At 70.9% G+C, this 42059-nt stretch carries 38 protein-coding genes, 1 other RNA gene, 1 pseudogene and 1 riboswitch; of the genes and pseudogenes, 16 read left to right on the forward strand and 24 right to left on the reverse strand.

Translation table 11 applies throughout. From position 1 onward, the window contains the following. Positions 1 to 32 precede the first annotated feature (32 nt). From CSC64_RS09545 to ilvC, 4 genes are all read right to left on the reverse strand, one after another. The gene (locus tag CSC64_RS09545) at positions 33 to 1283 is read right to left on the reverse strand and encodes a threonine dehydratase (RefSeq protein WP_162435091.1); all 1251 of its coding nucleotides are present in this window, start codon (positions 1281 to 1283) and stop codon (positions 33 to 35) included. A 96-nt stretch (positions 1284 to 1379) separates the two neighbouring features. Further along, positions 1380 to 1682, reverse strand: coding sequence for an ACT domain-containing protein (locus tag CSC64_RS09550; protein WP_162435092.1), 303 nt, complete (start codon positions 1680 to 1682; stop codon positions 1380 to 1382). Next, positions 1666 to 3459: an acetolactate synthase 2 catalytic subunit gene (gene ilvG, locus CSC64_RS09555; protein WP_162435093.1), complete on the reverse strand. Its 1794-nt coding sequence runs from the start codon at positions 3457 to 3459 to the stop codon at positions 1666 to 1668. Before ilvG ends, CSC64_RS09550 begins: the two co-directional genes overlap by 17 nt. Further along, complete coding sequence (gene ilvC / locus CSC64_RS09560; RefSeq protein WP_162435094.1) at positions 3456 to 4490, reverse strand: ketol-acid reductoisomerase; 1035 nt, start codon at positions 4488 to 4490, stop codon at positions 3456 to 3458. The genes ilvG and ilvC overlap by 4 nt, the downstream gene beginning before the upstream one ends. Before the next feature lie 477 nt (positions 4491 to 4967). On the opposite strand from ilvC, the gene ilvD reads away from it, so the two are divergent. Beyond that, entirely contained in the window at positions 4968 to 6806 is a 1839-nt protein-coding gene (ilvD, locus tag CSC64_RS09565; RefSeq protein ID WP_162435095.1) for a dihydroxy-acid dehydratase, read from the forward strand. A gap of 151 nt (positions 6807 to 6957) precedes the next feature. Further along, positions 6958 to 8682, forward strand: coding sequence for a gamma-glutamyltransferase (gene ggt, locus CSC64_RS09570; protein ID WP_162435096.1), 1725 nt, complete (start codon positions 6958 to 6960; stop codon positions 8680 to 8682). 48 nt (positions 8683 to 8730) lie between these two features. Here the strand turns inward: ggt and CSC64_RS09575 are convergent, their stop codons facing one another. Further along, positions 8731 to 9225 (reverse strand): PEGA domain-containing protein, encoded by a 495-nt coding sequence (locus CSC64_RS09575; RefSeq protein WP_202922350.1) that lies wholly within the window; start codon positions 9223 to 9225, stop codon positions 8731 to 8733. Between the two features lie 467 nt (positions 9226 to 9692). Here CSC64_RS09575 and CSC64_RS09580 point away from each other — a divergent pair, with 467 nt between their 5' ends. The 4 genes from CSC64_RS09580 to CSC64_RS09595 all read left to right on the forward strand — a co-directional run bounded on the left by CSC64_RS09580 (position 9693) and on the right by CSC64_RS09595 (position 14047). Then, a complete protein-coding gene (locus CSC64_RS09580) occupies positions 9693 to 10943 on the forward strand; it encodes a glycoside hydrolase 5 family protein (protein WP_162435097.1) in 1251 nt (416 codons plus the stop codon). Between the two features lie 53 nt (positions 10944 to 10996). Then, positions 10997 to 11103: riboswitch (TPP riboswitch) on the forward strand. A gap of 112 nt (positions 11104 to 11215) precedes the next feature. Then, positions 11216 to 13108, forward strand: a complete 1893-nt coding sequence (gene thiC, locus CSC64_RS09585; RefSeq protein ID WP_162435098.1) for a phosphomethylpyrimidine synthase ThiC — start codon at positions 11216 to 11218, stop codon at positions 13106 to 13108. Between the two features lie 80 nt (positions 13109 to 13188). Next, complete coding sequence (locus CSC64_RS09590; protein WP_238389922.1) at positions 13189 to 13359, forward strand: hypothetical protein; 171 nt, start codon at positions 13189 to 13191, stop codon at positions 13357 to 13359. 1 nt (position 13360) lies between these two features. After that, on the forward strand, positions 13361 to 14047 hold the full coding sequence (locus CSC64_RS09595; protein ID WP_162435100.1) for an ion channel: 687 nt from the start codon (positions 13361 to 13363) through the stop codon (positions 14045 to 14047). A 41-nt stretch (positions 14048 to 14088) separates the two neighbouring features. On the opposite strand, the gene ppa is transcribed toward CSC64_RS09595, so the two are convergent. The 3 genes from ppa to CSC64_RS09610 all read right to left on the reverse strand — a co-directional run bounded on the left by ppa (position 14089) and on the right by CSC64_RS09610 (position 18392). Beyond that, positions 14089 to 14622, reverse strand: coding sequence for an inorganic diphosphatase (ppa, locus tag CSC64_RS09600; protein WP_162435101.1), 534 nt, complete (start codon positions 14620 to 14622; stop codon positions 14089 to 14091). A 221-nt stretch (positions 14623 to 14843) separates the two neighbouring features. After that, positions 14844 to 16871, reverse strand: coding sequence for a sodium-translocating pyrophosphatase (locus CSC64_RS09605; RefSeq protein WP_162435102.1), 2028 nt, complete (start codon positions 16869 to 16871; stop codon positions 14844 to 14846). Positions 16872 to 17135: 264 nt separating this feature from the next. Next, entirely contained in the window at positions 17136 to 18392 is a 1257-nt protein-coding gene (locus tag CSC64_RS09610) for a 6-phosphofructokinase (protein WP_162435103.1), read from the reverse strand. 144 nt (positions 18393 to 18536) lie between these two features. On the opposite strand from CSC64_RS09610, the gene CSC64_RS09615 reads away from it, so the two are divergent. The 3 genes from CSC64_RS09615 (at position 18537) to CSC64_RS09625 (ending at position 21302) form a co-directional block, all read left to right on the forward strand. Continuing rightward, positions 18537 to 19100, forward strand: coding sequence for an adenylate kinase (locus CSC64_RS09615; protein WP_162435104.1), 564 nt, complete (start codon positions 18537 to 18539; stop codon positions 19098 to 19100). A gap of 208 nt (positions 19101 to 19308) precedes the next feature. After that, positions 19309 to 20706 carry a UDP-N-acetylmuramate:L-alanyl-gamma-D-glutamyl-meso-diaminopimelate ligase gene (gene mpl / locus CSC64_RS09620; RefSeq protein WP_162435105.1) on the forward strand — a complete coding sequence of 466 codons (1398 nt, stop codon included), beginning with the start codon at positions 19309 to 19311 and terminating at the stop codon, positions 20704 to 20706. After that, a complete protein-coding gene (locus CSC64_RS09625) occupies positions 20706 to 21302 on the forward strand; it encodes an LON peptidase substrate-binding domain-containing protein (RefSeq protein WP_162435106.1) in 597 nt (198 codons plus the stop codon). The genes mpl and CSC64_RS09625 overlap by 1 nt, the downstream gene beginning before the upstream one ends. Here the strand turns inward: CSC64_RS09625 and CSC64_RS09630 are convergent. Beyond that, positions 21214 to 23316 carry a bifunctional DedA family/phosphatase PAP2 family protein gene (locus CSC64_RS09630; RefSeq protein WP_162435107.1) on the reverse strand — a complete coding sequence of 701 codons (2103 nt, stop codon included), beginning with the start codon at positions 23314 to 23316 and terminating at the stop codon, positions 21214 to 21216. The two genes, CSC64_RS09625 and CSC64_RS09630, sit on opposite strands and share 89 nt — an antisense overlap. A 110-nt stretch (positions 23317 to 23426) precedes the next feature. Here CSC64_RS09630 and CSC64_RS09635 point away from each other — a divergent pair, with 110 nt between their 5' ends. Together CSC64_RS09635 and CSC64_RS09640 are read left to right on the forward strand one after the other, a co-directional pair. After that, positions 23427 to 24086 (forward strand): protein kinase family protein, encoded by a 660-nt coding sequence (locus CSC64_RS09635; protein WP_162435108.1) that lies wholly within the window; start codon positions 23427 to 23429, stop codon positions 24084 to 24086. 73 nt (positions 24087 to 24159) lie between these two features. Continuing rightward, complete coding sequence (locus CSC64_RS09640) at positions 24160 to 24978, forward strand: SDR family oxidoreductase (protein WP_162435109.1); 819 nt, start codon at positions 24160 to 24162, stop codon at positions 24976 to 24978. Positions 24979 to 24991: 13 nt separating this feature from the next. Here the strand turns inward: CSC64_RS09640 and CSC64_RS09645 are convergent, their stop codons facing one another. Then, positions 24992 to 26125, reverse strand: a complete 1134-nt coding sequence (locus tag CSC64_RS09645; RefSeq protein ID WP_162435110.1) for a trans-sulfuration enzyme family protein — start codon at positions 26123 to 26125, stop codon at positions 24992 to 24994. A gap of 68 nt (positions 26126 to 26193) precedes the next feature. Here CSC64_RS09645 and CSC64_RS09650 point away from each other — a divergent pair, with 68 nt between their 5' ends. Continuing rightward, positions 26194 to 26631, forward strand: a complete 438-nt coding sequence (locus CSC64_RS09650) for a VOC family protein (RefSeq protein ID WP_162435111.1) — start codon at positions 26194 to 26196, stop codon at positions 26629 to 26631. Between the two features lie 187 nt (positions 26632 to 26818). Beyond that, on the forward strand, positions 26819 to 28066 hold the full coding sequence (locus tag CSC64_RS09655) for an acetylornithine transaminase (RefSeq protein ID WP_162435112.1): 1248 nt from the start codon (positions 26819 to 26821) through the stop codon (positions 28064 to 28066). A 199-nt stretch (positions 28067 to 28265) separates the two neighbouring features. On the opposite strand, the gene CSC64_RS09660 is transcribed toward CSC64_RS09655, so the two are convergent. The 3 genes from CSC64_RS09660 to thiE form a co-directional block, all read right to left on the reverse strand. Continuing rightward, the gene (locus CSC64_RS09660) at positions 28266 to 28889 is read right to left on the reverse strand and encodes an HAD-IA family hydrolase (protein ID WP_162435113.1); all 624 of its coding nucleotides are present in this window, start codon (positions 28887 to 28889) and stop codon (positions 28266 to 28268) included. Then, positions 28886 to 30178 carry a glutamate-1-semialdehyde 2,1-aminomutase gene (gene hemL / locus CSC64_RS09665; RefSeq protein ID WP_162435114.1) on the reverse strand — a complete coding sequence of 431 codons (1293 nt, stop codon included), beginning with the start codon at positions 30176 to 30178 and terminating at the stop codon, positions 28886 to 28888. The genes CSC64_RS09660 and hemL overlap by 4 nt, the downstream gene beginning before the upstream one ends. Positions 30179 to 30338: 160 nt before the next feature. Further along, positions 30339 to 31082: a thiamine phosphate synthase gene (thiE, locus tag CSC64_RS09670; protein ID WP_162435115.1), complete on the reverse strand. Its 744-nt coding sequence runs from the start codon at positions 31080 to 31082 to the stop codon at positions 30339 to 30341. 21 nt (positions 31083 to 31103) lie between these two features. Here thiE and CSC64_RS09675 point away from each other — a divergent pair. Then, a pseudogene (locus CSC64_RS09675) lies at positions 31104 to 31342 on the forward strand (rubredoxin). A 143-nt stretch (positions 31343 to 31485) separates the two neighbouring features. Here CSC64_RS09675 and CSC64_RS09680 read toward each other — a convergent pair. The 9 genes from CSC64_RS09680 to CSC64_RS09720 all read right to left on the reverse strand — a co-directional run bounded on the left by CSC64_RS09680 (position 31486) and on the right by CSC64_RS09720 (position 38051). After that, positions 31486 to 32346 (reverse strand): SirB1 family protein, encoded by an 861-nt coding sequence (locus tag CSC64_RS09680; RefSeq protein WP_238389925.1) that lies wholly within the window; start codon positions 32344 to 32346, stop codon positions 31486 to 31488. A gap of 79 nt (positions 32347 to 32425) precedes the next feature. Then, positions 32426 to 32881, reverse strand: a complete 456-nt coding sequence (locus CSC64_RS09685; RefSeq protein WP_162435117.1) for a DUF192 domain-containing protein — start codon at positions 32879 to 32881, stop codon at positions 32426 to 32428. Between the two features lie 10 nt (positions 32882 to 32891). After that, positions 32892 to 33539, reverse strand: a complete 648-nt coding sequence (rpiA, locus tag CSC64_RS09690) for a ribose-5-phosphate isomerase RpiA (RefSeq protein ID WP_162435118.1) — start codon at positions 33537 to 33539, stop codon at positions 32892 to 32894. Positions 33540 to 33731: 192 nt separating this feature from the next. Next, positions 33732 to 34202: an EVE domain-containing protein gene (locus CSC64_RS09695; RefSeq protein WP_162435119.1), complete on the reverse strand. Its 471-nt coding sequence runs from the start codon at positions 34200 to 34202 to the stop codon at positions 33732 to 33734. After that, entirely contained in the window at positions 34199 to 34798 is a 600-nt protein-coding gene (locus CSC64_RS09700) for a 5-formyltetrahydrofolate cyclo-ligase (RefSeq protein ID WP_162435120.1), read from the reverse strand. The genes CSC64_RS09695 and CSC64_RS09700 overlap by 4 nt, the downstream gene beginning before the upstream one ends. 145 nt (positions 34799 to 34943) lie before the next feature. Beyond that, a non-coding RNA gene (gene ssrS, locus CSC64_RS09705) (6S RNA) lies at positions 34944 to 35126 on the reverse strand. Between the two features lie 113 nt (positions 35127 to 35239). After that, on the reverse strand, positions 35240 to 35545 hold the full coding sequence (locus tag CSC64_RS09710) for a cell division protein ZapA (protein ID WP_162435121.1): 306 nt from the start codon (positions 35543 to 35545) through the stop codon (positions 35240 to 35242). Continuing rightward, positions 35542 to 35766 (reverse strand): TIGR02449 family protein, encoded by a 225-nt coding sequence (locus tag CSC64_RS09715; RefSeq protein ID WP_162435122.1) that lies wholly within the window; start codon positions 35764 to 35766, stop codon positions 35542 to 35544. Before CSC64_RS09715 ends, CSC64_RS09710 begins: the two co-directional genes overlap by 4 nt. 122 nt (positions 35767 to 35888) lie before the next feature. Beyond that, a complete protein-coding gene (locus tag CSC64_RS09720) occupies positions 35889 to 38051 on the reverse strand; it encodes a putative bifunctional diguanylate cyclase/phosphodiesterase (RefSeq protein ID WP_162435123.1) in 2163 nt (720 codons plus the stop codon). A 181-nt stretch (positions 38052 to 38232) separates the two neighbouring features. Here CSC64_RS09720 and CSC64_RS09725 point away from each other — a divergent pair, with 181 nt between their 5' ends. Beyond that, positions 38233 to 38781: a UPF0149 family protein gene (locus tag CSC64_RS09725; RefSeq protein WP_162435124.1), complete on the forward strand. Its 549-nt coding sequence runs from the start codon at positions 38233 to 38235 to the stop codon at positions 38779 to 38781. Between the two features lie 4 nt (positions 38782 to 38785). Continuing rightward, complete coding sequence (locus CSC64_RS09730; protein WP_162435129.1) at positions 38786 to 40111, forward strand: aminopeptidase P N-terminal domain-containing protein; 1326 nt, start codon at positions 38786 to 38788, stop codon at positions 40109 to 40111. A gap of 48 nt (positions 40112 to 40159) precedes the next feature. Here CSC64_RS09730 and cysK read toward each other — a convergent pair whose 3' ends face one another. Together cysK and cobA are read right to left on the reverse strand one after the other, a co-directional pair. Then, entirely contained in the window at positions 40160 to 41119 is a 960-nt protein-coding gene (cysK, locus tag CSC64_RS09735) for a cysteine synthase A (RefSeq protein WP_162435125.1), read from the reverse strand. A 55-nt stretch (positions 41120 to 41174) separates the two neighbouring features. Then, the coding region (gene cobA, locus CSC64_RS09740; protein WP_238389933.1) for a uroporphyrinogen-III C-methyltransferase at positions 41175 to 42059 on the reverse strand (885 nt) is incomplete at its 5' end.

Consider the following 42059-nt stretch of genomic DNA (forward strand, 5'->3'; position numbering starts at 1 on the left):
GACCTGGGTGGGGGCTTGGGACCGGGGCGCGTTCACCAGGTGAATTCCTCTTCGCTGACGTGCTCTGGCGCGCTCGGCGCCATTGGGACGGAAATGGTGGGTGAGTGGGACAGGTTAGCGGCAGGGCGGCGCCTTGCCACCGTGCCTTTCGTCGCAGGAGCAGGTGCGGCTGGGCCAGGCGGCCCGTCCGCGGCGACGGACGGCGGCTCGACGGTGCGGCGGCGCGGCTTGCGCGGCGGCCGCGGCCGCACTTCGGAGAGCAGCGCGGCCAGGGTGGTCGCGTCGATGTTGCCGCCGGACACCACGGCGCACTTGCGCCTGCCGGCGACGCGGCGGCCGGCGGCCAGGGCCAGCGCGCCGGCACCCTCGGCGATCAGGTTCTCCTCCAGCGCCAGCCGCACCAGGGTCTCGCGCAGCTCGGCCTCGCGGACGATGACCACGTCGTCGAGCAGGCGCGCGCACAGGCGGCGGGTGATGAAGCCGGGCACCTTGACCCGGACGCCGTCGGCCAGCGAGCGGGCCGGGTCGATCGCGCGGGTGTCGCCACGGATCGCGCGCGCCATCGAATCCACGCCCTCGACCTGGGCGCCGACCACGCGCACGCCCTGCGCCTTCAGCGCCAGGGCCACGCCCGAGGCCAGGCCGCCGCCGCCGATCGGGACGATGACCACGTCCGGCGCGTGCGGTGCGATCTCGATGCCGATGGTGCCCTGGCCGGCGATCACATCCGGGTCGTCGAACGCGGACAGGAAGCGGTAGTCATTCTGCGCGGCCAGCTGGCGGGCGAAGGCGTAGGCCTCGTCGTAGCTGTCGCCATGCTGGCGCACGGTCGCGCCCCAGTGGGCGACGCCGGCGATCTTGTTCTCCGGTGCGCCGTGCGGCATCACCGTGATCGCCTGCACGCCCAGGCGGTACGCGGCCCAGGCCACGCCCTGGGCGTGGTTGCCGGCCGAGGCGCAGATCACCGGGCGATGGTCGCCGCGTTCGCGCGCGGCCAGCATCGCGTTGAGCGCGCCGCGTACCTTGTACGAGCCGGTGCGCTGCAGGTTCTCCAGCTTGAGCATCACCCCGAAGCGTTCGGCATGGTGCATGGGCGTCACCGGCAGGTAGCGGCGCAGCCGCGACTGCGCGGCGAGCACGTCGGCGACGCCGACTTCGGCCACCACCGCCTCACCGTCCGCCACGCTGGCGGCCGTTCGACCGCGTGCACCCACGCCCGTGACCCCGACGTCGCCGACGTCGGCCTCCTTCGGGCCGGTGCTGGCGCGGCCGCTGTCAGGCATCGCCGCCGCACCCCGGGCAATGGCGAAGAAGGCACCTCCGGACCATGGCCTCCGCGGGGGCGGCCATGGCGGGTGCGAAGCGGGCGGGAATGCGCGTCATGCTGCCACCTGCGGCGCGTGCCGCGGCGTCGCATCGTCGCGGGCCGCGCCTTCGAACGGCGCGGTCTCGACCGGCACGATCGCGACCGACTCGCAGTCGTAAACCTTCTGCAGCTGGCGCTTCAGGGTCTCGGCCGGGCGGCTGCCGTCGACCACCAGCTGCAGCCGCCAGCGACCGTCGCCATCTTCACTGCCGCCGCTGATCGCGCACGGCGCGAAGCCGCGGCGCTCGGTCATCCCGATCACCCGGACCAGCGCGCCCTCCACGGGCCTCAGCACCAGGTCAAGCCGGTAACGCATGCGCGGACTCCGCCTTCTGTTCGTTGGGATTGGAATCCAGCATCTGGCTGTTGGCCGTGTTCGGCGGCACCAGCGGCCAGACGTTGGCGCGCGCGTCGATCTTCACGTGCAGCAGGCCCGGCCCCGGCGCGGCCAGCAGAGCGGCCAGCGCGTCCTCGACCTCGCTGCGCTGCTCGATCCGGGTGGCGGGAATGCCGCACACCTGGGCCAGCGCGGCGAAGTCCGGGTTGTCGGACAGGTCGATCTCGCTGTAGCGCTTTTCGAAGAACAGTTCCTGCCACTGCCGGACCATGCCCAGCGAACTGTTGTCCAGCAGGATCATCTTCACCGGCAGCCTGCAGCGGGCGATGGTCACCAGCTCCTGCACGTTCATCATGAAGCCGCCGTCGCCGTTGACCAGGACCACGGTGCGGTCGGGGAAGGCGAACTGCGCGCCCATCGCCGCCGGCAGGCCGAAGCCCATCGTGCCCAGCGCGCCGGAGGTCAGGTGGTTGCGCGGATGCGAGAAGCGGCAGTGCTGCGCCACCCACATCTGGTGCTGGCCCACGTCGGCGGTCACGATCGCGTCCGGCGCCAGCTCGCTGACGCGCTTGAGCAGCGCCGGCGCGTAGATGTCCTGGCCGGGCGCGTCGTAGCGGGCGGCGTGGCGCTCGCGGTTCTTGCCGCAGCGCTGGCGCCAGTCGTCCTGCGGGTCCTTCGCGGGAGCCGGTGCATCCATGTGCCGGGATTCAACGGGGGAGCCGGCGCGATACCGCGCCGCCAGCCCGGCCGTGAGCGCGCGCAGGCCCGCGGCGACGTCGCCGGCCAGGGCCACGTCGGCGGTGCGCAGCTTGGAGATCTCGTACGCGTCCGCATCCAGGTGCACGACGCGGGCGAACGGCGCGAACTCGGCCAGCTTGCCGGTGGCGCGATCGTCGAAGCGGGCGCCGACCACCACCAGCAGGTCCGATTCCTGCACGGCGATGTTCGCCGCGCGGGTGCCGTGCATGCCCAGCATGCCCAGGAACTGCGGGTGGTTGCCCGGCAGCGCGCCCAGGCCGCGCAGGGTCAGCACGGTCGGGATGCGGGTGGCCTCAACGAACTGGCGGAACTCCGCCGCCGCGTCGGCGATGCCGATGCCGCCGCCACCGTAGACGACGGGTTTTTCCGCCGCGGCGATCACCGCGATCGCCTCGGCCAGCGCGGCGTCGGCCGGCGCCGGTTCGCGCGCCACTTCCGCCGGCACGTGCGCCGGCAGGTGCGTGGCGGCGCCGACCTGCACGTCCTTGGGCAGGTCGATCAGCACCGGGCCGGGCCGGCCCTCGCGGGCCAGGCGGAAGGCCTCGGCCAGCACCCGCGGCAGGTCGTCGACCTTCCGCACCAGGAAGCTGTGCTTGACGATCGGCATGGTCATGCCGAACACATCCAGCTCCTGGAACGCATCGGTGCCCAGCAGCGGCGTGCCGACCTGGCCGGTGATGCAGACCATCGGCACCGAGTCCAGCAGCGCATCTGCAATGCCGGTCACCAGGTTCGACGCGCCCGGGCCGGACGTGGCCACGCACACGCCGACCCTGCCGCTGGCGCGCGCGTAGCCGTTGGCGGCCAGTGCCGCGCCCTGCTCGTGCCGCACCAGGATGTGGCGCAGCTTCGAGTCCACCAGCGCGTCGTAGAACGGCATGATCGCGCCGCCCGGATAGCCGAAGATCGTATCCACCCCCTCGGCTTCCAGCGCATGCGCGACCCAGGCCGCGCCATTGCGCAGCCCGGCCGCCGCAGTGGGGGAGGTGGCGTTCATGCGGCGGCGGGCCTCTTGGCGGTGGCGTCGTCGGCGTCGCTGGCGTCCGGCTGGGCGTTGGACTGCAGCCAGACCATCTTCGCGCGCAGTTCGCGGCCGACCTTCTCGATCGGATGGTCCTTGTCGGCCTGCTGGAACTTGCGGTAGTTCGGCAGGCCGGCGTCGTACTCGGCCTGCCAGTTGCGGGTGAAGGTGCCGTTCTGGATGTCGGTCAGCACGTCCTTCATCCGCGCCTTCACCGACGCGTCGATCACCCGCGGGCCGCTGACGAAGTCGCCGTACTGCGCGGTCTCGGAGATGAATTCCAGCATGCGGGTGATGCCACCCTCGTAAAACAGGTCGACGATCAGCTTCAGTTCGTGCAGCACTTCGTAGTAGGCGATTTCCGGCTGGTAGCCGGCCTCGACCAGGGTCTCGAAGCCGGCCTGCACCAGCGAGGAAGCGCCGCCGCACAGCACGGCCTGCTCGCCGAACAGGTCGGTTTCGGTCTCTTCCTTGAAGGTGGTCCGGATGATGTTGGCGCGCGCGCCGCCCAGGCCCGCGGCATAGGCCAGGGCCAGCTGCTCGGCCTTGCCGCTCCGGTCCTGGTACACCGCGTAGATGCACGGCACGCCGCGGCCGATCTCGTACTCGCGGCGCACCAGCGCGCCCGGGCCCTTCGGCGCGACCAGGACCACGTCCAGATCCTCGCGTGGGGCGATCATGCCGAAGTGCACGTTGAGGCCGTGGGCGAACAGCAGGCAGGCGCCGGGCTTCATGTTGGCGGCCAGCACGTCCTCGTAGAGCTTCTTCTGGACCATGTCCGGGGTCAGCACCGCGACCAGGTCGGCGTCCTTCACCGCCTCGGCCGGCGCCTTGACCACGAAGCCGTCGGCCTGCGCCTTGGCTTCGGTCGGCCCGCCCGGACGCAGGCCGATGGTCACGTCGAAGCCGGAATCGCGCAGGTTCAGTGCGTGCGCGCGGCCCTGGCTGCCGTAGCCGACGATCGCGACGCTCTTGATGGACGCGGGTGGGTTGGTGGTGCTGGTCATGGCGTGTTCCTGTGCGGTTCGATGGGGTGGAGGTAACGCGAAAGGGGATGGAATGTGCCGTAAACGATTTGTTTCTGCTGATAGTTTCCGCGGCGTGCGACGGCCAACAAAAAACCCCGCGCCTTCCGGTGCGGGGTTTTGCGAATCTGGCGTCCTGTTCTGCTTACGCGCCGGTTCGTCCCGCACCTGGTGGCGAGGTAATAAGGACGAGGACGAGGAGCGGCTGCGCGCCGTGGGGCGCGTCGTGGCGGCTGGTCAGGGGCATGTGGCGGTGCAACATGACTCGCAGGAAAGCACGCCGGTTCCCGGCTTGTCAAGCACTCGTCGCCGGCGCTTTACTGTTGCAACTGCAACCGAGGAAACGCAGCACAATCCGTGCCGGTTTCAGCTTTCAGACGTTCCTCCGCCGCGTGCCGCGTGCACGCCCGCCGCGCACGCTTCCGCACGCGCCAGCCTCCGCCAGCGTTCTCCCGACCGATGCCCGACTACCGCTCCCGAACCTCCACCCATGGCCGCAACATGGCCGGTGCCCGCGCGCTGTGGCGCGCCACCGGCATGCAGGACGACGACTTCCACAAGCCGATCGTGGCCATCGCCAACTCGTTCACCCAGTTCGTCCCGGGCCACGTGCACCTGAAGGACCTCGGCCAGCTGGTGGCGCGCGAGATCGAGCGCGTGGGCGGGGTGGCCAAGGAGTTCAACACGATCGCCGTCGACGACGGCATCGCCATGGGCCACGACGGCATGCTGTATTCGCTGCCCAGCCGCGAGCTGATCGCCGACGCGGTCGAGTACATGGCCAACGCGCATTGCGCCGACGCGCTGGTGTGCATCTCCAACTGCGACAAGATCACCCCGGGCATGCTGATGGCCGCGCTGCGGCTGAACATCCCCACGGTGTTCGTCTCCGGCGGGCCGATGGAAGCGGGCAAGACACGCCTGGCCGACCACAAGCTCGACCTGATCGACGCGATGGTGATGGCGGCCGATCCGACGGCCTCCGACGAGCAGGTCGCCGCGGTCGAGCGCAGCGCGTGCCCGACCTGCGGCTCGTGCAGCGGCATGTTCACCGCCAACTCGATGAACTGCCTGACCGAGGCGCTGGGCCTGTCGCTGCCGGGCAACGGCACGGTGCTGGCCACCCACGCCGACCGCGAGGCGCTGTTCCGGCGCGCCGGCGTCACCGCGGTGGAGCTGTGCCCCCGCTGGTACGGCGCGGAGGATGCGAGCGCGCTGCCGCGCGGCATCGCGACCCTGGCCGCGTTCAAGAACGCGATGACCCTGGACATCGCCATGGGTGGCTCGACCAACACCATCCTGCACCTGTTGGCCGCCGCGCAGGAGGCCGAAGTCCCGTTCGGCATGCGCGACATCGATCGCCTTTCAAAGCGCGTGCCGCAGCTGTGCAAGGTCGCGCCGAACACGCAGAAGTACCACATCGAGGACGTGCACCGCGCCGGCGGGATCATGGCGATCCTGGCCGAGCTGGCGCGCGGCGGGCTGCTCGACACGTCCGTGCCGACCGTGCACTCGAAGACCCTCGGCGAGGCGCTGGCGAAGTGGGACATCACCGCCACCTCCGACGAGGCGGTGCACACGTTCTTCAAGGCTGGCCCGGCGGGGATCCCGACCCAGGTCGCCTTCAGCCAGGCCACGCGCTGGCCGTCGCTGGACGCCGACCGCGCCGAGGGCTGCATCCGCGACATGGCGCACGCGTTCTCGAAGGAAGGCGGCCTGGCCGTGCTCCACGGCAACATCGCCGTGGACGGCTGCGTGGTGAAGACCGCCGGCGTGGACGAGTCGATCCACGTGTTCGAAGGCAACGCGCGGGTCTACGAAAGCCAGGACGCGGCGGTGAAGGGCATCCTCGGCGACGAGGTCCAGGCCGGCGACGTGGTGGTGATCCGCTACGAAGGCCCCAAGGGCGGGCCGGGCATGCAGGAAATGCTGTACCCGACCAGCTACCTGAAGTCGAAAGGCCTGGGCAAGCAGTGCGCGCTGCTCACCGACGGCCGCTTCTCCGGCGGCACCTCGGGCCTGTCGATCGGCCACGCCTCGCCGGAAGCGGCGGCCGGCGGCGCGATCGGCCTGGTCCGCGACGGCGACCCCACCCGCATCGATATCCCCGCGCGCAGCATCGACCTGCTGGTGGGCGACGACGAACTGGCGCGTCGCCGCGCCGAACAGGACGCGAAGGGCTGGAAGCCGGCGCTGCCGCGCGAGCGCAAGGTCAGCACCGCGCTCAAGGCCTACGCCCTGCTCGCCACCAGCGCCGACAAGGGCGCAGTCCGCGACAAGGCACTCCTCGACCGCTGATCCCTCCTGTAGGAGCCCACTTCAGGGGGCGACCCCGCGCCGCATGAAGATGCCGCGTCCAGCGCGCTCCCGTCCGGAGCGCGCACTGCCGCCACGCAGTGCCGCGCGCCGCTTCAGGTATCGTGGGCGGCAGTCCCGACCCGCCACGACCATGCGCCGCTTCCCCGCCCTGCTTGCCCTTGCCTCTCTTTGCGCGGCCGGCACCGCCCCAGCCGCCGACCGCATCACCGGCGAACTGTTCGCCACCCGCTCGGAGGTGATCGCCCCGCATGCGATGGCCGCCACCTCGCATCCGCTGGCCACCCAGGTCGCGCTGGACGTGATGAAGCAGGGCGGCTCGGCGATGGACGCGGCGATCGCCGCCAACGCCGCGCTCGGGCTGATGGAGCCGACCGGCAACGGCATCGGTGGCGACCTGTTCGCGATCGTGTGGGATCCGAAGACGAAGAAGCTTTACGGCTACAACGGCTCCGGCCGCTCGCCGCAGTCGCTGACCCTGGCCGAGTTCCAGCGTCGCGGGCTGAAGGACATCCCGGTGCACGGCCCGCTGCCGGTGTCGGTGCCCGGTGCGGTCGACGGCTGGTTCGCCCTGCACGACCGCTTCGGCCGCCTGCCGATGGCCGACAACCTGGCCCCGGCGATCCGCTACGCGCGCGAAGGCCATCCGGTGCACGAGGTGATCGCCTACTACTGGGACCGCTCGGTGCCGCGGCTGTCGCAGTATCCCGGCTTCAGGGAGCAGTTCACCCTCGACGGCCGCGCCCCGCGCAAGGGCGAGCTGTGGAAGAACCCGAACCTGGCCGACACCCTGCAGAAGATCGCCGACGGTGGCCGCGATGCGTTCTACAAGGGCGACATCGCCCGCAGCATCGACGCCTACTTCCGCGCCAACGGCGGCTTCCTTTCCTACGAGGACCTGGCCGCGCACCAGGGCGAGTGGGTCGAGCCGGTGTCCACCAACTACCGCGGCGTGGACGTGTGGGAGCTGCCGCCCAACAGCCAGGGCATCGCCGCGCTGCAGATGCTCAACGTGCTCGAGGGCTACGACTTCTCGGAGATCGCGTTCGGCTCGCCCGAGCATGTACACCTGTTCGTGGAGGCCAAGAAGCTGGCGTTCGCCGACCGCGCGCGCTTCTACGCCGACCCGGCGTTCCAGCCCGCGCCCGTTGGCAAGCTGGTGTCGAAGGGGTACGCGGCCGAGCGCCGCAAGCTGATCTCGCCCGACAAGGCCCTGCGCGAAGTGCAGCCGGGCACGCCCCGGCAACTGGAGGAGGGCGACACCATCTACCTGACCACCGCCGACGCGGACGGCATGATGGTTTCGCTGATCCAGTCCAACTACCGCGGCATGGGCAGCGGCATGGCGCCGCCGGGGCTAGGCTTCATCCTGCAGGATCGCGGCGAGATGTTCGTGCTCGCCGGCTGCGATGCGCAGCCGCGGCATCCGAACTGCTACGCGCCGGGCAAGCGCCCGTTCCAGACCATCATTCCCGCCTTCATCACCAAGGATGGGAAGCCGTGGGTGAGCTTCGGCGTGATGGGTGGGGCGATGCAGCCGCAGGGGCACGTGCAGATCGTGATGAACCTGGTCGATTTCGGCATGAACCTGCAGGAAGCCGGCGACGCGCCGCGGATCCAGCACGAGGGTTCGACCGAGCCGACCGGGCAGGGCACGGCGATGAGCGATGGCGGCGCGGTCAACCTGGAGACCGGCTTCCCGTATGAAACCGTGCGCGCGCTGATGCGCAAGGGTCATCGCATCGTCTTCGCCGATGGGCCGTTCGGCGGTTACCAGGCGATCCTGCGCGATCCGGAGAGCGGGGTGTATTCCGGCGCCTCGGAAAGCCGCAAGGACGGGCAGGCGGCGGGGGATTGAACTACCGCGGGGAATGGGATCCCCGCGGTAGCTTGTGGTGCCGGGCGCTTATGCCTTCTTCTTGTCCTTTTTCGATTTCATGTATTCCTCGGGCGTCTGGCCATTCTCCGGCACAGCAGGCAGCGTGGGGGCTTCGCAGCCGGCGCTGCTTTCGATCAGTTGCACGACCAGTGGATTGGGCCGCAATTCCTTGGTTGCCCCGGAAGCGGCATCCACGCCAACGCCAATCAGGCCGCCCACGAGCACATTTCCGGCCATACCCGCGGCGCCGGCACCCGAGACCTGGCTCTGTATGGTCGTTACCACGGGATCGAAGCCGGCTTTGCACAGTTCGACGGTGACCGGATACTTCCGCTTTACTTTCAACGTGCAAGGCGTGCCGCATTGCTCCCCGTTGGAAAGAGAGGCGGTAGCACCGGAAGGTGAAGTCTCGATGGTAAGCGCCTGCGTCGTACCCCGGGTAACCGTGGCGCAACCGCTGGTGGCGAGCATGACAGACACGACGGCGAGGCCCGAAATGGCCCGGCCGGAAAAGATCGACATGAATTGTTCCCCTGTAAGTGCCCGATTCCCCAATCAGGCTGGGCGATATTCCAGCATGGCCGCCTCGAAGCCGACAAGAGACGTTGGTCACATCCGGGCAACGATACCGGCCCGCTCGATGCGACTGTCGGCGTCTCCCGCGCAGTCGGCGCAGGTGGGCGTCGTCAAGCAAGCGCCGGATAAGCGCATCGGGGCGGCGGTGTGCACTGCAACGTGCTTCCCCATCCTGTCCTGGGTCTAATGGCGCCATCAGGCCACGGAGGCTTCAAGTGCGTGAGATATCGTTACCTTTCAGGCTTCGGCTCGGAATCAGCCATTGGGGGCGCCGCTGGCGGATGGTGCCGTGGCTGCTGGCCTGCGCTTTGGGCGCCTGTTCCGGCGAGTCGGGTGAGATTACTGCTACGGACACCGCCACCGATCCAAGTGTGTCTCGTGCTGCCGTTGCATCTCCCGCCATCGAACCAGCCATGCAGTCCGGTTTCGTCCAGGTCCAGGGCACCGGCTTCGTCCTCGACGGCAAGCCCTACCGCTTCGCCGGCGCCAACTTCTGGTACGGCGCCTACCTCGGTGCGCCCGATGGCGTCGGCGACCGCGAACGCCTGCGCGCCGAACTCGACCAGCTCAAGGCCGCCGGCATCGACAACCTGCGCGTGCTGGCCATGTCCGAGGCCAGCGGCTTCAAGCGCGGTGTACGCCCCGCGGTCATGGGTGCGCCAGGCGAATACGACGAACAGCTGCTGCAGGGCCTGGACTACCTGCTCGCCGAGATGGGCAGGCGCGACATGAAGGCGGTGCTCTACCTCAACAACTTCTGGCAGTGGTCCGGCGGCATGTCGCAGTACGTGGCCTGGGCCACCGGGGGCTCGGTGGCCGACCACGACCCGGACCTGACCGGCGACTGGAACGGGTTCATGCAGAACTCGGCGCGCTTCTACGCGATCCCCCAGGCCCAGGCCTGGTACCGCGACGCGATCCGCACCGTGGTCGTCCGCAGCAACAGCATCACCGGCGTGGCCTACGTGGACGATCCCACGGTGATGTCCTGGCAGCTGGCCAACGAACCGCGGCCGGGCAGCGACGCCGGTGGCCAGGCCAACGCCGATGCCTACGTGCGCTGGATCGACGAAACCGCAGGTTTCATCCACGGCCTGGCGCCGAAACAGCTGGTCAGCACCGGCAGCGAGGGCGAGATGGGTTCGGCCGGCGACATGGAGCTGTTCGTCCGCGCGCACGCCACGCCCAACGTTGACTACCTGACCTTCCACCTGTGGCCGTCGAACTGGAGCTGGATCGACCACAAGGATCCGGCGGCGCGGCTGGATTCCGGGCTGGCGACCTCGCTGGACTACATCGACCGGCACATCGACGTCGCCGCCCGGCTGGGCAAGCCGATCGTGCTGTCCGAGTTCGGCCTCAACCGCGACCTGGGTTCGTACGACCCGGCCTCGGGCACGCAGGCGCGCGACCGCTTCTGCCAGGCCATCTACGACCGCCTGCTGCAGCGCATGCAGGCCGGCGACGCCATCGCCGGCTCGAACTTCTGGGCCTGGGGCGGCCGCGGCCGCACCGGCAACGCCGACTGGATGTGGGCGCCCGGCGATCCGTTCACCGGCGATCCGCCGCAGGAGGCGCAGGGCCTGTTCTCGCTGTTCGACAGCGACGCCTCGACCCTGGCGATCGTCTCGGCGCATGCGCGCGCGGTGCGGGCGCTGCCATAGGCCCCACCATTCGCCTGCGCACTGGCGCGCCCGCGCGTTTGCCGGTCTAATGCCCGGCGAAGCGGGGGTACCGGCGGCGCCAGCAAGGGCCACGGTTGAGACAGTCCCTTGGAACCTGATCCGGCTGATACCGGCGTAGGGAAGCTTTCGCGGGGCGCCTGCGTCCCGTGTCCGCCCGCTCCGGGCGGTGCGCGCGACGTGCCTGCACGCCGCGTCGCGACCGCCATGGTCCGCACGTCCGTGCGGCGATCCATGTATCGAGCGGAGCATCCATGAACGCCAGCATCAAACCGGAAGCGCGCGCCTCCCTGGTCCAGCAGGCCGAGCAACTGTCCGGATCCGTGACCCGGCCGATCCCCGGTTCGCGCAAGATCCACGTCGAAGGTTCGCGCCCCGACATCCGCGTGCCGATGCGCGAGATCGCGCTGACCCGCACGCCCACCGTGTTCGGCGGCGAGGAGAATCCGCCGGTCACCGTGTACGACACCTCCGGCCCGTACACCGACCCGGAGGCATGCATCGACCTGTCCACGGGCCTGCCGGCATTGCGCGCGCAATGGATCGCCGACCGCGGCGACACCGCGCTGCTGCCGGCGTTGAGCTCGGAATTCGGCCGCGGCCGCGAACACGACCCGAAGCTGGCCGCGGTGCGCTTCCCCGGCCGCGTGCTGCCGCGCCGCGCCATCGCCGGCGCCAACGTCACCCAGATGCATTACGCCCGCCGCGGCATCGTCACCCCGGAGATGGAGTTCGTGGCGATCCGCGAGAACCAGCGCCTGGAGGCGGTGCGCGACGCCGGCCTGCTGGCCCAGCACCCGGGCGAATCGTTCGGCGCGAGCATCCCGAAGATCATCACCCCGGAGTTCGTGCGCGACGAGATCGCCCGCGGCCGCGCGATCCTGCCCAACAACATCAACCACCCGGAAAGCGAGCCGATGATCATCGGCCGCAATTTCCTCACCAAGATCAACGCCAACATCGGCAACTCCGCGGTGTCCTCGGGCATCGCCGAAGAAGTGGAGAAGCTGGTGTGGGCGATCCGCTGGGGCGGCGACACGGTGATGGACCTGTCCACCGGCAAGCACATCCACGAGACCCGCGAGTGGATCATCCGCAACTCGCCGGTGCCGATCGGCACGGTGCCGATCTACCAGGCGCTGGAGAAAGTCGACGGCCGCGCCGAGGAGCTGACCTGGGAGATCTTCCGCGACACCCTGATCGAGCAGGCCGAGCAGGGCGTGGACTACTTCACCATCCACGCCGGGGTGCTGCTGCGCTACGTGCCGCTGACGGCCAAGCGCGTCACCGGGATTGTTTCCCGCGGCGGTTCGATCCTGGCCAAGTGGTGCCTGGCCCACCACCGCGAGAACTTCCTCTATACCCATTTCGAGGAGATCTGCGAAATCATGAAGGCCTACGACGTGGCCTTCTCCCTCGGCGACGGCCTGCGCCCGGGCTGTATTGCAGACGCCAACGACGCGGCCCAGTTCGGCGAGCTGGAAACGCTGGGCGAGCTGACGAAGATCGCCTGGAAGCACGACGTCCAGACCATGATCGAGGGCCCCGGCCATGTGCCGATGCAGTTGATCAAGGAGAACATGGACAAGCAGCTGCGCGAGTGCGGCGAGGCCCCGTTCTACACCCTCGGTCCGCTGACCACCGACATCGCGCCCGGCTACGACCACATCACCTCGGCGATCGGTGCCGCGATGATCGGCTGGTTCGGCACCGCGATGCTCTGCTACGTCACCCCGAAGGAACACCTGGGCCTGCCCAACCGCCAGGACGTGCGCGACGGGATCATGGCCTACCGCATCGCCGCCCACGCCGCCGACCTGGCCAAGGGCCACCCGGGCGCGCAGGTGCGCGACAACGCGCTGAGCAAGGCAAGATTCGAATTCCGCTGGGAGGACCAGTTCCACCTCGGCCTGGATCCGGAGAAGGCCCAGGAGTTCCACGACGAGACCCTGCCCAAGGACGCGCACAAGCTGGCCCACTTCTGCTCGATGTGCGGCCCGCATTTCTGCTCGATGAAGATCACCCAGGACGTGCGCGACTACGCCGCCGAGCACGGGGTCGACGAGCAGGCTGCGCTGGAAGCGGGCATGGCGGAGAAGTCGGCCGAGTTCCGCGAGCAGGGCGCGCAGGTGTACCGGCTGGGCTGAGCGCCGCCCGGGCGCCGCTGCGGCCCCTGCCGGCCGCGGCGGCGATGCGCTATCGTCGCCGCATTCCGGCAATGCCGAGGATGGCTATGAGTGCAGGCAGCAGCGTGGTCAAGGTCGGCGTGGGCTTCGGCACCGCCCTGGCCATCACCATTTCCTGGACGGCGAACAAGTCGCTGCTTTGGGTGCTCATCCACGGCATCCTCGGCTGGATCTACGTCGTCTACTACGCCCTGTTCAAGCACTTCGGCTGAGATGCGACCGCTCCTCGGCCTGCGCTGGCTGGTCAGGGCCCGGCGGCATCCGTCGGCGCTGCTGCTGGCGGTACAGCTGCTGGGCGTGCTGCTGTACCCGCTGATGGAGAGGGCGGCCGCCGGGCGCGCGCTGTTCGGCGCGTTCGGCATCCTGGTGCTGCTGCTGGCGGTGTGGGTGGTCAAGCGCAGCCCGGCGCTGAGCTGGGTGGCCTGGGGCCTGGCGCTGCCGGCGGTGCTGCTGTCCGGCGCGGGTGCGCTGCTGGAGCAGCCGGCGCTGTGGGCAATGTCGCAGGCGCTGGAAAGCCTGCTGTATTTCTACGCCGCCGGCAGCCTGACCGCTTACATGCTGGCCGACCACGAGGTCACCCGCGACGAACTGTATGCGGCCGGCGCGACCTTCACCCTGCTGGCATGGGCGTTCGCCTTCGCCTTCTCGGTGTGCCAGATCGTCTACCCGGGCAGCTTCGTGGCGGTGTCCGAAGGCGCGCACCGCAGCTGGATGGAGCTGCTGTACCTGAGCTTCAGCCTGCTGTCGGGCGTGGGCCTGAGCGACGTGGTGCCGGTGCTGCCGCAGGCGCGCGCGCTGGTGATGCTGGCCCAGTTCGCGGGGGTCATGTACATCGCGCTGGTGGTGTCGCGGCTGATCGGGTTGAGCATCACCGCGCGCCGCTCGGGCGAGGGCGGCTGATCCGCGGGGGGGCGCCGGCCATTGGCCGGCGCCGCGGGCGATCAGGCCTTGTCGGCCGCGCGCTGCATCGATTCGAGCAGGATCTTCCTGGCTTCCGCGGCGTCGCCCCAGCCGTCGAGCTTGACCCACTTGCCCTTCTCCAGGTCCTTGTAGTGCTCGAAGAAGTGGCCGATGCGCTCCAGCCAGTGCGGCGAGACCTGGCCGATGTCCTCGACGTGGGCGTAGCCGGAGAACACCTTGGACACCGGGACGGCCAGGATCTTCTCGTCGCCGCCGGCCTCGTCGGTCATCTTCAGCACGCCGACCGGGCGGCAGCGCACCACCGAGCCGGGGATCAGCGGCAGCGGCAGCACCACCAGCACGTCGGCCGGGTCGCCGTCGCCGCACAGGGTGTGGGGCACGTAGCCATAGTTGCACGGGTAGCGCATCGGGGTGGAGAGGATGCGGTCGACGAAGATCGCGCCGCTTTCCTTGTCCACTTCGTACTTCACCGGCTCGGAGTCCTTCGGGATCTCGATGATGACGTTGATTTCGTCCGGCGGGTTGCGCCCGGAATTGACCTGGTCGAGGCCCATCTGCTGCTCCGTGGGAAACGCGGTTGAAGAGGGCGGGCATTTTACGCCTTTGTCTGCTGCGGCGCACAAAGCCAGCCCCCTGCAGGAGCGGGCATGACCGCGACCCGGCGTCGGCACAGGGGCCGGCGTCGTGGTTCCGACGCCCGGTCGCGGCCATGTCCGCTCCTACAAACACGAAGCCCCGGCATGGCCGGGGCTTCGATTCAAGCAGGATCAATGGCTTACAGCAGCGGCACCAGCAGCAGCGCCACGATGTTGATGATCTTGATCAGCGGGTTGATCGCCGGGCCGGCGGTGTCCTTGTAGGGGTCGCCGACGGTGTCGCCGGTGACCGCGGCCTTGTGCGCCTCGCTGCCCTTGCCGCCGAAGTGGCCATCCTCGATGTACTTCTTGGCGTTGTCCCAGGCGCCGCCGCCGGTGGTCATCGAGATCGCCACGAACAGGCCGGTGACAATGGTGCCGATCAGCAGGCCGCCCAGCGCCTTCGGCCCCAGCAGCAGGCCAACCACGATCGGCACCGCCACCGGCAGCAGCGACGGCACGATCATCTCCTTGATCGCCGAGCGGGTCAGCATGTCCACCGCCTTGTCGTACTGCGGCTTGCCGGTGCCCTGCATGATCCCGGGGATCTCGCGGAACTGGCGGCGCACTTCCTCCACCACCGCGCCGGCGGCGCGGCCGACCGCTTCCATCGCCATCGCACCGAACAGGTACGGGATCAGGCCGCCGATCAGCAGGCCGATGATCACGGTGTGGTCGGACAGGTCGAAGGTGAACACCTGGCCCGGGTTGTTGGCCTGCAGGTTGTGGGTGTAGTCGGCGAACAGCACCAGTGCCGCGAGGGCGGCCGAACCGATCGCGTAACCCTTGGTCACCGCCTTGGTGGTGTTGCCCACCGCGTCCAGCGGGTCGGTGACGTTGCGCACCTCAGGCGGCAGCTCCGACATCTCGGCGATGCCGCCGGCGTTGTCGGTGATCGGGCCGTAGGCGTCCAGCGCCACGATCATGCCGGCCATCGACAGCATCGCGGTGGCGGCAATCGCTATCCCGTACAGGCCGCCGTGCAGGTAGGCGAACCAGATCGCGGCGCACACCGCCACCACCGGCAGCGCGGTCGACTTCATCGACACGCCGAGGCCGGCGATGATGTTGGTGCCGTGGCCGGTGGTCGAAGCCTGGGCGACGTGCTGCACCGGCTTGTACTGGGTGCCGGTGTAGTACTCGGTGATCCACACGATCAGGCCGGTCAGGACCAGGCCGATCAGCGCGCAGATGTACAGGTTGAGCGCGCCGTGCGCGTTGTCGGCCATCAGCGCGGTGGTGATCGGCCAGAACGCGATCGCCGCCAGCACGCCGGAGACGATCACGCCCTTGTACAGCGCGCCCATGATCGAACCGCCGGGCTTCACCTTGACGAAGAACGCGCCGATGATCGAGGCGATGATCGACACGCCGCCCAGCACCAGCGGATACAGGATCGCGTTGCGGCCGACCTCGTCCATCATCAGCCCGCCCAGCAGCATGGTCGCGATGACCGTGACCGCGTAGGTCTCGAACAGGTCGGCGGCCATGCCTGCGCAGTCGCCGACGTTGTCGCCGACGTTGTCGGCGATCACCGCCGGGTTGCGCGGATCATCCTCGGGGATGCCGGCCTCGACCTTGCCGACCAGGTCGGCGCCCACGTCGGCGCCCTTGGTGAAGATGCCGCCACCCAGGCGGGCGAAGATCGAGATCAGCGAGGAGCCGAACGCCAGCCCGACCAGCGCATGCAGGTTGTCGGCCTGGCTCAGCCCCAGCCGCTGCAGCAGCCAGTAGTAGCCGGCCACGCCCAGCAGGCCCAGGCCGACCACCAGCATGCCGGTGATCGCGCCGCCGCGGAACGCCACGTCCATCGCCGGGCCCAGGCCCTTGCGCGCGGCTTCGGCGGTGCGCACGTTGGCGCGCACCGACACGTTCATGCCGATGTAGCCGGCCAGGCCGGACAGCACCGCGCCGATCGCGAAGCCGATCGCGGTGTACCAGCTGAGGAAGAAGCCGACCAGCACGAACAGCGCCGCGCCGGCGATGGCGATGGTCAGGTACTGGCGGTTGAGGTAGGCGCGCGCGCCTTCCTGGATGGCAGCGGCGATCTGCTGCATGCGCTCGTTGCCCGCCGGTTGCGCCAGGATCCAGCGCGCGGACACGATGCCGTAAAGGATTGCAAGGACAGCGCAGAGCAGTGCCAGCGCCAAACCGTATTGTTCCAGCATGAACCCCTCCCAAGGTTGATGGATGCCGCCCGGGGATGGACGAACAGGGTCAACCGCCGGGCGAGCCGTGGAGCACTGGAACGGCCCGTATCCGAAGCGCGTATACCGTGTTCAACATCCCTGGAGTGGCCCGAGTATGACCGCAGCGCCGGTCGGAAGGCCACCCGTCGCGCCTGCGGGAGGTGGCAGGCTGCGCATTCCGCGCTGGATCCCGGGGCCCGGAGGGGGGCGCCGGCGGGTCGCCGGCGCCGGAGGGCGTCGCGCTCAGCCTTCCCAGGCCGGCAGCTTCTTCTTCACCGCCACGTTCTTCAGCGTCACGTACTTGGGCAGGCCGTCGCGGCCCCAGGGCAGCGGGGCTTCGCCGCGGATCAGCGGTTCCAGGTACTCGCGTGCCTTCGCGGTGATGCCGTAGCCGTCCTTGCGGATGAAGCCGGCCGGCATGGTCTTCTCGTGGTTGGCGACCTTGTGCAGCGGCGCCGGCTCGATCTTCCAGCGGTAGGGCGCGGACGAGGTGCGCACGATCACCGGCATCACCGAGTTCATGCCCTTGAGCGCGTACTGCACCGCGGCCTTGCCCACCGCCTGTGCCTGTTCCCAGTCGGTCTTCGAGGCGACGTGGCGGGCCGAGCGCTGCAGGTAGTCGGGCAGGGTCCAGTGGACCTTGTAGCCGAGGTTGTCCTTGACCTTGCCGGCCAGGTACGAGGCCACGCCGCCGAGCTGGGTGTGGCCGAAGGCGTCCTTGCCGCCGCCGGCGTCGGCGACGAACCTGCCGTCCTTGTCGTGGATGCCCTCGCTGGCCACCACCACGCACCAGCCGACCTTCTTCACCACCTTGTCGACCTGGGCCAGGAACGCGGCCTCGTCGTAGGCGCGCTCGGGGAACAGGATGATCTGCGGGGCCTCGTCCGGCGACTGCCCGGCCAGGCCGGCGGCGGCGGCCAGCCAGCCGGCGTGGCGGCCCATGGCCTCGTAGACGAACACCTTGGTCGAGGTCTCGGCCATCGCGGCCACGTCCAGCGCGGCCTCGCGCACGGACACGGCGGTGTATTTGGCCGCCGAGCCGAAGCCCGGGCAGGTGTCGGTCACGGCCAGGTCGTTGTCGATGGTCTTGGGCACGCCGATGCACTGCAGCGGGTAGCCGAAGGCCTGGGCCAGCTGCGAGACCTTCCAGGCGGTGTCGGCCGAGTCGTTGCCGCCGTTGTAGAGGAAGTAGCGCACGTCGTGCGCCTTGAGCACCTCGAGCAGGCGCTCGTACTTCGCCCGGTCCGCCTCGACCGACTTGAGCTTGTAGCGGCAGGAGCCGAAGGCGCCACCGGGGGTGTGGGCCAGGGCTTCGATGGCCGCGGTCGACTCCTTCGAGGTGTCCACCAGCTCCTCGCGCAGGGCGCCGAGGATGCCGTTGCGGGCGGCCAGCACCTTCACCCCGCGCGCGCGCGCCTCGCGGATGACGCCGCTGGCGGTGGCGTTGATGACGGCGGTGACGCCGCCGGACTGGGCGTAGAGCAGGGTGCCTTGGACCATGGTAGGGGTTCCTCGGGGACGGAATTTTGGGGCGGTGCGTCCGGATGCGGTAAAGTGTTTTCCGATGGTGCGGTGCAACGCGGACGCGGGGACGGAAGTCTAGCGCCCCGGGCCGCCACGGAACATTTCTCCAGGGAGCAATCGATGCGACTGGTACTACTCGGCCCGCCCGGTTCGGGCAAGGGAACGCAGGCTGCGCGCCTGAAGGAAACCCTCGGCGTCCCCCATATCTCCACCGGCGACCTGCTGCGCGCCGAAGTGGCTGGCGGGACGCCGCTTGGCCTGCAGGCCAAGGAAGTGATGGCCCGGGGCGACCTGGTGTCCGACGATATCCTGCTGGGCATGCTCGAATCGCGCCTGGGCCGCGACGACGTGGCCGACGGCTTCATCCTCGACGGCTATCCGCGCAACCTGGCACAGGCCGGGGCGCTGGACGGGCTGCTGGCCAAGATCGGCCAGCCGCTGGACGCGGTGGTGCAGCTGGACGTGGGCACCGACCTGCTGGTCGAGCGGATCGCCGGCCGGGCGCAGGCCGAGGGCCGCGCCGACGACAACCCCGAATCGGTGCGCAAGCGCCTGCAGGTCTACAACGATTCCACCGCGCCGGTGATCGGCTTCTACGCGGACCGCGGCACGCTGACGCGGGTCGACGGGGTCGGCACGATGGACGAGATCACTTCGCGGATTCTGGCCGGCCTCAAGGGCTGAGTCGCGGGCTCTTGTAGGAGCCCACTTCAGGGGGCGACGCGAAGGCGACTGGCTGCAGCGGCGTTCGACACGGACGATCCGGAGGTTGCGCGTTGAACGACGCGCCTTGTGGTGTCGTCGGGTCGCCCCCTGAAGTGGGCTCCTACAGGGAGCGGAAGTCGGGCGAGGGGAAGGGGCGCCGGCGCGCCATTTCGGTGACAATCGGCGCATGAGCAGGATCCATATCCTCGGCATCGCCGGGACTTTCATGGGCGGCGTGGCCGCGCTGGCGCGGGAACTGGGCTTCGAGGTCGAAGGCAGCGACCAGGCGGTGTATCCGCCCATGTCCACCCAGCTGGAAAAACTCGGCATCGGCCTGCGCCAGGGCTACCTGCCCGGGAACATCTCCGCCGATGCCACGGAAATCGTCATCGGCAACGCGCTGTCCCGCGGCAATCCCGCCGTGGAGCAGGTGCTGGACGACGGGCGCCGCTACACCTCCGGCGCGCAGTGGCTGGCCGAGCGCGTGCTGCCGGGGCGCACCACCCTGGCGGTGGCCGGCACCCACGGCAAGACCACCACCACCAGCATCCTCGCCTTCCTGCTGCAGGCGGCCGGGCGCGATCCGGGCTTCCTGATCGGCGGCGTGGCCGAGGACTTCGGTACCTCGGCGCGGCTGGGCGGCGGGCGCGAGTTCGTGGTGGAGGCCGACGAGTACGACACCGCCTTCTTCGACAAGCGCAGCAAGTTCGTCCACTACCGGCCCACGGTCGCCATCCTCAACAACCTCGAGTACGACCACGCCGACATCTTCCCGGACCTGGCCGCGATCCAGCGCCAGTTCCACCACCTGGTGCGCACCGTGCCGCGCAATGGCCGGCTGCTCGTCAACGGCGAGGACGCGAACCTGGCCGAGGTGCTGGCGGCCGGCTGCTGGACGCCGGTGGAGACCTTCGGCCTGGACGACGCAGCGGTGGCCATCGCGCGTGCCGATGGCGGCGTTGGCTTCGACTGGAGCGCCCGCCTGCTCGAACCCGACGGCAGCGCCTTCACCGTGCTCCATCGCGGCGAAGCGCTGGGCACCCTGCGCTGGCCGCTGCTCGGCCGCCACAACGTGATGAACGCGCTGGCCGCGCTGGCGGCCGCGCATGCGGTCGGCGTGCAGCCGGCGCAGGTGATCCCGGCGCTGGCCGGCTTCGCCAGCGTCAAGCGCCGGCTGGAAGTGCTGGGCACGTGCGGCGGGATCACCGTGTACGACGATTTCGCCCACCACCCGACCGCGATCCGCACCACTCTGGAAGGCCTGCGGGCGAAGGTGGGCGATGCGCGGATCGTGGTCGCGATGGAGCCGCGCAGCAATTCGATGCGACTGGGCGCGCACGCCGCCGCGCTGGCGCCCTCGCTGGACCTGGCCGACGCGGTGGTGTTCCTGCACCGCCCGGAACTGGCCTGGGATGCCGGCAAGGTGGTTGCGGCGCTGCGCGGCCAGGCCCGCACCGCGGCCGATGCCGATGCATTGCTGGAGGCGCTGCGCGAGGAAGCGCGCGCGGGTGACCACGTCGTGTTCATGTCCAATGGCGGCTTCGACGGTGCGCCGCGCCGCTTCGTGGCGATGCTGGGAGCGTGATGGAAAGCGAGTCGCTGCCGCTGTTCCCGCTGCACGCCGTGCTGTTGCCGGGCGCACCGCTGGGGCTGCGGGTGTTCGAGCGGCGCTACCTGGACCTGGTCGCCGAATGCGGCCGCGCCGGCACCGGCTTCGGCATCTGCCTGATCCTGGAGGGCGAGGAGGTCGGCACGCCGGCCACGCCGGCCGCGTTCGGGGTCGAGGCGCGGATCGAGGATTTCGGCAACGACCGCAACGGCCTGCTGACCCTGCAGGTGCGCGGTGGCCGCCGCTTCCGCGTGGCCCGCACGCGGGTGCGCGACAACGGCCTGCTGGTGGGCGAGGTGCGCTGGTGCGACGACACCGGCACCGCGGCGCTGCAGCCGCAGCACGCGGCGATGGCCACCCTGCTGGCCGAACTGCTGGACAAGGTCGGCGGCGAATATCCCGGCCTGGGGCATGCCGGCGCCAACCTGCGCCAGCTCGAGGACGCGGCCTGGGTCGGCTGGCGCCTGGCCGAACTGCTTCCGGTCAGCGACGAGCAGCGCCTGGCGCTGCTGCAGGAGGACGATCCGCACCGGCGCCTGGACCGGCTGCTGGAGTGGATGGACGAGGAATAGCCGGCGCCTCCGCGGCCTCGACGCCGTCGGTGCGCAGGCGCAGCACCGGCAGCTTCGAATCCGGGTGCGGCGCCACCGCGTGCGGCAGGTCGGCCAGCGGACCCAGCAACTGGCCCAGGGCCGGCTCGGCGCCGCGCTGCGGGCGCCAGGTCACGACCAGGCCCAGGTCGGGGCGGAAATGCAGGGTCTGGGTGGTGCCCACCCACAGCGGCACGCTGCCCGGCTGCAGGTTGACCGGCGTCGGCCACAGCCGCAGCACGTGGCGTGCCTGGCCGCCGGGCGCATCCTTGATCATCAGCAGCGCTTCGGTGCGCGCGTCCAGGGTCGCCGGCAGCACCGGCACCCGGTCCGGTTCGCCGTCGGTGTCGAGCAGGTTCACCACCCGCTCCCATTTCGCCTGCGGCTGCACCCGCCAGCCGGCCGCTTCCAGGCGCAGGCGCAGCGGCGCCAGCGGGCCGGCGACCTGCACGTCCAGCGGCCAGCGCAGTTCATCGTCGAACTCGTTGCGCCGTGCCGGCTGCAGCATCCATTCGTGGCTCCACCAGTCCTCCAGGTCCTGCACCACCGCCGGCGGCGGCGGTGGCTCGAACTTGGCCAGCTTGGCCTCGACATTGCGCGGCGCGTACCACAGCGCGGCGGCGACGAAGACGCCGTAGAAGGTCCACGCCACCGGCTTGACCCAGAACGAGCGGTTGAAGCGCCGGCGGTAGGCAATGCCCAGCACCAGCAGCCAGACGATGCCCAGCAGCATCCCGCCGACCACGTCGCTGAGCCAGTGCGCGCCCAGGTACAGGCGGGCGAAGCCGATCAGCGCCACCACCACGCCGGAGACCAGGTACGGCCAGATCCGGTCGCGGCCGGGCAGTTCGCGCGCGATCAGCACGGCGAAGAAGCCGAAGGCGATGGTCGACATCGTCACCGCGATCGAAGGGAAGCCGAAGCCGCTGCTCGCACCCGGCGGGCGGACCACCTCCACGGTATTGCCCAGCAGCCAGGTCAGCGCCAGGCCGAAGGCCAGCGCCGCCAGCCAGTGCGCCGCCGCCATCCAGCGCTGGCGCCAGACGAAATAGCCCAGCACCGCCGCGCAGGCCGGCGCCAGCACCGGCCAGTCGCCGAGCGAGGCCAGCGCCGCCATCGGGTAGTCGGCCAGCGGGTTGCGCAGCGCCAGCATGAGCTCGTGCACGGCCAGGTCCATGGCCAGCGGCTCGCCATGGCCGACCACCGCCACCAGCAGTGCGAACCAGGCCCAGCCGATGCCCAGCAGCAGCACCGCCAGCAGCGCCAGCGAAGTGGATTCGCGGTGCGCCGGATCGAACACCGCCGCCGAATGCCGGCCCATCACCGGATGCCGGTGGCTCCAGTCCAGCGCGCGCGCCAGCAGCGAGTCGGCGTGGTCGGCGAACCAGCGGTAGGTGTAGAGCACCCAGGCCCATGCCAGGGCGAGCACGCCCAGCAGCAGCGCCAGCACGATCACCAGGTGGCCGGCGACCGCGGCCACCGCGTCGTAGGCGCGGCCCAGCACCCAGCCCGGCGCCAGGAACAGCATTCCCCAGGACAGGCAGGCCAGGCCGCTGGTGAACAGGTAGCGCCGCACCGGCATCCGCGCCATGCCGGCGATCGCCGGCACGAACGGACGCACCGCGCCGACGTAGCGCGCCGCCAGGATCGCCTTGAACGCGTTGCGCCGGAACAGGACCTCGCCGCGGCCGAGCAGCTGCGGGTAGCGGCGGAACGGCCACACCCCGTGCAGGCGCCCGCCCCAGCGGCGGCCGATCCAGTAGCTCAGGCCGTCGCCGAGGAACGCGCCCACGGTCACGCAGGCCAGCGCGTACGGCCCGGAAATCTCGCCCATGCCGACCAGCACGCCGACCGCGACCAGCAGCGGCAGCGCCGGCACGATCGCGCCGACGACGATCAGGGCGTCGCAGAAGGCGATGGCGAATATCACCAGGCCGGCGAGGACGGGGTTGTTCCCGATCCACGCCAGCACGGCGTCCATCCAGGTGGAATCCATGGGCGCGGATTATAGGTGGCCGGCCCGGCCTGCCCGCCCAAGCGGGCCTGAACGGATGTCACGGCAACGCCCTTGCCTTGCGCGGAGGCGGGGCGACCTACAATCACGCCATGCGCGAATCCACGGACACGCACCAGGCCCTGAAATCGGACAGCTTCGGCCAGATCCTGCTGGTGCGCGGGCCGGGATCGGCGCTGATCCGGCGCGACTGGTCGGGCGCGGCATGGTGGGCACGGCCCATCGCGCGCGCGATGGCCCGGCGCGAAGCGCGTGCGTTGCACCAGCTCGCCGGGCTGCCCGCGACGCCGGCCCTGCTCGCCAGTGGCGCGACGCGGCTCGATCGCGGCTACCTCGGCGGCCAGCCCATGTACCTGCGTCCGCCGCGCGGCGACCAGGCCTACTTCCACGCTGCGCGCCGCCTGCTGGCCCAGGTGCATCGCCTGGGCATCGTCCACAACGACCTGGCCAAGGAGGCCAACTGGCTGGTGCTCGACGACGGCACGCCGGCGCTGGTGGATTTCCAGTTGGCCGCGCGCGGCGACCGGCGTTCGCGCTGGATGCGCCTGCTCGCGCGCGAGGACCTGCGCCACCTGCTCAAGCACAAGCGCACCTATTGCCCGGGGGCGCTCACTCCGGTGGAGCGGCGCCTGCTGCTTCGGCGCTCGTGGGTGCGCGAGCTGTGGTTCGCGACCGGCAAGCCGGTGTACCGCTTCGTGACCCGGCGCGTGCTGCACTGGGAAGACAATGAGGGCCGCGGCCCGCGGCCTTGAGCGCGGCCGTCGCGCGCAGCGACAATGTGCCGGCCGGCGCGCGCCGGCCTGCATGCGACAGACGGACGGAACCATGGCGACCTTGGCCGGCAAGACCCTGTTCATCACCGGCGCCTCGCGCGGCATCGGCCTGGCCATCGCCGTGCGCGCGGCACGCGACGGCGCCAACGTGGCCATCGCCGCCAAGTCCTCGGTGCCCAATCCGAAGCTGCCCGGCACCATCCACGACGCGGCCGCGGCGGTAAACGCCGCCGGCGGCCAGGGCCTGGCGCTGAAGTGCGACATCCGCGAGGAAGACCAGGTGCACGCGGCGGTCGCCGCCGCCGTCGACGCCTTCGGCGGCATCGACATCCTGGTCAACAACGCCAGCGCGATCTGGCTGCGCGGCACCCTGGACACGCCGATGAAGCGCTTCGACCTGATGCAGCAGGTCAACGCGCGCGGCAGCTTCCTGTGCGCGCAGGCCTGCCTGCCGCACCTGCTGCAGGCGCCCAACCCGCACATCCTCACCCTGGCGCCGCCGCCGTCGCTGGATCCGAAGTGGTGGGGGCCGCACACCGGCTACACCCTGGCCAAGATGGGCATGAGCTTCGTCACCCTGGGCCTGGCCGCCGAATTCGGGCCGCGCGGCGTGGCGGTCAACGCGCTGTGGCCGCGCACGCTGATCGGCACCGATGCGCTGAACATGATCCCGGGCGTGAGCACCGCCAACGGCCGCAGGCCGGAGATCATGGCCGACGCCGCGCACGCGGTGCTGGTGCGCGAGGCCGCCGGCTTCAGCGGCCGCTTCCTCATCGACGACCAGGTGCTGGCCGAAGCCGGGGTGACCGACCTGTCCGGCTATGCGGTCGATCCTTCGCAGCCGCTGCTGCCGGACCTGTTCCTGGACTGACCGGCGGCGGCGCTCAGCCCAGTGCCTGGGCCAGGTCCTCGACCAGGTCGCGCGGATCCTCCAGCCCCACCGACAGCCGCAGCAGGCCCGGCGGCGACTGCTTCTGCGGCGCCTCGATCGAGGCGCGGTGCTCGACCAGCGATTCGGTCGAACCCAGCGAAGTGGCGTTGGTGAACAACCGCAGCCGCCCGGCGACGTCCAGCGCCGCGTCGCGCCCACCGGCGACCTCGAACGAAAGCATGCCGCCGAAGCCGCCATGCATCTGCCGCGCGGCCACCGCGTGTCCCGGGTGCGAGGCCAGCCCCGGCCAGTGCACCGCCTGCACCCGCGGATGCGACGACAGGTACTCCGCCACCGCGGCGGCGTTGCGGCAGTGGCGCTCGATCCGCACCGGCAGGGTGCGCAGCCCGCGCAGTACCAGCCAGGCGGCGAACGGCGAGGCGGTGTTGCCGGTCTGGCGGCGCAGTTCGTGGCAGGCGGCGGCCAGGCCGTCGTCGGCGGCGAACACCAGCACTCCGCCCATCACGTCGCCGTGGCCGCCCAGGTACTTGGTGGCCGAATGCAGCACGATGTCCGCGCCCAGCGCCAGCGGCTGCTGCAGCACCGGGGTGGCGAAGGTGCCATCGACCAGCAGCCGCGCACCGGCGCCGTGGGCGATGTCGGCCAGCGCGGCGATGTCGCACACCTTCAGCAGCGGGTTGGACGGCGTCTCGGCCCACAGCAGGCGGGTGTCGGGGCCGACCGCCGCGCGCACCGCGTCCAGGTCGGTCATGTCCACCACCGTGTGGCGGATGCCCCAGCGCGCCAGCCACTGCCCGGCCACCGCGCGGTAGCCGAAATAGGTGTCGTCGGCGATCAGCAGTTCGCTGCCCGGCTCCAGCGCCTGCATCAGCGTGGTCCCGGCGGTCATGCCGGTGGCGAAGAACATGCCGCGGGCGCCGCCGTCCAGGCTCGCCAGCACCTGTTCCAGTTGCGCCTGGTTGGGGTTGCCGTAGCGCTGGTACAGGTAGCCCAGCGGAGTGGCCGCGTCGGGCGCGTGCTCGAAGGTGGTGGCCAGCTGCAGCGGCGGCGCCAGCGCGCCGCTGGCGGGATCGGGCGCGACCCCGGCGTGGGCGGCGAGGGTGTCGAAGTGGCGGGTGCGGGTCATGGCGCGGGCGCGGTCGGGGAGTCGGGGCGATAATGCCAGCCGCCGCCTTCCCCCACAGGAGACGCCCGATGAAGTACCTGCACACGATGATCCGGGTCCATGACCTGGAAGCCACCTCCCGCTTCTTCACCGAAGGCCTGGGCCTGCGCCAGACCCGGCGCATGGACAACGAGGCCGGGCGCTTCACCCTGGTCTACTTCGGCGCGCCGGAGAACCCGGAGGCGGAAGTCGAACTGACGTACAACTGGCCGCCGGCCGACGGCTCGCCGCCGGAGGACTACGGCAGCGCGCGCAACTTCGGCCACCTGGCCTTCCAGGTCGACGACATCTACGCGCTGTGCGCGCACCTGCAGTCGCTGGGCGTGACCATCAACCGGCCGCCGCGCGACGGCCGCATGGCCTTCGTCCGCACCCCGGACCTGGTCTCGATCGAGCTGCTGCAGAAGGGCGCGGCGTTGCCCCCGGCCGAGCCGTGGGTGTCGATGTCCAACACCGGCAGCTGGTGAAGCGCGGCCGCGCGCGCGCCACGCTGCGCCGCGGCCTTCGCCCGTAGAGCGGGGCTTGCCCCGCTGCCACGGCCGGACACATGGCGTGCGGGCGGGGAAGCAGCCGGGCAAGCCCGGCTCTACGCGGGGAGGCGATAATGGCGCGGCCGGCGACCGTCGGCGCCCTTCCCGGACACCTGCCACCGCCATGAACGAAACGACGTTGCCCGCCGGCGATACCGCCGCGCTGCTGGACCTCGGCCACCGCTACTATCTGCCGGTCTACCGCCCGCGCGAGCTGGTGCTGGAGCGGGGCCAGGGCTCGCGGCTGTGGGACAGCGAGGGCCGCGAGTACGTCGATTTCGCCGCCGGCATCGCGGTCTGCGGCCTGGGCCACAACGATCCGGAGCTGCATGCGGCGCTGGTCGAGCAGGCAGGCAGGTTGTGGCATACCAGCAACGTGTTCTTCAGCGAGCCGCCGCTGCGCCTGGCCGAAGAACTGGTGCAGGCCTCGCGCTTCGCCGAGCGCGTGTTCCTGTGCAACTCCGGCGCCGAGGCCAACGAAGCGGCGATCAAGCTGGTGCGCAAGTGGGCCGCGTCGCAGGGACGGCCGCCGCAGCAGCGGGTGATCGTCACCTTCCGCGGCAGCTTCCACGGCCGCACGCTCGCCGCGGTCACCGCCACCGCGCAGCCGAAGTACCAGGAAGGCTACGAGCCGCTGCCCGGCGGTTTCCGCTACGTCGACTTCAACGACATCACCCAGCTGGAAACGGCGATGGCCGCCGGCGACGTGGCCGCGGTGATGCTCGAACCGGTGCAGGGCGAGGGCGGAGTGATGCCGGCCGCGTCGGGTTTCCTGCAGCAGGTGCGCGCGCTGTGCGACCACCATGGCGCGCTGCTGGTGCTGGACGAGATCCAGGCCGGCATGGGCCGCACCGGCACCCTGTTCGCGCACTGGCAGGACGGCGTGGTGCCGGACATCGTCCCCCTGGCCAAGGCGCTCGGTGGCGGCTTCCCGATCGGGGCGATGCTGGCCGGGCCGAAGGTGGCGCAGGCGATGCAGTTCGGCGCGCACGGCACCACTTTCGGCGGCAATCCGCTGGCGGCGGCGGTGGCGCGGGTGGCGCTGCGCAGGATCGCTTCGCCGCAGATCGCGGCGAACGTGTCGCGGCAGTCGCACGCACTGCGCGAAGGACTGCTGGCGATCGGCGTGGAGTTCGACCTGTTCGAACAGGTGCGCGGCCGCGGGCTGATGCTCGGCGCGGTGCTGAAGCCGGCTTATGCCGGCCGCGCCGGCGAGATCCTCGACCACGCCGCCGCACATGGGCTGCTCCTGCTGCAGGCCGGCCCGGACGTGCTGCGGCTGGTGCCCGCATTGAACATCACCGATGCCGATGTGGCCGAAGGGCTGCAACGCCTGCGCGCGGCGGTGGCGGCCTTCACCGCGCCCGCCTGAGCCGCGATCCCGTCCGCCCGGCGAAAAAACCGGCGCCCGCGCTTCCCTGTAGGAGCCCACTTCAGGGGGCGACCCGACGCACGCAAGGAAAGCGGTGTTCAACGCGTGGCTCCGGAAACGCCGCGTTGAACATCGCTGCTTTCCAGCGACCGGGGGTCGCCCCCTGAAGTGGGCTCCTACAAGAGCAACAGCGTTGCGGTCATGGCAGCAGGCGGTGGCGCCTGAGGACGCGGCCGAGCGCGCGTGCGTCGCGCGCGGTGTCGGCCTGCAGTCCCGCCTGGCGCGCGCCCTGCACGTTGGCGAACAGGTCGTCCACGAACAGCACCTGCGCCGCCGGCATCGCGAAATGTTCCAGCGCCGCGGCGAACGCCGCCGCTTCGGGCTTGCGCGCACCCAGCGCGCCGCTGCACAGCACCCTGCCTTCCAGCGCCGGGAACAGCGGCGCCACGATGGTGCGCATGGCTTCGGCCATCAGCGCACCGTTGTTACTGAGCACGCCGACCGGCGTGTGCGCGGCCACCGCCAGCACCTGTTCGAGCACGCGCGGGTCGGCGCGGTTGCCCGCAACGCGCGAGGCGATCCAGCAGGCCTCGTCGACCGGCCGGCCCAGGCCCTCGCCGAGCCGGCGCAGGTAGGTGGCGGTGTCGATGTGCCCGCTGTCGTACCCGGTCTCCAGTCCCGAGGCGAACAGCACCTCGGCCACGCGTGCCGGTTCGCAGCCGGCGTGGGCGGCCAGGTGGGCGATCCGGTCGGCGTGCGAGTAGTGCGCCAGGACCCCGTCGAAATCCAGCAACAACAGGCGCGGGCGCACCGCGGCGGTCATCCGCGGGCGACGTCCCCGAACGCACCGCGTGCGGCTTCGATCGTGGCCGCGATCACCACCTCGTCATGCGCACTGGACAGGAACCCGGCCTCGTACGCCGACGGCGCCAGGAACACCCCGCGTTCGAGCATGGAGTGGAAGAAGCGGTTGAACGCGGCGGTGCCGCAGGCGGTGGCCTGGGCGGAGGTCTCCACCTTCTCCGGGGTGAAGAACAGGCCGAACATCGCGCCGACGCAGGTGGTGGTGACCGCCACGCCAGCCTCGCGCGCGGCCGCCTCCAGGCCTTCGCACAGCGCCGCGGTGGCCGCGGCGAGCCGGTCGTGGAAACCCGGCGCCTGGATCAGTTCGAGCATGGCCAGGCCGGCGGCCATCGCCACCGGATTGCCGCTCAGCGTGCCGGCCTGGTAGATCGGGCCGGCCGGGGAGATCTGCTGCATCAGTTCGCGGCGGCCGCCGTAGGCACCCACCGGCATGCCGCCGCCGATGATCTTGCCGAAGGTGGTCAGGTCCGGAACGATGCCGTAATGCGCCTGAGCGCCGCCGAGGGCGACGCGGAAACCGGTCATCACTTCGTCGAAGATCAGCAGCGCGCCATGCTTCGTGCACAGTTCGCGCAGGTGCTGCAGGTAGCCTTCGCGCGGCGGGATGCAGTTGGCATTGCCGACCACCGGCTCGATGATCAGCGCGGCGATCTCGCCGCCGATCTCCTCGAACAGTTTCGTCGCGCCCTCGAAATCGTTGTAGCTCAGGGTGGTGGTCAGCTCGCTCAGCCCGGCCGGCACGCCGGGCGAGGTCGGCACGCCCAGGGTCAGCATGCCGCTGCCGGCCTTGACCAGGAACGAGTCGCCGTGGCCGTGGTAGCAGCCCTCGAACTTGACGATGCGCTGGCGGCCGGTGGCGCCGCGCGCCAGCCGGATCGCCGACAGCGTGGCCTCGGTGCCGGAGTTGACCATGCGCACCATTTCGCACGACGGCACCAGCCGGGTGATGGTCTCGGCCATGGTCACCTCGGCCGGGCACGGCGCGCCGAACGACAGGCCGTTGCCGATGGCTTCGGCGACCGCTTCGCGCACCTCCGGGTGGTTGTGGCCGACGATCATCGGCCCCCAGGAACCGACGTAGTCGATGTAGCGGTTGCCGTCGACGTCGTACAGGTACGGCCCGTCCGCGCGCTGGACGAAGAACGGCTCGCCGCCCACCGACTTGAACGCGCGCACCGGCGAGTTGACCCCGCCGGGCAGCAGCCGCTGCGCGCGGGAGAACAGTTCGTGGGAGCGGTCGTGGTTCATGGGGGAGGTCCTGCGCGGCGGGAAACCCCTATTGTAGGAGCTCCCTTCAGGGGCGATCCGGTGGAGGTGGAGGAAACGGTGTTCAACGCAGCCGCTCCGGAAGGGGCGCGTTGAGTGCGGCGCCTATGGACGTCGTCGGGTCGCCCCCTGAAGTGGGTTCCTACAGGGGGAAGCAGCGCAGGTAGGCGTGGAGGGCGGCGACCGGGTTGGGGGCGTCGAACACGCCGCCGACCACCGCCAGCAGGTCGGCGCCGGCTTCCACCAGCGGCGCGGCATTGTCCGGGGTGATCCCGCCGATGGCCACGCGCGACACGCCCAGCACGGCGGCCTCGCGCAGCAGCGCGGGCGTGGCCCGGCGCGTGGTGGCCTTGGTCGTGGTCGGGAAGAAGGCGCCGAAGGCGACGTAGCTGGCGCCGGCGGCGACCGCGCGCCGCGCCAGTTCCAGGTCGTCGTAGCAGGAAGCGCCGAGGATCGCGCCGTCGCCCAGCCGCGCGCGCGCGGCGGCGATGTCGCCGTCGTCCTCGCCCAGATGCGCGCCGGCGGCGCCCACGGCCTGTGCCAGGGCGGCATCGTCGTTGACCAGCAGCGGCACCCCGGCGCGCGAGCACAGCGCCTGCAGGGCGAATGCCTGCTCGTGCCTGAGCGCGGCGCCGGCGGCCTTGTTGCGGTACTGCAGCCAGGTCACGCCCTCGCCGAGCAGCGGTGCCACCCGGGCGAGCAGGCGCGCGGTATCGGCCTCGTCGGGAGTGATCAGGTACAGGCCCCGTGCCGCACGCGCGGCGGACGCAGGCGACGCGGTGGCCGCACCGGCGGCGCTGTCGGCACCGGATGCGCCGGACGGGCCAGACGCGGCGGCGGTCACGTCGGCTGCGGTGGCCGGGGATGGGGCCCGGGATCGACTCATGGAGGATTTCCTGCGTGCTGCCTGCGGTGGGACAATGCGCTCCCGCACCTGTCCGATGCCCGCATTATCCGATGAACGCCGCCGACTCCACCCCCTATCGCAGCTGGATGTGCGTGGTCTGCGGCTTCACCTACGACGAGGCCGAGGGCCTGCCCGAGGAAGGCATCGCCCCGGGCACGCGCTGGGAAGACATCCCCGACACCTGGACCTGCCCCGACTGCGGCGTGACCAAGTCCGACTTCGAGATGGTGGCCTTGTAGGAGCCCACTTCAGGGGGCGACCCGGTTGCGCTGGAAGGCACCGCATTCAGCGCGCAGCCGCTGGAGCGGCCGCCTTGAGCGTGGCTGCGTTCGGGCGTCGTGGGGTCGCCCCCTGAAGTGGGCTCCTACAGGAAGCGGGCGGCTCAGTGCAGCGCGGTGCGGGTGCCGGCGGCGTCGATCAGGCGTTCGCGGATGGCGTCGGCGTCGGCTGCCTCGGGGGCCAGTTCCAGGTAGCGGCCCAGGTCGTGGCGGGCGCCGGACAGGTGGTCCAGTTCCAGGTAGGCCAGGCCGCGGTCACGCAGCGCTTCGGGCTGCTCCGGGGTCAGCTTGAGCACCCGGTCGGCGCTGCGCGCAGCGCGGTCCCACTGCTGCGTCTCGGCGTACAGGCCGTGCAGGTTGCGCAGCACCCGCACCAGGATCGCGCGGTGCGGCGCCGGGCTCAGGATCTGCGCCAGCACGCCGTCGTCCGGGGTTTCGCCCAGGTGCGGCTTGGCGCGTTCGCGCAATTCTTCCACCGCCAGCGGGCGGCCGCCGTTGAACGGGTCCATCACCAGCAGGCCGCCGTCCACCGGCAGTCGCACCAGAAAATGGCCGGGGAAGGACACGCCGTCCAGCGGGATGCCCAGCCGCCGCGCGACTTCCATCTGCACCATCGCCAGCGAGATCGGGTTGCCCAGGCGCCGGTCCAGCACCTGGTTGAGGTAGCTGTTGCGCGGGTCGTAGTACTCGTCGTGGTTGCCGCTGTAGCCCAGTTCGTCGAACAGGTGGCGGTTGATCGCGGCCATCTTCAGCGGTTGCGCGTCGATGGCGGCGACCTCGCCGCGCAGGTGGTCGGCGTGGGCCTGCACGAGCGCCTCGTAGGGCCGCGGGTCGAGGTCGGGGTATTCGTCGCGGGCGATCAGCAGGGCCGCGGGCAACAGCGGCAGCGAGTCGTCGTCCAGCGTGGCGAAGGTGCTCCAGTCGAGCATGTTCCAGTCGGGCAGTGGCGCTACATCGGTCCCCATGCCACAAGACTGGGGCCGCCGCGCGCGACAATCAAGCCCCGCGGCGACCGCGCATCGGCGGTGGCGCGCGCAGGTCGGTTCAGCCGCCGGGCGCGGCGGGGATACCCGGGCCGAAGTGCAGCTCGGCGCCGTCTTCCAGGCCCAGGCGCGCGGCCTGGCCGGCGTTGAGTTCCAGCACGTAGCGCGCCGGGCCGCGGCTCGGGTACGGCGGGCAACGGTCGCCGGCCGAGCACGGCGGCACGTCGCGCTGCTGCGACACCAGCCGGCGTTCGCTGTCGAAGTAGAGGATGTCCAGCGGGATCTGGGTGTTCTTCATCCAGTACGCCTGCCGCTCCTCGCGCTCGTGCAGGAACAGCATGCCGTGGTCGGCGGGCATGGCGTCGCGGAACATCAGCCCGCGCGCGCGCTCGGCGTCGTCGTCGGCCACCTCGACCTTGAAGCGTTCGCCACTGATCTCGACCCACGGCGTGCGCGCGGAAGCGCAGGCGCTGAGGAGCAGCAGGAGGGGCAGGCCGAGCAGGCGGGAGAGGCGCATGGGAGTCGGCTCAGAGCACTTTCGGAGGTTCGCCGCCGATGATGACGATGTCGGCGGGGCGGCGGGCGAACAGGCCGACGCTGACCACGCCGGGGATCTGGTTGAGTTCGGTTTCCATGCCCACCGGGTCGGTGATCGACAGGTTGTGCACGTCCAGGATCCAGTTGCCGTTGTCGGTGACCACGCCGTCGCGCCATACCGGCTGGCCGCCGGTGAGGGCGAGGATGCGGCGGGCGACCAGGCTGCGCGCCATCGGGATGACTTCCACCGGCAGCGGGAAGCGGCCCAGCACCGGCACCTGCTTGGCCGGGTCGACGATGCAGACGAAGGTGTCGGCGGCCTCGGCGATGATCTTCTCGCGGGTCAGCGCGGCGCCGCCGCCCTTGATCAGGCGCTTGTGCGGATCGCATTCGTCGGCGCCGTCCACGTACAGCTTCAGCGGGCCGGCGGCGTTGGCGTCGAGCACTTCGATGCCCAGCGCCTTCAGCCGCGTGGTGCTCTGCTCGGAACTGGACACCGCGCCGGCGATGCGGTCGCGGATGCGGCCGAGCGCGTCGATGAAGTAGGCGACGGTCGAACCGGTGCCGACGCCGACGATCATGCCGTCTTCCACGTAGTCGATGGCCTTCTCGCCGGCCAGGCGCTTGGCTTCACTCATCGGTCTGTTCCCGTGTATTCCTGGTTTGCATTGTAGGAGCCCACTTCAGGGGGCGACCCGACGACGCCGGCAAGCCACCACTTTCAACGCGCCCCCTCCGGAGACGTCGCATTGCAACGCCGCTGCGCCAGACTCCTTCGGGTCGCCCCTGAAGTGGGCTCCTGCAAAAGGGCGGGGTGTCGCGGCGGGGGGTCATTCCAGCGACAGCAGCAGTTTCCACTGCGCGGCGGTCACCGGGAACACCGAGAGGCGGCTGCCGCGGGCGACCAGGGGGAAGGCTTCGCCCAGTTCGTCGGCATGGCGCTTGATTTCCTCCAGTGCGATGGTGCGCCCGAGCTTGCGCTCGAATTTCACGTCGACCAGGAACCAGCGCGGCTGCTCGCGGGTGGCCTTGGGGTCGAAGTAGTGCGACTTCGGGTCGAACTGGGTCTCGTCCGGATAGGCAGGGCTGGCCACGCTGGCCACGCCGGCGATGCCCGGCACCTGGGTGTTGGAGTGGTAGAACAGCACGCCGTCGCCGACCTTCATGCCGTCGCGCATGAAGTTGCGCGCCTGGTAGTTGCGCACGCCGTTCCACGGCTCGGTGCCGACGCGCTCGAGGTCGTCGATGGAGAAGGCGTCCGGCTCGGACTTCATCAGCCAGTAGCGCTTGCGGGCGGTCATGCAGGATCGGTCTCGCGGCGGTGTCGTGGGAACAGGGTGTCGGCCTCGGTGCAGATCGCGTCGGGCAGCACGTCCCAGTCGGCCGCGTCCAGCGCGGGCACCTGCTGGGCGGAGAAGCCGGCGCCGACCAGCCACGGCGGCGCGCCGCGATCGCGCCGGAACGCGAAGCTGCGATCATACCAACCGCCCCCCATGCCCAGCCGCTGGCCGCATGCGTCGAAGCCGACCAGCGGCATCACCACCAGCGCCAGTTCGTCGGCGCACAGGCCGGAGGCCGGTTCGACCTCCGGCTCGGGGATGCCGTAGCGGTTGGTCACCAGCGGATCGCCCGCGCGCCACGGCGCGAAGCGCAGCAGGTCGCCGTGCAGCAGCGGCAGGCAGTACACCAGGCCGGGCGGCAGGCGCAGCTGCAGCACGTGCAGGCCGATCTCGCCGTCCATGGCCCAGTAGCCGGAGACGTAGCCTTCGCGCGGCAGGAACGGCAGCGCGAGGATGCGCTGCGCCAGCGCTTCGGCGCCGGCGATGCGCGCGGCGGCGGGCAGTGCGCGGCGGCGCTGGCGCAGTTCGCGGCGCAGGATGTCGCGGGGCTGGTTCATCGGCCGTCGGAAAGGTGGCGGAAACGCATGATCGCGGACCCGCGCGCCCTCGCCAAGCAGGTGGGCTGTGCTTCCTGCGCGACCGTCTTGTCACCCAGGCCCGGAAACGACAACGCCTCCCGGAGGAGGCGTTGTCTGGAAGAAGGCATTCTCCACCATGCCGATGCGGCGAAACGACCTTGAACCCGAGGTCCAAGTGGGAACGCTTGGGGACTTTCGGGCTTCCCGCTGCATGGCGGACTTGCACACCCGGTCCCGTCGCATCCCCGGTGTCGTTTTTAAGGGACAAGGCGAATGTTTTGCCAGCTGTCGCACACGGCAGAGAACGCGAGGTGATTATAGCGCCCGTGCCGGGACTTCCCAGCCCGCAGGACGCAGTCTTCGAAGATATCGGCAATGCACGGTTCAGCGACGCAAGACGCCGCCTATGGCCGCGCGCATTCAGCCGGTGCTGGCGCCGAGCAGACCGTCCAGGCGCCGGTTGAGTGCATCGAGCGTGCCGGACAGTTCGCGCTGCTGCGCGTCGCGCTCCTGGCGCAGCTGCTGCACTTCGTGGGCCAGGTTCAGCGCGGCCAGCACCGCGATGCGGTCCACCGCGACCATGCGGTTGTTGCCGCGCAGCTCGCGCATGCGCGCGTCGAGCAGGCGCGCGGCGGCGACCAGGCCGTCGCGTTCGTCGGCGCTCACGCCGACGGTGTATTCGCGGTCGAGGACGCGGACGCTGACCGGTTCGTTGCCGCCGCTCACGTGTGCTGCTCCAGCGACTTCAGCCGCGCGATCATCGCCTCGACCCGCGAACGCGCCTGCTCGTTCTTGTTGAGCAGTTGCGCGCGCTCGCCGAACAGCTGCTCCTGCTGCTGGCGCAGGCTGCGGTTCTCGTCGGCCAGGCGCTGGCAGCGTTCGGCCAGCGCTTCGATCCGCGCGGCGAGCGCACGGAGCTGGGCGAGGGCGTCGGCGGAAGGATCCATGGCGGCCACGATAGGCAGCGGCCGGCGACCCGGTCAAGGGCGCCACGCTGCAGCGACGGCGTCGGCGGGTCCTCGCCGGCAGCCGCCGGCGCGTTCCGGCGCGTTCCGGCGCGGCAAGCCGGTCAGGCAGGCACGGCGGGCACGGCGACCGGCCTGGACAGGAACGCCAGGCATTCGTCGCGCTCCATCGCCGCGGCGATGTAGTGGCCCTGGATCTCGTCGCAGCCGTGTTCGCGCAGGAACTGCAGCTGGCCGGCGGTCTCCACCCCTTCGGCGACCACGGTGAGCTGCAGCGAGTGGCCCATGGCGATGACGGTGCTGGTGATCGCCTCGTCGTCCGGGTCGCGGGTCAGGTCGCCGACGAACTCCTGGTCGATCTTCAGCGTGGTCAGCGGCAGCCGCTTGAGGTAGGCCAGCGAGGAGTAGCCGGTGCCGAAGTCGTCCACCGCCACGCCCACGCCGAGGATCCGGCAGGCGTGCAGCACGCTGGCGCTGCGGCCGACGTTGGCCATGATCGCGCTCTCGGTCAACTCCAGCTCCAGCTGGCCGGAGGCCACCCCGGTCTCGGCCAGGATCCGCGCCAGGGTGGAGGCCAGGTCGCCGCGCAGCAGCTGGATCGCGGAGACATTGACCGACATCTGCATCCAGTCCAGCCCGGCCTCGTGCCACTGGCGCAGGGTGGTGCAGGCTTCCTTGAGCACCCATTCGCCGATCTCCAGGATCAGCCCGGTGTCCTCGGCCAGCGGGATGAACTGGTCCGGCGGGATGGCGCCGAACTCGGGGTTGCGCCAGCGCAGCAGCGCCTCGGCGCCGACCACGCGCTGCTGGTGCAGCGAATAGCGCGGCTGGTAGACCAGCGCCAGTTCGCCGCGCTCGACCACCCGGCGCAGCAGGCCAGCCAGGGTGGCGCGGCGGCGGGTGGCCTCGTCCATCGACGCCGAGTACACCTGCCAGGTGCGGCGGCCGGCGGCCTTGGCCTGGTACATGGCGGTGTCGGCGTGCTTGAGCAGTTCGGTGGGGACCTGGGCGTGGTCCGGGAACAGGCTGATGCCGATCGAGGGCGAGACGGTGATCTCGTGGTGCTCGTCCAGCGCCAGCGGCAGGGAGAACGCCTCGATCACCCGGCGGGCCACGTTCTCGGCCTCTTCCGGCGCGTCCAGGCCTTCCAGGACCACGGTGAACTCGTCGCCGCCCAGGCGCGCGACCGTGTGCTGCGGCCCGACCGCGTGCTGCACCCGTTCGGCCGCCGCGCGCAGGACCCGGTCGCCGGTGGCGTGGCCGAGCGAGTCGTTGACGTCCTTGAACCGGTCCAGGTCCAGGAACAGCACCGCCACGTGGCCGCCCTCGCGGCGCGCACGCACGATCGCCCGCGCCAGGCGTTCGGACAGCAGCGAGCGGTTGGGCAGGCTGGTCAGCGCGTCGTAGTTGGCCAGGTAGCGCAGCTCCTGCTCGGCGCGCTTCTGCTCGGTGATGTCGCTGAGCACGACGACGTGGAAATTGACCTCGCCGCCGGCGTCGGCGATGCCGTTGTGCTTGACGTGGCAGAGGATCTCCTCGCCGTCGCGGCGGGTCATCCACACGTTGCCCTGCCAGTGCTGGCGGCCGGGCTCGTGGCGCAGGGGGCCGCCGCGGCCGTCCGAATCGCTGTCGAGCATGGAGAACGGCCGGCCCAGCGCCTCCACGTCGCTGTAGCCGGTGATCTGGCTGAAGGCCGGGTTGGCCGCGACGAAGTGCATGTCGCGGTCCAGCACCGCCACCGCCTCGCTCATGCTGCGCAGCACCTCGCTGGCGATGCGCCGCTCGGCGTCGGCATGGCGGTTGGCGGTGGTGTCGCGGGCGGTGCCGGCCGGGCGGCGCGGGCGTCCCAGCGCATCGCGCTGCACGGTGCGGCCGTGCACGCGCATCCACACCCAGTTGCCGTCGCCGTCCGGGTCGACCCGGTGCTCGGAATTGAACAGCGGCTCGTCGCCGCGCAGGTGCGCGCGCAGGCGCCGGCGCAGGCCGGGGCGGTCGTGCGGGTGGACCAGGGGCAGCGTGGCCTGGCGGCTGGTCACCGCCAGGCCCAGGTCGCCGCCGGTCTCGTCGGCGTGCAGCAGGTGCAGTTCGCGGCGGTCCAGGTCGAAGTCCCAGAACTGCTCGCCCGAGCCCCACAGGGCCACGGTCAGGTGTTCCTCGCGTGCCTGCAGGGCCTCGTGCTGGCGCTGGTGGCTGCTGCGCCAGCGCCAGCTCATCAGCAGCACCGCCAGCAGCAGCGCGCAGGCGATCGCCATCAGCGCGGCGATCATGGGCGCGCTTCCTGGCGGGGTCGTGCCTGGCGGTATCGCACGGCGACGTCGGGCATGGCTGACCGGCAGGGTGGGCGATCCTCACGAGTGTAGGCATGGCGGGGGAACCTTCACAAGCGGCCGCGGCGGAGCGGTTGCTACACTTCATAGGTTGTCCCTGCCATCGAGTCCGCTTTCCGCCATGAGCCAGCTGCCCGCCATCGAGGAAGTCGCCGACGCCAGCCGCACGCTCGGACTGGGCGCCGGCGCCGCCGAACTGCATGGCGGGCTGTGCGGCTGGCTGGCCGGCGGAGGCGAGGACACGCCGGGATGGCTGGCGAAGGTGCTGGCCGACGACGCTGTACCGGCGCCCGCGCCGGGCAGTGCGCTGGACCGGCTGCGCCAGGCCTCGGCCGTGCAGCTGGGCGACGGCGAGTTCTCCTTCGAGCTGCTGCTCGGCGACGAAGGCATGCCGCTGCGCGAGCGCGCGCAGGCGCTGTTCGACTGGTGCCGCGGTTTCCTCGGCGGATTCGGCCTGGCCGCCGGCGCGCAGCCGCCGCTGTCGGAAGAGGGCGCCGAGGCGCTGCAGGACCTGGCCCGGCTGGCCGGCGCCAGCGTGCAGGACATCGACGAGGACGAAGAGGAGGACGAGGCGGCGCTGTCCGAACTGGAGGAATTCGTCCGCGTCGCGGTGCTGCTGCTGCACGGCGACTGCGTGCTCGGCCCGCGCCACCGCCGCAGCCTGAACTGACATGCTGCGCGGCCTCACCGGCATCTCCGCCGCCGAATACGCGCGCCGCCGCCGCCAGCTGATGCGCATGGCCGGCGAGGACGCGATCCTGGTCCTGCCGGCCGCGCCGGTGCGCGTGCGCAGCCACGACACCCACTATCCGTACCGGCAGGACTCCGACTTCTGGTACCTGTGCGGCTTTCCCGAGCCGGAGGCGGTGCTGGTGCTGGTGCCCGGCCGCAGGCATGGCGAGGCCCTGCTGTTCTGCCGCGAGCGCGATCCGGAGCGCGAAGGCTGGGACGGCCCGCGCGCCGGCCAGGAGGGCGCGGTCGATGGCTTCGGCATGGACGACGCCTATCCGATCGACGACCTCGACGAGATCCTGCCAGGGCTGCTGGAAGGGCGCTCGCGGGTCTACTACCACTTCGGCCGCGACGCCGAGTTCGACCTCAAGCTGATCGGCTGGGTCAACCGGGTGCGCGCGCAGGTGCGCCACGGCGCGCAGCCGCCGCACGAGTTCCTCGAGCTGGGCCACCTGCTGCACGAGCAGCGCCTGTTCAAGTCGAAGGACGAGATCCGGCTGATGGAGAAGGCCGCGGCGATCAGCGTGCGCGCGCACCAGGCGGCGATGCGCGCGGCGCGGCCGGGGATCCACGAGTACGAACTGCAGGCCGAGCTGGAACGGGTGTTCCGCGCCGCCGACGCCTGCCCGGCGTACGGCAGCATCGTCGGCGCCGGCGCCAACGGCTGCGTGCTGCATTACGTGGCCAACGCGGCCAAGGCCAGGGACGGCGACCTGGTCCTGATCGACGCCGGCGCCGAATACCGCAACTACGCCGCCGACATCACCCGCACCTTCCCGGTGAACGCCCGCTTCTCGAAGGAACAGCGCGCGCTGCACGACCTGGTCGGCGCGGCGCAGGCGGCGGCGCTGGCGCAGGCGCGGCCCGGGGTGCCGTTCGCGGCGATGCACGAGGCGGCGGTCGAGGCACTGACCGAAGGCCTGCTCGGGCTGGGGCTGCTCAAGGGCAGCCTGGAGAAGAACATCGCCGAAGGCCACTACAAGCGCTTCTACCGGCACAAGAGCGGGCACTGGCTGGGGCTGGACGTGCACGACGTGGGCGACTACCGGATCGACGGCGAGTCGCGGCTGCTGGAGCCGGGGATGGTGCTGACCATCGAGCCGGGGCTGTACGTGGGCGCGGACGAGAAGTCGGTGCCGGCGAAGTGGCGCGGCATCGGCATCCGCACCGAGGACGACGTGCTGGTCACCGCCGGGGGCCACCGCGTGCTCACCGCCGGCCTGGCCCGCTCGGCCGACGAGATCGAGGCGTTCATGGCGGCGGGCTGAGTGGAGCAGCGGGGCAAGCCCCGCTCCACGGAAGCCCACCGTGTCCGGTCAGCCCAGCGACGCCAGCCACTCGTCGTCCGAGCCGTCGTTGACGCCTTCGAACAGCGGCGTCGAGAAATAGCGCTCGCCGGTGTCCGGCAGTACCGCCAGCAGCACCGAGCCCTTGGGCGCATCGGCGGCCACCTTCAGCGCGGCGGCGACAGTGGCGCCGGAAGACAGGCCGACGAAGATGCCTTCCTCGGTCGACAGCCGGCGCGCGGTGGCGATGGCCTCCTCGTCGGCCACAGTGACGATCTGGTCGGCGACCTCGCCGTTGAGAACCTGCGGCAGGAAGTCCGGGGTCCAGCCCTGGACCTTGTGCGGCTTCCACTCGTTGCCGCCCAGCAGCGAAGCGTTGGCCGGCTCGGCGGCGGTGATCCGCACTTCCGGGCGGGCCACCTTCAGTACCTCGCCCACGCCGGTCAGGGTGCCACCGGTACCCCAGCCACTGACGAAGTGGTCGAGCCGGCGGCCGGCGAAGTCGCGCAGGATCTCGGCGGCGGTGGTCTGGCGGTGGTAGGCCGGGTTGGCCGGATTGGCGAACTGGCTGGCCAGGAACCAGCCATGCTTCTTCGCCAGTTCCTCGGCCCTGCGGACCATGCCGGTACCGCGCTCGGCGGCGGCGGTCAGGATCACCTTGCCGCCGTAGGCACGGATCAGCTTGCGGCGCCCGGCCGAGAAGGTCGCGGTCATCACCGCCACGAACCGGTAGCCGCGCGCGGCGGCGACCGCGGCCAGGGCCACGCCGGTATTGCCTGAAGTCGCCTCGACGATGGTGTCGCCGGGCTTGAGCAGGCCCTTGGCCTCGGCGTCGAGCACGATCGCCAGGGCCAGGCGGTCCTTGACCGAGCCGGCGGGGTTGAAGGCCTCGACCTTCGCGTACAGCTCCACGTGCGCCGGGGCGACGCGGTGCAGCTTGACGACCGGGGTGCGGCCGATGGTGTCGAGGAGGCTGTCGTAGATGGCCATGGGAGGTTCCGGTTGGGGCGGGAGTGAAGGAAGGCGGGAGGGGGTAGCAATGCGGTCAGGCGGCGCGGGCCAGTGGCGGTTTGGCCGCCGACGCAGCCAGCGGGGCGGCGCCGAACCAGTGCAACTGCCCGGCCAGCGCAGCCACCTCGCCCAGGATCAGCAGCGCCGGCGAGGCGACGGCATGGGCGCGGGCGGTCTCGGCCAGGTCGTCGAGGGTGCCGGTGATCACCCGCTGTTCCGGGCGCGAGCCGTTCTCGACCAGGGCGAACGGGGTGGACGGGGCGCGACCGGCGGCGAGCAGGCGCTCGCGCAGGCGTTCCAGGCCGGCCACGCCCATGTACACGGCCAGGGTCTGGCGTTCCTGCGCCAGCGCGTCCCAGTCGAGCACGTCCACGCTGTCGCGGCAGTGCGCGGTCAGCAGGCGCACCGACTGGGCGTGGTCGCGGTGGGTCAGCGGGATCCCGGCGTAGGCGGCGCAGGCCACCGCGGCGGTGATCCCGGGGACCACCCGGTAGGGGATGCCGTGCGCGCGCAGGAACTCCAGTTCCTCGCCGCCGCGGCCGAACACGAACGGATCGCCGCCCTTGAGCCGGACCACGCGGCGGCCGGCGCGGGCGTGTTCCAGCATCAGCGCGTGGATGTCCTGCTGCGGTGTGCTGTGGTCGCCGGCCGACTTGCCCGTTTCCACCCGCAGCGCCGCCGGGTTGGCCAGGGCCAGCACGCCGGCGCCGACCAGGCGGTCGTGCAGGACCACCTCGGCCGCCTCCAGCGCGCGCAGGGCGTGCAGGGTCAGCAGTCCCGGGTCGCCCGGGCCGGCGCCGACCAGGGCGACGCTGCCCGGAGACAGGTCGGACAGGTCGAAGCCGGTGGCGGGGGCGGCGGGCAGGCTCACGGCAGGGGCTGGGTCTTCTACCCAATTTCGAGCGCACGTGAACCCTGG

The sequence above is a fragment of the Pseudoxanthomonas koreensis genome (assembly GCF_010093225.1).
In the GTDB taxonomy this organism is placed as follows: Bacteria; Pseudomonadota; Gammaproteobacteria; order Xanthomonadales; family Xanthomonadaceae; genus Pseudoxanthomonas; species Pseudoxanthomonas koreensis.

Bases quoted from the DNA above. Each gene is read 5' to 3' on its own strand.
- CSC64_RS09545 (WP_162435091.1), bottom strand. From the start codon at position 1,283: ATGCCTGACAGCGGCCGCGCCAGCACCGGCCCGAAGGAGGCCGACGTC.
- CSC64_RS09550 (WP_162435092.1), bottom strand. From the start codon at position 1,682: ATGCGTTACCGGCTTGACCTGGTGCTGAGGCCCGTGGAGGGCGCGCTG.
- ilvG (WP_162435093.1), bottom strand. From the start codon at position 3,459: ATGAACGCCACCTCCCCCACTGCGGCGGCCGGGCTGCGCAATGGCGCG.
- ilvC (WP_162435094.1), bottom strand. From the start codon at position 4,490: ATGACCAGCACCACCAACCCACCCGCGTCCATCAAGAGCGTCGCGATC.
- ilvD (WP_162435095.1), top strand. From the start codon at position 4,968: ATGCCCGACTACCGCTCCCGAACCTCCACCCATGGCCGCAACATGGCC.
- ggt (WP_162435096.1), top strand. From the start codon at position 6,958: ATGCGCCGCTTCCCCGCCCTGCTTGCCCTTGCCTCTCTTTGCGCGGCC.
- CSC64_RS09575 (WP_202922350.1), bottom strand. From the start codon at position 9,225: ATGTCGATCTTTTCCGGCCGGGCCATTTCGGGCCTCGCCGTCGTGTCT.
- CSC64_RS09580 (WP_162435097.1), top strand. From the start codon at position 9,693: ATGCAGTCCGGTTTCGTCCAGGTCCAGGGCACCGGCTTCGTCCTCGAC.
- thiC (WP_162435098.1), top strand. From the start codon at position 11,216: ATGAACGCCAGCATCAAACCGGAAGCGCGCGCCTCCCTGGTCCAGCAG.
- CSC64_RS09590 (WP_238389922.1), top strand. From the start codon at position 13,189: ATGGCTATGAGTGCAGGCAGCAGCGTGGTCAAGGTCGGCGTGGGCTTC.
- CSC64_RS09595 (WP_162435100.1), top strand. From the start codon at position 13,361: ATGCGACCGCTCCTCGGCCTGCGCTGGCTGGTCAGGGCCCGGCGGCAT.
- ppa (WP_162435101.1), bottom strand. From the start codon at position 14,622: ATGGGCCTCGACCAGGTCAATTCCGGGCGCAACCCGCCGGACGAAATC.
- CSC64_RS09605 (WP_162435102.1), bottom strand. From the start codon at position 16,871: ATGCTGGAACAATACGGTTTGGCGCTGGCACTGCTCTGCGCTGTCCTT.
- CSC64_RS09610 (WP_162435103.1), bottom strand. From the start codon at position 18,392: ATGGTCCAAGGCACCCTGCTCTACGCCCAGTCCGGCGGCGTCACCGCC.
- CSC64_RS09615 (WP_162435104.1), top strand. From the start codon at position 18,537: ATGCGACTGGTACTACTCGGCCCGCCCGGTTCGGGCAAGGGAACGCAG.
- mpl (WP_162435105.1), top strand. From the start codon at position 19,309: ATGAGCAGGATCCATATCCTCGGCATCGCCGGGACTTTCATGGGCGGC.
- CSC64_RS09625 (WP_162435106.1), top strand. From the start codon at position 20,706: ATGGAAAGCGAGTCGCTGCCGCTGTTCCCGCTGCACGCCGTGCTGTTG.
- CSC64_RS09630 (WP_162435107.1), bottom strand. From the start codon at position 23,316: ATGGATTCCACCTGGATGGACGCCGTGCTGGCGTGGATCGGGAACAAC.
- CSC64_RS09635 (WP_162435108.1), top strand. From the start codon at position 23,427: ATGCGCGAATCCACGGACACGCACCAGGCCCTGAAATCGGACAGCTTC.
- CSC64_RS09640 (WP_162435109.1), top strand. From the start codon at position 24,160: ATGGCGACCTTGGCCGGCAAGACCCTGTTCATCACCGGCGCCTCGCGC.
- CSC64_RS09645 (WP_162435110.1), bottom strand. From the start codon at position 26,125: ATGACCCGCACCCGCCACTTCGACACCCTCGCCGCCCACGCCGGGGTC.
- CSC64_RS09650 (WP_162435111.1), top strand. From the start codon at position 26,194: ATGAAGTACCTGCACACGATGATCCGGGTCCATGACCTGGAAGCCACC.
- CSC64_RS09655 (WP_162435112.1), top strand. From the start codon at position 26,819: ATGAACGAAACGACGTTGCCCGCCGGCGATACCGCCGCGCTGCTGGAC.
- CSC64_RS09660 (WP_162435113.1), bottom strand. From the start codon at position 28,889: ATGACCGCCGCGGTGCGCCCGCGCCTGTTGTTGCTGGATTTCGACGGG.
- hemL (WP_162435114.1), bottom strand. From the start codon at position 30,178: ATGAACCACGACCGCTCCCACGAACTGTTCTCCCGCGCGCAGCGGCTG.
- thiE (WP_162435115.1), bottom strand. From the start codon at position 31,082: ATGAGTCGATCCCGGGCCCCATCCCCGGCCACCGCAGCCGACGTGACC.
- CSC64_RS09680 (WP_238389925.1), bottom strand. From the start codon at position 32,346: ATGGGGACCGATGTAGCGCCACTGCCCGACTGGAACATGCTCGACTGG.
- CSC64_RS09685 (WP_162435117.1), bottom strand. From the start codon at position 32,881: ATGCGCCTCTCCCGCCTGCTCGGCCTGCCCCTCCTGCTGCTCCTCAGC.
- rpiA (WP_162435118.1), bottom strand. From the start codon at position 33,539: ATGAGTGAAGCCAAGCGCCTGGCCGGCGAGAAGGCCATCGACTACGTG.
- CSC64_RS09695 (WP_162435119.1), bottom strand. From the start codon at position 34,202: ATGACCGCCCGCAAGCGCTACTGGCTGATGAAGTCCGAGCCGGACGCC.
- CSC64_RS09700 (WP_162435120.1), bottom strand. From the start codon at position 34,798: ATGAACCAGCCCCGCGACATCCTGCGCCGCGAACTGCGCCAGCGCCGC.
- CSC64_RS09715 (WP_162435122.1), bottom strand. From the start codon at position 35,766: ATGGATCCTTCCGCCGACGCCCTCGCCCAGCTCCGTGCGCTCGCCGCG.
- CSC64_RS09720 (WP_162435123.1), bottom strand. From the start codon at position 38,051: ATGATCGCCGCGCTGATGGCGATCGCCTGCGCGCTGCTGCTGGCGGTG.
- CSC64_RS09725 (WP_162435124.1), top strand. From the start codon at position 38,233: ATGAGCCAGCTGCCCGCCATCGAGGAAGTCGCCGACGCCAGCCGCACG.
- cysK (WP_162435125.1), bottom strand. From the start codon at position 41,119: ATGGCCATCTACGACAGCCTCCTCGACACCATCGGCCGCACCCCGGTC.